Below are 57671 nucleotides of genomic sequence, written 5' to 3'. Positions count from 1 at the left end.
ATTGGCACATTTATTTCTAATGCCTTAAGTCCTGCTGAAGTTGTTGAGGTAGATGTTGATGAATCTGAAAATGTAGCCAAGGTGGTTGTGCCTGATTATCAATTATCGTTAGCTATTGGAAAAGAAGGTCAAAATGCTAGATTAGCTGCTAAATTGACAGGTTGGAAGATAGATATTAAGAGTGAATCACAGTTAGAAGAGAATGATTCGGGATTGTTTTAAATTAAAGATGTTTTAGTAATAAACAGTAAAAATTACAAATTAATAGTGGGGTGTTAAGTAATGGGGATTAGAGTTTATGAGTTGGCTAAGGAGTTAGAGATAGAAAACAAAGAGTTGATTGAGATATTACAAGATTTAGGGTTAGATATTAGTAGTCATATGAGTACTGTAGAGGAAGATACTGCTGAAATGGTGGTTGATATGGTATTAGGAGCAGATGAGGATGAGGTTGATCAAGAGGAAGATATAATAGAAGTTGAAGGAAGATTAACTGTTAAAGAATTAGCTGAAGAGATAGAGATTGAACCTAATAGCTTAATGACTGAATTGATTAATCTAGGAATTATGGCTACGATTAATCAAGAACTTGATTTTGAAATAATTGAACAAATAGCAGAAGAGTATGGTTATCAGGTTAAAGAGGTTGAAGAGGAAGAAGAAGATGATGATATTTATGGATTAGTAACAGATCGAGAAGATTCTCCAGAAGATTTAAAGACTAGGCCACCGGTAATTACTGTAATGGGGCATGTTGATCATGGAAAGACTACTTTATTAGATGCAATTCGAAAGACTAATGTAACTGCTGGTGAGGCTGGAGGAATTACACAACATATTGGAGCATATCAAGTTGAAGTAAATGGTCAACCAATTACTTTCTTAGATACGCCAGGGCATGAAGCGTTTACTTCAATGAGAGCTCGTGGTGCTCAAGCAACTGATATTGCTATTTTGGTAGTTAGTGCTGATGATGGAATTATGCCACAGACTGTTGAAGCTATTAACCATGCTAAGGCAGCTGAAGTACCAATTATAGTTGCTGTCAATAAGATTGACAAACCTAATGCTCAACCAGAAAGAGTCAAGCAAGAATTAACAGAGCATGGTTTAGTAGTTGAAGAATGGGGTGGAGATACGATCTGTGTTTCTGTTTCTGCTTTGAAGCAACAGAATCTAGATGAATTGTTGGAAATGATAATCTTGACTTCTGAAATGGAAGAGTTAAAAGCTAATCCTGATCGACCAGCACATGGGGTTATCATTGAAGCTGAATTAGATAGAGGTCGAGGTCCAGTAGCTACTGTTTTGATTAAGAATGGAACTTTAAAAGTGGGTGATCCTATTGTAGCAGGTCTGGCTTCAGGAAGAGTAAGAGCGATGATTGATGATCGAGGGGAAAGGATTGAAGAAGCAGGTCCTTCTACTCCAGTTGAAGTATTAGGTTTATCTGAAGCACCAAAAGCTGGAGATTTATTGGAGGTATTAGAAGACGATCAAGCTACAAGAGATATTGCTAATAAACGTGAAGATCAGAGGAGAGCTGATGAATTAGGCCAAAATACAACAGTTAATCTTGATGATTTATTTGCTCAAATCCAAGAAGGAGAAATTAAGAACTTAAATATTGTAGTTAAAGCTGATGTACAAGGATCAGTTGAGGCATTAAAGGAATCTTTATTGAATTTAAGTACAGAAGAAGTCCAAGTTAAAGTTGTGCATGATGGAGTAGGAGGAATTACTGAAACAGATGTTATGTTAGCTGCAGCTTCAAATGCAATTATTATTGGATTTAATGTACGTCCTGGGGCCAATGCTCGAAAAGTTGCTGAAAAGGAAACTGTTGAAATTCGTACTTATCGAGTTATTTATAGAGCAATTGAAGAGATTAGGCAGGCAATGGAAGGTTTATTAGATCCAGATTATAAAGAGATTATTTTAGGTCAGGTAGAAGTTAGAGATACCTTTAAGGTGCCTAAAGTAGGTACAATTGCTGGAAGTTATGTTAAGAGTGGAAAGATTACTCGGAATGCTAAAATTAGATTGATTAGAGATGGCAAAATTATAAAAGAAGGGGACATTAGTTCTCTTAAACGTTTCAAAGATGATGTGCGTGAAGTAGCTGAAGGATATGAATGTGGAGTTGGAATTGAAGATTATAATGATATTAAAGTAGGAGACATTATGGAAGTTTATGGTTATAAAGAGGTTAAACGGACTTTATAAATTGATAGGAGATGATAGGGATGGCTCGCAATCGATCACAAAGAGTTGGAGAATTAATTAAACAAGAAGTAAGTGATTTATTACAAAAGGAGATTAAGGATCCGCGAATCGGTTTTGTAACTGTAACTGATGTAGAGGTTTCTGGTGATTTGCGTCATGCTAAAGTATTTGTCAGTATTTTGGATGGCAATAAAGAAGAAACTATGGAGGGGCTGCAGGCTACAGAAGGGTTTGTTAGAAGAGAGATTGGGCAACGGATTAGATTGCGCCATACTCCAGAGATCATCTTTAGATATGATGATTCAATTGAGAAAGGAACACGCATCTTTGAAATTTTAGAAAATATTGATGAGGATGGAAAAGATGAATAAAGAAGTTTCTGCATTAGTTAGACCAATTAAGGATGCTAAAAGTATCTTATTAACTGGTCATGTCAGTCCTGATGGGGATAATTTAGGTTCTATGTTGGCCCTGAAGTTAATGGTGGAGCAATTAGGAAAGAAAGTTACTATTGTTATAGATGATTCTATTCCTGATTGCTTCTCATTCTTAGCTGGTATTGATGAAATAAAAGAGTATGAAGCTGATTTAACAGTAGATGTAGATCTAACTATAGTGGTAGATAGTAGTAATTTAGAGCGAATAGCTAGAGTAGAAGAGTTGATTAAAGAAGAACCAATTATTAACATTGATCATCATAGTGATAATAATTCATTTGGAGATTATAATTTAGTAGCTGATGTTGCTGCTACGGTGGAATTAATTTATGCTCTACAAGAGAAGATGGAAGAAGTAGAGCTGACTTTTGAAATAGCTACTGCACTAGCAACTGGTCTGATTACTGATACGGGTTCTTTTCGTTACTCTAATACTAGCAGTATGACCCATCAGATCATGGCTGAATTATTGAATTATGGTGTAGATCCATCTTTAATTGCTAAAGAGGTACTTGAGACTAACTCCTATCAAAATTTAATCTTACGAGGTAAGGTTTTACAAAACTTACAAGTTGATACAACAGGAAAGATAGCCTGGTTAAAGGTTAGCCAAGAGATGCTAGAAGAGATTGGTGCTGACTTAGAAGATACTACAGGGTTAGTTAATTATCCTCGCACTTTAAAAGGAGCAGAGGTTGGAATTTTATTTAAAGAGATTGAGCAAGAGGAGATTAGAGTTGGTCTTAGATCTAATAATTACTTGCAAGTTAACCAAGTAGCACACTTATTTGATGGAGGAGGTCATCCTCGAGCTGCTGGCTGTACAATTAATCTTAAATTAGATGAAGCGGAAGAACAATTAATTAATGCAGTAAAAGAACAGTTAGCTAAAGATAAATCAAAGCCCTCTGAAGGGAGAGATTAGATTGGAGATTATATATAATAAGGCTCATAATCGTCCTGTAGTAATGACTTTAGGTACTTTTGATGGAGTTCATCTAGGTCATCAAAAGATAATTAATTTAACGATCGAAAGAGCCAAAGAGTTAGGTTATGATAGTGGCTTATTTACTTTTCATCCCCATCCACTGCATACGTTGGCCCCGGCTAAAGCTCCCAAGAGGTTGACAAGCTGGTTACAAAAAAGAAAGATAATTGAATCCCTAGACATTAAGCAGATTGTTTTACAGAAGTTTACTCCTGAATTTGCTCAAATTACTTTTGAAAAGTTTCTAGTTGATTATTTAATCAAACGTTTTTCAGTTAAAGAGATTATTGTAGGAGAAGATTTTAGGTGTGGGTATCAAAGTAAGGGAACACCTGAGCAATTAGCTTTTTTAGGATCAGAATTTGGAGTTAATGTCCAAGCTATACCTGCAGTAAAGATCAATCAGCAAGAGGCAGGTAGTACTTATATTCGTGAGCTAGTTGAAGAAGGAAGGTTGGCCCAAGTTAGGGAGCAGTTAGGAAGAAACTTTGTTATAGATTGCCAAGTAGTGACAGGAGAGCAACGAGGAAGGACGTTAGGCTTTCCTACAGCTAATTTAGTTCCTGTTACTAATTATGCATTACCGCCTTTTGGTGTTTATGCTTGTAAATTGAAGCACAAGCAGCAAATTTATGATGGAATTGTTCATTTAGGGTTACGTCCTACATTCAATACTGGACAATTTGCTATTGAAGTTCATATTTTTGATTTTAGTCAGAATATTTATGGACAACGAGTGGAGTTAGAATTTATAGAAAGAATTAGGGGAGAAAGTGAATTTAATACTGAGGATGAACTAGTGGCAAGAATCGAAAAAGATATTGAACTAGCTAAAAATGTCTTAAATTAGTTTACATTTTTCTTGTAGTATGCTAAAATGTTATATGAAATTGATCTTAGAACCATTGACTAGGTTATTCGCTGCTCCAGCGATTGACTTGGTGATTGGGGATTTTAAATCATAAGGAGGTGACAAATAATGTTAGAAGCTGAGAAAAAGCAAGAAATTATAAATGAGTATGGACTTCATGATAATGATACAGGTTCTGCACAAGTACAGATTGCTATCTTAACAGAGCGAATTACAGAGCTTACTGAACACTTGAAAGATCATAAGCAAGATCACAACTCTAGACGTGGTCTGTTAAAGATGGTTGGTCGAAGAAGAAGATTACTTAGATATCTTAAAAATAATGATATAGAAGCTTATCGAGAATTAATTAGTGATTTAGGTCTTAGAGGATAATAATGGATTATAAGAGCGGGGATTCCCGCTCTTATATTTTAGTATTTAAATTCTGAGATTGGGTATAGCTAAAAATAAGACAATATTGAGAAAGGGGTTAGATTTTATGGCACAAGAATGGTCAATGGAATTAGGAGGAAGAGAGTTAACGATTGAAACTGGAAAGTTGGCCCAGTTAGCTAATGGTTCAGTTTTGGTTCGGTATGGAGAAACAGTTGTTCTAGTAACTGCTACAATGGATGAACCTAGGTCAGGGATTGACTTTTTTCCATTAATGGTTAATTATGAAGAAAGGTTATATGCAGCGGGTAAGATTCCTGGTGGATTTATTAAGCGAGAAGGAAGACCAAGTGATGCAGCTACATTAACATCACGGGTAATTGATCGACCACTACGTCCTTTATTTCCTAAAGGGATGAGGCATGATGTTCAAGTAGTAGCTACTGTATTATCAGTTGATTCTGACAATACTCCTGATATTGCTGCTATGATTGGTGCATCAGCTGCACTTGCTATTTCGGATATTCCATTTGATGGGCCAATCGGTGGGGTTAAAGTAGGATTAGTTGACGGAGAATTTGTTATTAACCCAACGATTGAGCAATATAAAGAAAGTGGATTAGATTTAACAGTAGCAGGAACTGAAGAAGCAGTAATGATGGTTGAAGCAGGGGCCAACGAAGTATCAGAAGAAGAGATGATAGAAGCTATTGATTTTGGACATCAGGTAGTTAAGGAAGTTGCAGCATTACAGAGTAAAATAGTTGACGAAGTAGGTAAAGAAAAGGCAGATATTGAATTAAAAGTTGTTGAGGATGCAGAGATTGAAAAGGAAGTTAGAGATTATGTAGGAGATCAACTAAGTCAAGCTTTACAGACTGCTGATAAATTTGAGCGTGGAGATCAAGTTAATCAGGTAAAGCAAGAAGTTATCGATCATTTTAAGGATAAATATCAAGAGCATGAAGATCTTCAAAAAATAATTAAAGTAGTTAAAAGTACTTTAGATAAGGTTGCAAAAGAATCGATCAGAAACTTAGTTTTAAATGAAGGAGTCAGGATTGATGGTCGTAAGTTAGATGAAGTTCGCTCAATCTCGTGTGAGGTTGGTTTATTGCCACGAGCACATGGTTCAGGAGTATTTACTCGTGGGCAGACGCAAGCAATGACAGTGGCAACATTAGGTGCTGTAGGTGATGAGCAGATCTTAGATGGGTTAGAAGAGAAAGAATCTAAAAGATATATGCATCATTATAACTTCCCACCATACAGTGTAGGTGAAACGAGTCCATTGCGTGGACCAGGTAGAAGAGAGATTGGCCATGGTACTTTAGGTGAGCGAGCATTAAGACCGATGATTCCTGAAGCAGATGAATTTCCTTATACGCTAAGGTTGGTTTCTGAAGTTTTAGCTTCAAATGGTTCTACTTCCCAAGCAAGTATCTGTGGAAGTACATTAGCTTTAATGGATGCTGGAGTACCAATTAAAGCACCAGTAGCAGGAATTGCAATGGGATTAATGAAAGAAGATGATCAAGTAGCAATCTTAACAGATATTCAAGGAATAGAAGACTTCAATGGAGATATGGACTTTAAAGTAGCAGGAACGAAAGAAGGAATTACAGCTTTACAGATGGACATGAAGGTTAAAGGTGTTGCTAAAGAGATTCTAAAAGAAGCATTAGAACAAGCAAGAGTGGGTAGATTGCATATTTTAGATGAAATGTTAAAGACAATTTCTGAACCACGTGAAGAGATGTCAGCTCATGCTCCAAGCATTATGACAATGCAAATAGATCCTGACAAGATCAAAGATGTTATTGGTCGAGGCGGGAAGACAATTAAGAAGATTGTTGACGAGACAGGCGTAAAGATTGATATTGAAGATGATGGAACAGTCTTTATTGCAGCTGAAGATCAAGAAGGTGGCAAGGAAGCTCGTAGGATGATTGAACGGTTAACTAAGGATGTTGAAGTTGGGGAAATGTATTTAGGAAAAGTAAAAAGAACAACTAACTTTGGTGCCTTTGTTGAAGTATTGCCAGGTAAAGAAGGATTAGTGCATATTTCTAAGTTAGCTGATCATCATGTTAAAAAGGTAGAAGATATTTTAGAAGTAGGAGATGAAGTACTCGTTAAAGTAATAGGAATCGATGATCGAAATCGGATTAATCTATCTCGTAAAGCTGCTTTAGAGGATAAAGATGAGCAGAATAAAGAAGATAATTAATAAATAAGGATAAATTTTATTCAAGGCATAAACTGGATTTATTCTGGTTTATGTTTTTTAATTTTTCTTTTTTGTTTTGAATTTAATTGTAAATTGTACATCATAAATTGTGAATTGAAACGGGAGGTGGAAATATGAAATTTGGTGTCCATACATCAATTGCTGGAGGGATTGACCAAGCAGTTATTAGAGCAGCTGAGTTAGACTGTAATACTTTTCAGATCTTTTCTACCAATCCAAGGGGCTGGAAAGCAAGGGAATTGACTAATGAAGAAGTAGAGAAATTTAAAGATAATTTAAAGCAATATCAAATAGAATCAGCAGTAATTCATACTCCATATTTAATCAATTTAGCTTCACCTAAAGATGAGTTATATCAAAAATCAATTGATGCTTTGGTAGCAGGGGTCAAACGGGCTGATAGATTGGGGATTGAATATTTAGTCTTACATCCAGGTAGCCATACAGGTTCGGGTGCTGAAGCAGGAATTACTAGAATAACGGAGGCTTTAGAAGAGGTTTTAGAGCGAACTGATCCTGAAGTTCGTATTTTATTAGAGAATGTCGCTGGAGCTGGTACAGCTTTAGGTTCTAGTCTAGAAGAGTTAAAGCAGATGATAGAGCCAATTACGAATAATGACCGATTAGGGCTTTGTTATGATACTTGTCATGGTTTTGCAGCAGGTTATGATTTGCGTGTTGAAGAAGAATTAGATAAGTTAGTAAGGCAGATTGACCAGTTATTTGGGTTAGATAAGTTAGGAGTAATTCATGCTAATGATTCTAAGACAGAGTTTGCTTCTAATAAGGATCGTCATCAGCATATTGGACAGGGTGAAATCGGTCTAGAAGGTTTTGAAAATTTAGTTAATCATCCTCAATTACGGAATAAATTATTTATTTTAGAGACCCCAATTGATGACAATGGTGATGATCAACAAAATTTAGCTACGCTTAAAGAGTTAGTAAAGTGAAAGGATAAGGGATTATGAGTTTAAAGTTAGAGTTAGATCAAATTGAAGATTTTTTTGCTCCTGGTCAAAATTTGGCTACTTCCTTTGCCAAGTATGAATATCGACCCCAGCAGCAAAGAATGGCAACTAAGATCACGGATGTCTTTAAAGAGAAAAAACATCTATTAATAGAGGCTGGAACAGGAACTGGAAAGTCTTTAGCTTATTTGGTTCCTAGTATCTTTTCTTCATTAGTTGAAGAAGAAAAGGTTGTTATTTCAACTAATACAATTAATCTTCAAGAACAGTTGATTAATAAGGATATTCCGTTATTGCAGGAAGTTTTTGAGTTGGATTTCAAAGCTGTATTAGTTAAGGGACGAAGAAACTATGTCTGTTTGAGAAGGTTAATTCAATATGAAAAAAATGCTCAATTAACTGCTGATAAATATGATAAGTTATCAAAGATTAATCAATGGGTTTTAAAGACTGAAACTGGATGTCGCTCTGATTTGAAGTTCAAGGTTGAGTTTGAATTATGGGATCAGATTGCAGCTAAGAGTGAATTATGTTTACGGGCCAACTGCCCTTATTATGAGCAGTGCCATTTTATCTTTGCTAGAAGGGAAGTTGAAGAGGCTGATCTGTTGATTGTAAATCATCATCTATTATTTGCAGATCTTGCTTTAAGAAAGGAAGAAGATTTAGAGGAACAAACAGCAGTCTTACCTGCTTATAAGAAGATTGTTTTTGATGAAGCACATAATATAGAAGAAGTAGCCACTAATTATTTAGGGTTGAAGCTTAATAAAGAAGGAATTGTTAAGTTTCTACAATCTTTACACCACTCAGAAGAAGGAATTGGAGTTTTATTACAATTGAGATTAGCCAGCAGTAAGCTAAAAGATAAATTAAAACAAAGCTTTCAAAAGCGAATTGATAATGATTTAGTTCCGTTAGTTAGGAGATTAACTGAGAAGGTACATAGCTTATTTAATCAGTTGATTAAATTTCTAGATAGCAATTTTAAAGAATATAAGGTCAGGCTAACAGAGGAAGTTCGTGAAAAGGAGTTATGGCAGCAGGTTATTAAGGTGGAATTTGAGAATTTTTTATTAGACTTAAGTAGTTTAAGACACGGGTTAGAAGGGTTATTTGAAGAGCTAGCATTAACAGAAGATGAACTAGAAAATTTTGATGCTTTAGCTGTAGAATTAGCAGCAAAGATAGATTTTTGTAATAAGGTCAAGCAGACTATCGAAGAAGTAATTGAGACTCCTCAGCAAGACTATGTCTATTGGTTAGAACATCGTTCTGATAATTGTAGTCTCTGTTCAGCTCCCTTAGATATTAGTCAAGAATTACAGGTTAATTTATTAGAAAAGATGGATTCTGTGATCTTTACTTCGGCTACTTTAACAGTTGATAATTCCTTTGACTTTATTAGTAAGAATTTAGGACTTCAAGAATTTACAGTAGATAATTTAGAAGTAGGAAGCCCTTTTGATTATCGTAATCAATTACGAATAGGGGTAATCAAAGATCTTTCCAATCCAAACCAGAAATCATTTGTTCAAGAAGTTGTTAGAGCAGTAAAGAATATTGTTCAAATTAGAGAAGGAAACAGTTTAGTCTTATTTACTTCTTACTGGATGTTAAATCAGGTTTATCAAGAGCTATTAGAAGAACTTGATCAATTAAAGATTAATAATCTTTACTGTCAAGGTATGAAGTCTCGCCACCAATTGATTGAAGAGTTTAAAGCCAATCAAAAATCATTATTACTAGGAACAGCTAGCTTTTGGGAAGGAGTAGATATTCCAGGTGAGCAATTAAGCTGTGTAGTTATTGTCAAACTACCTTTTTTAGTACCAACTGATCCAGTTATAGCAGCTAAGATAGAAGATTTAGAAGCTAATGGAGAGAATTCTTTTTTCAACTATATGTTACCTAAAGCAGTAATTAAATTTCGGCAAGGAATTGGTAGGTTGATTCGTTCTAAGGAAGATCAAGGCTGGGTTATAATTTTGGATAATCGGGTGGTCAGTAAAAGTTATGGTAATATATTTTTGAAATCTTTTCCTTCAGAGAGCCAAATTGTAATTGATAAATTAAATAAATTAACAGATAAATTAATTGATTAATTAACAGGAATTAGACAAGCTATCTAGAATATTTTAAAAGGTATCTAAATTAGAAGTTAGTCTAGGAAAGGAGTAGTGAAATGTTTAAAAAGAATAAACTTATAGTTGGATTAGCTATTTTATTTATATTATTTACAGCTGAAATTAGTTGGGCTGCTCCAAACTTTAGAGTTAAATTAGTTTATACGGTGGGAGAAGGTGAGGCGTTGATTAATATCGCCCGACAATTTGAGGTCAGTGTGCGGGAGATTAGAGAGCTTAATAGTTTGGAAGAAGATGAATTTATTAGAGCGGGAGACAAGTTATTAATTCCTGAACATCATGAAGTAGTTGATGGAATAGCTATTCAAGAAGATATTAATAAATTATATCAACCAGATGATGAATTAGATAATTATCAATTAGATGTCAACCAAGAGTATAAAGTAAAAGTTAGAAAAGAGAGTCCTCGTCAAGAAATTGATGTTAGTGATTTAGAGACTTTAGATTATCCTATTAAACGTGGAGATAATTTATATGATTTGGCTAGAGAGTTCAATACTAATGTTAGTGTGCTTAGAGAGTTGAATGATCTTGGTAGTTCAGATGTAATTAGATTAGGTGATACGATTCAATTACCGATCAATAATTTAAGTGACAAAGAAGTTTTATATCATACGGTAAGTGATGAAGAGGTTGAATTACTGGCTAGAATAATACATGGTGAGGCTCGAGGAGAGCCTTATATTGGACAAGTAGCAGTAGGAGCTGTAGTGTTAAATCGAGTAATTGATTCTTATTTTCCTGATGATATTGAAGCGGTTATTTATCAGTCAGGACAGTTTTCACCGGTCTTTGATGGACAGATTAATCTAACACCAAATAGAACAGCTTATCGGGCAGCTGAAGCTGCTTTACGAGGAGAAGATCCAACCCGTGGGGCTGTATATTTTTATAATCCACGGACTGCTAATTATATTTCTTGGTTTGAAACCCGGGATACAATTGTTAAAATTGGAAATCATGTCTTTGCCAGATAAAAAACTTTAATCCCCAGCTGGGGATTAAAGTTTTTTTGTTTATTAATTTTTATTTCCAGTTATCTTAAGAACTTCCTTTGATAAGTTACAAGCAATTTTATATAATTATCTGCAGGTTAAGCATTTTAGATAATCATGATAGAATTTAAAGGAGGAGAGCGATGAAGCAAAAAACTATATTAGCAGTGGCAGTAATGATTTTGACAGCGATGGTATTAGTACCTGTAGCAGAGGCGGCTTCATTGGGGAGTAGACCATTATCATTTACGAGTGATGGTGAGGATGTAAAAGAATTGCAAGCAAGATTAGCAGGGTTTGGTTATTACTCTGGGCCAATAAGTGGGCAGTATGGTCAACAGACGGAAAGAGCAGTAATCAGATATCAGCAAGATAATAATTTAGCGATTAATGGAATTTCTGATTGGAGAACAATTAATAGCTTGACTTCAAAGCAGTATCAAGTTAGAGCAGGAGATACTTTGTCGAGAATTGCTAGAAGTTTTGACACAACAGTTCGAGAGCTTAGAGCTTGGAATAATTTAAGTTCTGATTCAATTCGTACTGGAAGAATGTTAACTATTCCACATTCTAACTCTAGTGTTGAAGCTAGTGTTCAGACAAGAGAAGATACTCAAGCAGTACAAGCTGCTGAAACAGAACAAGCAGTACAAGCTACTGAAACAAGCCAAGACTCTTCAAATTATGAAGTAGATATTACAGATGAAGAGTTTGAATTACTAGCAAGAGCTGTTTATTCAGAAGCACGTGGAGAACCTTATAAGGGACAGGTGGCAATAGCAGCAGTTGTTTTGAATCGAGTTGAAGATCAAGAATTTCCTAATTCTATTAAAGATGTTATTTTTGAACCATGGGCTTTCACTGCGGTGCATGATGGACAGTTTTGGTTAGAACCGGATCAAGAATCAAGAGATGCAGTTGAAGAGGCTTTAAAAGGTTGGGATCCTAGTAGAGGAGCAGTATTTTATTACAATCCTGTAACTGCAACATCCCAATGGATGTTTGATAATATGCGTAGTGAGACAATAATTGGAAAACACCATTTCTCAACTTGATTTTTTAAAATATTTGATAGCTAAGAGACCCCTAATTAGGGGTCTCTTTTAATTTTTGATTAAAGTAATTGATAATTCCCTCTCCAATTCCTTGGGCAATCTTTTGTTGTTCTTCTGGATTGGTCAACCTTTCTCTATCTTGAGGATTACTTATAAAGCCAACCTCTACAATTACAGCTGGAATCTCACTTTTACGTAAAATATAATAGGGAGCTGATTTGATCTTGCGATAATTTTCTGGTTGAATTTCTATTAATTTTTCTTGAATAGCGGAAGCAAGTTCTTTACTTTCTTCTGAATTAGGTTTATAAAAAGTTTGGCCCCCAAATGATGTAGAACTAGGGAAGCTGTTGACATGGATACTGACCAATAGGTCTGCATTACTTTCATTAGTTATCTTAGTTCGATTAATAATATCTTGATTACGATCATCATTATATAATTTATCCTCTTTACGAGTCATTATTATTTCTAAACTACCTCTATCTAAAAAAGCAGCTAAATTTTTGGCAATAGCTAAGTTAATATCCTTTTCTAAGATTCCTTCTGTGTTGGCCCCAGCATCGATACCTCCATGTCCAGCATCAATAACTATCTTTTTTTCTAACTTTGATTGTGATTGATTATTTTGAACAGCAAAGTTAAATATAGAACCAAATAGAAAGAAGATGAAGAAAAATGATGCTAGAGTAGAGGTTGAAAAAGCTTTGAACCAAATTATTTTCATTAGCAGACATCCTTTATCTAGGTTAGGTTATAAAATTATATTAGTCAGTTGGCTTAATATTCAGAGTAAAATATTCCAGTTGCTGCTGAAAGTGATAATTAATAATTAGTTTGAATAAATAGATAGCAAGGAGTGGTAAGGAGGATAAAGAGAATGATATTAATGTTAAAGGCTAAAGATATCTTGATACTTTGTGTAGTATTAGGGTTTGCTTTCTTTCTATTTGGGACAGTAACTAGGGAGTTTGTTGTTCAAAGAGAAGAGGTTATGGTCAGTCAAGATAAGTTGGTTCCAATCTATAAAGTAGATCGAGAAGATAAGAAGATAGCTATTACTTTAGATGGAATGTGGGGGGCAGAGAGAACACCTGAGATACTAGAGATTTTTGAAAAACATGATTTAAATATAACCTTCTTTTTTGGTGGTAATTGGTTAGAAGAAAACCCTCAGCTTATTAAAGAGATGGTAGCTAAGGGCCATGAGATAGGTAATCATAGTTATACACACCCTCATATGGCTTCTTTGACAAAAGAAGAGATCAAACAAGAGTTGAATCAAACAGAAGAGTTGATTAAGAAATTGACTGGAGAAGGTTCAAGGTTATTTCGACCTCCCTTTGGAGAATACAATAATTTGTTGATTGAGACCTGTGAGGAGTTAGGTTATTATCCAGTTCAATGGAGTATTGATTCTCATGATTGGATGGATGTCAGTAGTGATTATATTGTCAATCGTGTTTTAGATAATGTTGGCCCGGGTGATATTATTTTAATGCATAATGATGGAGAGAAAACTCCAAAGTCATTGAGTAGGTTGATTCCTAAGTTAAAGGAGCAAGGTTATGAAATTGTACCGCTGTCTGAGTTAATTTATACTGAAGATTATTATATTGAGAAGCATACAGGTCTACAAAAGAAGATAGAAAGGGGGCATGAAGATGGCTAAAAGAAAGATAAGATTTTTTTATTTGCCAATGAATCGTCAAGTTATTGTCGGTTTGCTTGCTGTTGTTATTTTAGTCAGTTTTGGGATGATTAAATTCAATACTCCTAATTATGGTGAGCGACCTGTTTTTCAAGCTCAAAATGGGGCTTATTATCAAGGGCCAACAGATGAGGCTAAGATGTCTCTAGCGATCAATGTTGCTTGGGGGGAACAACACATACCAGATATGCTTGATACTTTAGATCAATATCAGGTTAAAGCAACTTTCTTTTTTATTGGAAGATGGGTTGAAAAATTTCCCGAGTTGATAACAGAGATTGAGGAGCGAGGTCATGAATTAGGAAACCATGGTTTCCGGCATTGGCATCCTAAGCAATTATCAAACGAAGAGCTAACTAGTCTAATCAAGGATAATGAGGAATTAATTGCTGCAGAGACTGGTTATCAGACCGATTTATTTGCTCCGCCATATGGTGAAGTAGATGAAAGGATTGTTGAGGTTGCTGAGGAGCTTGGTTATAGAACGATTATGTGGACGATTGATACTATTGATTGGCAACGTCCTAGCTCTGATGTAATTATCAAACGTGTTGTTGATAAGGCGGAGAATGGTGGAATTGTACTGATGCATCCTACTGAACCAACAGCAGCAGCTTTACCAGAGATGATAGCTAATTTACAAGAGCAAGGTTATGAGTTAGTGACTATTTCTGAGTTATTGGAATGACAGAAAAGATGAGTGATCAAGGAGGTATAATTTATGTAGTCCAGCGAGGAGCAATAATTTTAGTAATAATTATCTTAGTTGTTATTTTGCTGTTGAGTTTATTAGGAGAGTTAGATAAAGTAAGAAGAGTGATTTGGGGAGTAGAGGATGGAGTGAGTTATTATCAGTATGATCTAAGTGGTTATTTATCCCATGAAGTTGAAGAGTTACTTTTAGAGCATTCTCAAGAGTTAATCTTATATCCTGTTGATGCTACCTTAGATCAAGAAAGTGGAGAGATTATACCTGAAGCTTTTGGGCAGATTTTAGATATTACAGCTACTAAAGGAAAGATTGTAGAGGCTGAAGAAGGTGAGTACTTAGAATCAGTTTTAGAAAGAATAGAACCATATATCAGAAAGGAGCAACTTGAAAAAATAACTAAAGAAATTGGTGTTTATACCACTCGAGCAACGGGAAGTGAGAGTAGAAGGGAAAATATTAAATTAGCTACTGAGTCAATTAATAATCAACTAATACTATCGGGTGAGGTATTTTCTTTTAATGAAATCGTTGGCCCGCGAACTAAGGAGCGAGGATTTAAAGAAGCACCACAGATTGTAAATGGAAGGTTGGTACCAGGAGTTGGAGGAGGGATTTGTCAGGTTTCCAGTACATTATATAATGCTTTAAAACAGGATAAGCTAGAGATTATAGAACGGCATACCCACTCTAAAGATGTTAGTTATGTTCCCGAAGGAAAAGATGCAACGGTTGCTTGGGATTATTTTGATTTTAAATTTAAGAATAATTTTAAACAACCAATTATAATTAAAGCTAGTAGTGGAGGCGGATATGTAACAGTAAGAATTTTGGGGTATCAGGAGTGATGGTTAAGTTTAAGGCTGAGGTTGAGGCTAAGTCAAGCGTTAAATAAATAGCTTTTACTTAAATTTAATTACAATTATGTGTAACTTTTGATTTGAACCATGAGGGGCATTTCTAGTTCAGGAAGATTTTTTCTGAGCTTCTAAGATTCATCTGCGAATAAATAAGAGCAAGCTAATTTAAAAGTAGGAAAATTAGCTAATTCATACTCTTATTTATTTCTCGACTTATCAAGAAGCTAGACGAAAAAATCTAGATGTCACTGCGAAACACCCCTCATGTTAAATTTTTAGATTGTAATGTTTTGATTTACCCGAAGAATTTATGCGATTGCGGTGGAAGTGGAGGAGTTTATACGTAATTTTAATACTTCAAATGAGAATGATTTGATTTTGGTGATTGCAAAAATTCAAATTCTTATTGATTTTTTGGCTACTTTTTTATCAAGAAAAAAGGTAGCACGGAAGAAAGTTTGGTTTTTAACTTTTCCGTAAAATGGTTTTGATTTTAAGGTTTAAATTGTAATTTTTTAATTTTAAAAGCTAAGTTTAATATCAATATTATTTATTTTGAATTTAATTGCAGGAAGGAAATTAATAATCTAGAAAGATGGAATGACGGTAATCAATTTTTTAAGGAAAGGAGCAATTAGATGAAGATTAAGATTAAACGATTAGATAAGTCACTCCCATTACCTAATTATCAACATCTAGGAGAAGATGCAGGGTTGGATCTTTATTCTAGGGAAACAGGAGTCTTAGAACCAGGAGAGTATCGATTATTTAAAACAGGGATTGCTATTAGCTTACCAAGAGGATATGCAGGTTTTGTCAATCCTCGTAGTGGGCTTGCTTTAAAGCATGGTGTTACTGTTTTAAATGCTGATGGAGTTATTGACCCTGGCTATCGGGGGGAGATAGGTGTGGTGTTGATCAATCACGGGACAGAAGATTTTGAAGTTGTTAAAGGAGATAGAATTGCTCAGTTGATTGTACAGCAATATGAAGAGGTAGAATGGGAAGAAGTAGAACAGTTGGATGATTCAAAACGTGGTAGTGGAGGATATGGGCATACAGGAATTTAAGTCTGAGTTTGAGGTTAAGGTTGAGTAAAAAATATAATTTAGTGTTGGCCTATGGGTATATTCTAGGATATAGAGTATGCTTATAGGTCATTTGTTTTTTTATTATGTTGGAAATTTAATTCATATTATGTTAGTAATGGTGAATAGAATATAAATAGTAGATTAGTCAACTTCTCCCCACTGAAGTAGGGAGCTTGTTAAATTCAAAACTATACTCAGTATAGTCTACTAACAAGATTTACACCTTCTTAAACCTACAAGTTGGTAATTCAGGATTAAGAAAGTTGAAGGATAGTTGACAAATGTTACCCTATCCCTTTAGTTAAAACTAGAGGGGCTACAGATTACTCTGTATGCTATCTTTTAAATAGCTTTTTTAGCAATATTTATACTTGCGTTACTATCAGCATTTAGAATATGTCCATTAGCACATTTAAAGAAGTCTTGTTTATAGTCAGATCTAAATCCTTTTTGATCACATACAGAACAGATTTGAGAGGTATTTTTGGGGTTGATTTCTTCAACTGGAAGTCCTTTTAAATTAGCTTTATGTTTGATAAATTGTTTTAGTTGGTAGAAAGCCCAGTTGTTCTTTTCATAGTTATTTAAAGAGTTATCATTTGTAATATTTTTTCTGATATTCTTTAAATCTTCAAATACTATTTTAGAGTTATATTTATCAGCTAGATCAACTATCCTATTGGCAATCTTCCAATTAAGTTGTTTACAGATTTGATTTTCCTTAATTAAAGAAGTTTTTAAACTTCCAGAGGATCTAGCTTTAGCTTTACGTTTTTGCTTATACCTCATTCTTTTAAATCTTAATTGTTCGCCTGATATATGTTCTGTATGCAAAACAGTTTGAGCTTCATCTAAAATGCTAAATGTAGCAAGGTTGATAATACCTAAATCAATACCTAGAGTTGTATCAGTATCTCTTTTAGGTTGTTCATATTCTAAAGTTAAATCTAAATACCATTCATTATTAGATTTATATAGTTGTGCAGTTTTAATCTTGTAATTATCATCTTCAAGGTAGTTTAATTGATATTCTCCAAAAGATAAAGGACAATAAATTTTATCTTTATTAGGGGTTAATATCTTAGCAAAACATTTGCCTTCATCATTGATAATTTCAAAGGATTTTTTGTGTACCAATCTAACAGGTACTATTCGATTAAAATTAGAGTTTTTATTAACTTTATAAACTTCAACAGCCTTACGATTCGCCTCATTGGCTACTTGACTAGGAAGCTTATAATTATTTCTTAAAACTCTATATGTCTGTTTATGGGATTTAGTATAAGCAGTAAATCCCCAATGTTTAACAATTTTAAGTGCTGAACGAATTGCTTTATTCCAATTCTTAGATAGCAATTCAATTTTGTTTAATTTAGTTTTAGTAGGTTTGTATAATTTCAAGTGGTGCAAAGTTAAATGCAATCTTATCACCTCTTAATTATAATATAACCTATTATTATGTTAATATGTATAATGTTTTATTCTATATAAAAAGATAAACCGTTGCAATTCCTCCACCAGATGAATCAGGTGGCATCCTTGCGACATTAACGTGACTGGTAACTGGTAACTGGTAACTAGTAACTAGTAACTGGTAATTAGTAATTAGTGATTAGAAAATAGAGCTTAATTACAATAATGTGGCACTTTGGTGCCACATTATTGAGTTGACAGTTTACGGTGGATATGGTTTTTATGGGTTTCACGAAGGGTCTTGATAAAGACCCGTAGGTACAGTTTACAGTTAAGATCAAAATATTAAGAGCTTAAAACCTATGAAAAGCTTTAGAATTATAGGTTTAGATTGGTTTTGGGTTTAAGTTTTAAATGGTTTTAACTGTCAACTGTTCACTGTCAACTGATATAAAGTGGCAAAGTGCCACTTTATATCAATTATAGATTTTCACTATTTATTATTAACTATTAACTGTTTTATTGAGGGGAGGCTTAGTATAAAATTATGAACTTGAGTGAATTAGAAGGTAAAGAGGTAATTAATATGCATGATGGAGTAAGGTTAGGCATGATCAACCAATCGGAACTTGTTTTCGATGAACAAACAGGGAAGTTGGAGTCGATTGTAATCCCTAATCGAGAGAGCCTTTTTAGTGTTTTTGGACAAGAACAGTACTTAATAATTCCTTGGGAGGCAATAGTAAAGATAGGTTCAGAAGTTGTGATTGTTAATCTAAAATCGAAAAATTATAAAGCTTATTCCTCATAAATAGCAATTTAGAATATAAATTTTTAACTTGGATAAAATAAAATTGAAGTAAATTAATAATCTAATTTGAAGGGAGCTAGATATAATGCCAACAGTTTTAGGAGTATTTGATTCAGAGGAATCTGCTCAACAAGCAATTGGTCGTATGAAAGAAAATGGTATTAGTGAAGAGAGAATCTCTTTAGTAGCTAAGCGTAATGAAGGACAAGATATGGAAGCTGGCGGAGAAATGAGAGGAGAAGAACAAGATTTAACTGATGGTACTGTAACAGGAGGTGCATTAGGAGGAATAGGAGGAATCCTAGCTGGAGCTGGATTATTAGCTGTTCCTGGAGTAGGACCAATCTTAGCTGCTGGTCCATTAGCTGCTGGATTAAGTGGTGTAGCTGCCGGAGGAATTGCTGGTGCTTTAGTTGATTATGGGGTTGATGAAGATACAGGAGAAAGATATGCTCAAGAGGTAGAACAGGGTAGAATCTTAGTAGCAGCAGAGGAGACAGATGAAAATCGAGTGAGTGAAGTTGCTAATATATTAAGAGAGAATGGAGCATATGATGTCGAGCAACATTAAGTTAAATTTTTAACTTAGATAGCTTGACAAATTAGTCTAAATATTAGACAATATAATAAATGCATATATAAAGATTGAGGTGCAATAATCATCAGTATTTATAAGGAATTGGCTGTAAGATTTATAAAGAAAGGGATTATTGCCGAAATCTAGCTGCGAGTGGCCTTCCAGCTAGGTTGGGTCTGTATTTAATAAATTCAGGTCTGTCACTAGTTGATCTAGTGGAGTGCTATCTAATCAGGAGTTGAACAAAAAGCGGTTGGTAGTGCTACCAATCGCTTTCTTTTTATGAACAGAATAGTTATCTAAATTAAAAGTTAAACTTAATTACAAAATAGCTTAAGTCTAAGGTTGAGTTTAAGTCTAAGCCAACCGTTAAAAGCATAAGGGCTTAGGTTTTACTTAAACTTAGACTTAGCCTTAAACTTAATATCAATTAAATTTCATGAATTATGAAAGGGAGTGAAATAATGACTAAAAAAATAGTAGTAGCAGGGGCCAACGGAAAGATGGGCCAAGAAGTAGTAAGAATGATTGCTAGAGTCGATGATTTTGAATTAGTAGGAGCAGTTGATATAACTGATGTTGGAGAAGATATCAATCAACTTCTAGGGTTAGACGGGCCAACAGTTGAGATAAAAGAAGATTTAGCAGAGGTAATATGTGATAGTGAGCCTGACGTGATAGTTGACTTTACTAATCCCCAAGTTGTAATGGGAGATATTAAAGAAGCTATCGAAAAAGAGGTTGATATAGTAGTAGGAGCTACAGGAATTACTGAAGCAGATTTAACTAAGATTGAAGAGTGGAATCAAGGAATAGATACTAAAGTGATTATTGCTCCTAATTTTGCTATTGGAGCTATCTTAATGATGCAATTTAGTAAGCAAGCGGCTAAATTTATGAATGATGTGGAAATTATAGAGTTACATCATGATCAAAAGATAGATGCTCCATCAGGGACTGCAATTAAGACTGCAGAGTTGATTAAAGAGAATTTAGCAGAGGAGCAAAAAGAGCAAGTAGAAGAGATCGAAAAGTTACCAGGAGCTCGGGGTGGAGAACAAGATGGAATTAATATCCATAGTTTACGATTACCTGGACTAGTTGCTCATCAAGAGGTTATTTTGGGAGGGTTAGGTCAGACATTAAAGATTAGACATGATTCGATCAATCGTGAATCCTTCATGCCAGGGGTTGAATTAGCAATTAGAAAATTAGATGAGATTGATGGAGTTATTTATGGGTTAGAAAATTTAATTGAATTTAATTAGAATTAATTAATTTTAGACAAGCACTATCTCTTTTAGTTATACATAGAATGATATTGATAGTGATTAAGTCAAACTAGAAAGGGGGGATAATTAGATGTATGATTTAACAGGACTAGAGGTTGCTGTTTTGGGGGGAGATGCTCGAGAGTTAGAATTGATATCTAACTTATTAAACCAGGGAGCTGCTTTAGAAGTAGTGGGAAGACCTAGTCAATTAAATGAGCAAAATATAGATATAGTTAATTCATTAGAAGAATTAGAAACTACTGATTTAAAAGCAGTAATAGCTCCGATGACTGGAACTGATACTGAGTATAAGATAAAAAAGACCTTTAACAATCTGGATATTTATTTAACAGAGGACTTTTTTGCTAGTTTAGAGCCTAATACCATCTTTTTTATAGGGTTTGCTAAACCTAAGATTAAAGAATGGTGCCAGAAGTATCAACTTCAATTAGTAGAGTTGGCTGACCTTGATGAAGTGGCTATCTTAAATGCAATTCCGACAGCAGAAGGAGCGATTGAAATTGCTATCAGGGAGATGCCAATTACATTGCATAATAATAATTCTTTTGTACTAGGATTAGGTAGAGTTGGTCTAACACTAGCTAGAATGTTACATGATTTAGGTAGTAAGACTTATGGTGTGGCAAGAAAGCCTAAAGATTTAGCACGAGCAGTTGAGCTAGGATTAACTCCGGTTGATTTTGTAGATTTAGCTGACCAGATAGCTGAAGCAGACTTTATCTTTAATACAGTTCCAGTTATGGTCTTAGATCGAGAAATTTTAGAACAGGTAAATCCAGAGGCTATCATTATTGATTTAGCTTCTGCACCTGGAGGAACTGATTTTGAAGCAGCTCAAGAACTAGGAATCAAGGCTGAATTAGCATTAGGATTGCCTGGTAAAGTTGCCCCTACAAGTGCTGGAAAGATTTTAAGTGAGATTATCCCTCGAATTATACTAAAAGAGCAATGAGCTACTAATTATATATAGATAAAATGGATCACATAACTTATGGCTCAAAGTTTATAATTCACAGCTTATAGGGAGGTGCTTGTCTGTGGATGTTGCTGGGAAGAAGATTGGTTTTGCTTTAACTGGTTCGCATTGTACTTTAGAGCAAGTCTTACCTGAAATGAAGAGGTTGGTCGATTTAGGTGCGGAAGTTCAGCCTATCTTATCAGAAGCAGTTCAAACATATAAGACTAGATTTGGAACACCCCAAAAGTGGAGAGAAGAAGTGACTAAGATTACAGGGAACAAGCCTTGGACATCAATTTCGGAAGTTGAGCCGATTGGCCCTAGGGAGTTATTGGATATATTGATTGTTGCTCCCTGTACAGGAAATACTATAGCTAAAATAGTCAATGGAATTACTGATACAACTGTAGTTATGGCAGTAAAGGCCCATTTGCGTAATAGTCGAGCAACAGTATTAGCTGTAGCGACCAATGATGCTTTAGGCAATAATGCTGCCAATATAGGTAAAGCTTTAAATATACCTAATTTGTATCTTGTTCCTTTAGGGCAGGATAATCCGACTGAGAAACCAAATTCTTTGGTTGCTAGAATGGACTTGGTTGTTGAAACGACTCAATATGCGTTAGAAGGTAAACAGTTACAACCTGTGATTATTGAATATAAAGGAATCTAATCAATTGACAATTAGCAGTTAACAATTTATAATTAAAATGCTTTTAACTATTAATTATAAATTGTTGATTATAAATTAATCTTATCAAGGAGGAATTAAATATGGAAAAGTTAAATGTAGCGGTAGTAGGTGCAACAGGAGCAGTAGGTCGTGAGATGGTAAGTATTTTGGAGGAGAGGGATTTTCCATTCACTGATTTGAAGTTGTTGGCGACAGAACGTTCTGCTGGTACGGTAATGACTTGTAAAGGGGAAGAGTATGTTGTTGAGGTGACAACTCCTGATTCTTTTGAGGATGTTGATATTGCCTTGTTTAGTGCGGGAGGAAGTGCTAGTAAGAAGTTGGCCCCTGAAGCAGTAAAAAGAGGTACTGTCGTAATAGATAATAGTAGTGCTTTTAGAATGGATGATGAGGTACCATTAGTAGTACCTGAAGTTAACCCAGATGATATAGCTAAACATAATGGAATTATAGCTAATCCAAATTGTTCTACAATTCAGATGGTAGCAGCTTTAAAACCTATTTATGATCAAGTTGGAATTAAAAGAATAGTCGTTTCTACTTATCAGGCTGTATCAGGAACTGGTAAAGATGCAATGGATGAATTAAAAGAACAGACAAGAGCAATTTCAGCTGGTGATGAAGTAAAATCAGAGGTCTATCCTAAACAGATTGCTTTTAATGCCTTACCACATATTGATGTCTTCTTTGATGATGGTTATACTAAAGAAGAGCTAAAAATGGTCAATGAAACTAAGAAGATTATGGATGATGAAGCGATAAAAATAACAGCAACTGCTGTGAGAATACCAGTTTTGATTGGTCATGCTGAAGCTATTAACTTAGAAACTGATGATCAATTGACTGTAGAAGAAACTAAGCAATTATTAGATGATTTTTCTGGAGTAAAGGTCGTCGATAATCCAGCTGAATTGGCTTATCCTGTACAGTTGGATACAGAGAAAACTGATGATGTATTGGTCGGAAGAATCAGAAAAGATGATACTGTTGAGCATGGTTTGAATTTATGGGTAGTGGCTAATAATTTAAGGAAGGGGGCTGCTTTAAATACGATTCAAATTGCTGAGAAGTTAATTTGAGTGTAAAGTGAGGTGATTGAATGTATAAGATAGTAATTCAAAAGTTTGGTGGTTCGTCGGTTGCTACGCCTAAACGACGAGAACAGGTGATTGATAAAGTAATCAACTGTATTAACCAAGGGTATAAGCCTGTTGTCGTTGTATCGGCAATCGGTAGAGAAGGAGCCCCATATGCTACAGATACGTTAATTAACTTTGCACAAGAAGTATATGATACTATAGATCCCCGGGCCAAAGACTTATTAATGTCTTGTGGTGAAGTGATTTCAAGTGTAGTTATTACTCAGGCTTTAAAAGCAAGAGGTTATGAAGCTGAACCATTGACTGGAGCTCAAGCTGGGATTATAACTGATGATAACTTTGGTAATACCCGGATTAAAGAGGTTAAGGCTCGTAAGATATTAGATGTCTTAGATAAAGGAAAGATTCCAATTATAGCTGGATTTCAAGGGATTTCAGAGAGTGGAGAGATTACAACCTTAGGTCGAGGAGGTTCTGATACAACTGCTTGTGCTTTAGGAGCTGCTTTACATGCTGAAATGGTAGAGATTTATACGGATGTTGAAGGGGTGATGACAGCAGATCCTAGAATAGTTCCTAATGCTAAAACTTTAAAGCATGTTACCTATAATGAAGCCTGTGAATTAGCTTATCAAGGGGCAAGGGTTATTCATCCTCGGGCAGCTGAAATATCTAAAAGGGAGCGGGTTCCAGTAATTATTCGTTCTACATTTAGTGATGCACAGGGAACTGTAATTTCTAATGCTTTCGAGCAAGATGAGATAGAGATTAAAGGTGATAAAATAGTTACAGGAATTACTAGTAGAACTAACTTAGATCTGCTTAAGATTTTTCCCAGAGCGGAACAAGAAGATGCTACTGCTTTAGGGTGTTTTAGGATACTAGCTGATGAAGGAATAAGTGTAGATTTTATTAATGTTAGACCTGATTTAATTACGTTTATGATTAATACTGAGGCTGTAGAATTAGCTTCTGAATTGTTAGATGAAGAAGGATATCAATATGAATTATTACAGGATTTTGTTAAAGTTTCGATTGTAGGAGCTGGAATGGTAGGTGTACCTGGAGTAATGGCTCGAATCGTTGAGGCCTTAACTGATGCAGATGTATCGATTTATCAAACGACAGACTCACATACTACAATTTCTTGTTTAATTAAGAAGAAAGATGAAGAAAAAAGCCTGTGTGCCTTACATGATTATTTTAACTTAGGTGACTAAAAAGCGGAGGTGTTTGTAAATATGGAATTTGGTGAAGTATTAACAGCAATGGTAACCCCTTTTGATGATGATTTAGAGGTTGATTATGACCGAGCTGTAGAACTAGCAGAATATTTACTTAATAATGGGTCTGATGGTTTAGTTGTATTAGGAACGACAGGAGAAGTACCTACATTGACAGTAGAAGAAAAGGTAAAGTTATTGGAAGTTATTAATGAGGCTGTAGGTGAGCAAGCTACTATAATAGCAGGAACAGGTTCTTATTCAACACAAGCTGGTATTGAATTAACTAAGAAAGCAGAGGAGATAGGTGTTGATGGTGTTATGTTAGTAACGCCATACTATAACAAACCTCCTCAAGATGGGCTCTATAATCATTTTAAATCGATTGCTGATGTAACTGATCTACCTGTAATGCTTTATAATGTACCAGGAAGAACAGGAAGAAATGTTGAACCTGAAACAGTAGCTAAATTATCTAAAATTGATAATATTGTTGCACTTAAAGAAGCAAGCGGTGATGTAGATCAAGCAATTATGGTTCACAGAATGACTGATGATGATTTTAAAATTTATAGTGGGGAAGATAGTTTGATTTTACCATTGTTATCGATTGGTGGAACTGGTGTAGTCAGTGTATCATCTCATTTAGTAGGTGATCAGATTAAAGAGATGATTACATCTTTTAAAGCTGGTAAGGTAGAAAAGGCTATTGAAAAAAATAAAGAGCTTAATAAGTTGTTTAAGACTATGTTTATTACAACTAATCCTATTCCTGTAAAGACTGGATTGAATTTAATAGGTCAGCAAGTAGGTGGATTCAGAGCACCATTAAATGGTTTAAATGATCAACAAGAGGCTGAATTAAAAGATGTTCTAGCAGAATATAATTTGATTTAGATTTATAGATATGATAAATTAAGGAAGGTCACCTTTCGTGGTGACCTTCCTTAATTTATCCTTTGATTAGATGGAATAATTTTTAAATTTGATGAATTAGGGCAATCTTACTTGTATTTAAGTAGAAAATGTTTTATAATATGAACTAGAGTATTATACTGTGGAGTTTCGGTTAGATTTTAAATAAGATAGTTATTAATAAAGATTACGTATAAATTTTTAAATGTCAAAAAAAGAAATAATTTATTAATTTGGAGGTGTGTGTTAATTAGATGTCAAACAATAAAATAGGGTCAGTTACAGTTGTTCCTCTAGGAGGAATAGGGGAAATTGGAAAAAATATGATGGCGGTTGAAGTAAATGATGAGATACTAATTATAGACTCCGGGGTGAAATTTCCTGAAGATGATCTATATGGAATAGATTTAGTTATTCCAGATATGTCTTATTTATTTGAGAATCGGGATAAGATTCAAGGGGTTGTTTTAACTCATGGGCATGAGGATCATATAGGAGGAATTCCTTACTTGTTGAAGAAGATTAATGTTCCCGTCTATGGAACGAAATTAACTCTAGGGTTATTAAGAGGTAAACTAGAATCTCATAATCTATTGTCTAACTCTTATTTGAAGCATGTTTATCCAGGGCATTCAGCTCAAGTTGGTTCTTTTAAGGTTGAATTTATTCGAGTTAACCATAGTATTCAGGATGCTTGTGCATTAGCAGTTCATACTCCAGCTGGGCCACTTGTTTATGCTAGTGATTTCAAATTTGATCAGACACCAATTGATGGGAAGATGGCTGATCTGCATAAATTAGCAGAGCTAGGAGATGAAGGAGTGTTAGCTTTATTTTCTGATAGTACTAATGTGGAACGTGAAGGTTTTACAATGTCAGAAAGAGAGGTTAAAAAGACGATAGATGAAATTTATGAAGAAGCAGAGAGAAAAGTTATTGTAGCTAGCTTTGCTTCTAATATTAATCGAATTCAGCAGGTTTTTGATGCAGCTATGAAGTATGATCGTAAGGTTGCTTTAAGTGGTCGGAGTATGTTAAATAATGTTCAAATTGCTAAAGATTTGGGTTATTTAGATATTCCTGAAGGTATGTTGATTGATCTACATGAGGTAAAGAAATTACCTGATCATAAGGTAGTATTATTGACAACAGGAAGTCAAGGTGAACCACGAGCTGCATTGACGCGGATAGCTAGAGGTGACCATCGTCAAATCAGTATCGATGATGGAGATACAGTTATTGTTTCTGCTACTGCTATTCCTGGAAATGTTAAGGCAGTTGGTCGGACAATCAATCAATTATTTAAGCAAGGAGCAAATGTAGTTTATGAAGCTGTCTCTGGTGTTCATGTTTCTGGACATGCAAGCCAAGAAGAACTTAAGTTAATGCTGAATTTAACTAAACCTAAGTACTTTTTCCCGGTACATGGAGAATACAGACACTTACATTTGCATGCTAAATTAGCTGAAACTGTAGGTGTTCCTAAGGAAAATATCTTTATACCTGATTTGGGGGATAAGATTAGATTGACACCTGAAGAAGGTCAAATTGAAGGTAGTGTTAAAGCGGGACGAGTATTGATTGATGGTTTAGGAGTTGGAGATGTAGGTAATATTGTTCTGCGTGATAGAAGGGTTTTATCTGAAAATGGTATCTTGATGGTTGTTGTTACTATTAATAGTCAAGGTAAAGTCTTATCTGGCCCTGATATTATTTCGCGTGGTTTTGTTTATATTAGAGAATCTGAACAATTAATTGAAGATGCTACGAAAAAAGTAGAAAAAGCACTCAGCAAGTGTGAAGAGAATAATGTTACTGAGTGGTCTGTTTTAAAATCTGAAATTAGAGATGCCTTAAATAATTATTTATATAATAAGATCAGAAGAAAGCCAATGATCTTACCGATTATTATGGAAGTTTAAACAGTATAATATTTTTGGAATCTGAACCATTTACAAACATCGCAGAAGTTATTTCTGCGGTGTTTTTTTGTTATTAGGGAAATTATTGTTTTTTAGATTTCATAGAATTTTTTATTAGCTATGTTTATTGGTTTTACTTAAACTTAATCTGAGACTTAAGCTAAGTTGCTGGAGGCAATTTTTTTGTTTTAAAATGAATATTAAATAAGTAGTTTATTATACTAAGTAGTAAGATAAAAAAGGAGTGAGATAAAGAATGGATCAAGAAATAAAAGATCAAGATGTTTCTCCTAATCCAGCAACTACTCAGCCTAACCAGCCTACTCAAGATCAGGGTCAAGAGCAGGGCCAAGATCAAAAGCAGCAACAACAGAAAATGCAACAACAGTTACAAACATTAAAACAATTAGGTCAGACAAATATTCCACAACAACCCAATACTGATATACACTCATTGACAATTGTAGGTCAGATTGAAGGACATCGTGTCTTATCTCCTAAAAATAAGACTACTAAGTATGAACATTTAATTCCTCAGTTGACTGCAATTGAGCAAAATCCTAAGATCAAGGGAGTAATAGTTAATTTAAATACAGTTGGAGGAGATATAGAAGCAGGACTAGCTATTTCAGAAATGCTTGCTAGTCTATCGAAGCCAACAGTCTCTTTAGTCTTAGGAGGTGGTCATAGTATTGGAGTACCAATTGCGGCCTCAACCGATTATTCCTTTATAGCTAAAACAGCAACAATGATCGTTCATCCAATCCGATTGACAGGGAAGGTAATTGGGGTGCCACAGACTTATGATTATTTAGATAAGATGCAAGAGAGAATTATTAAATTTGTTTCCCAAAATTCTGCTATTACAGAGGAAAGGTTTAAGGAGTTAATGTTTGAGACTGGAGAATTAGTCAGAGATGTAGGAACAGTATTAATTGGTGATGATGCCGTTAATGAAGGAATCATTAATGAAGTCGGAGGATTATCACAAGCAATCAACAAGCTACGTTCCTTAATGCCTGAAGATCAACAGAATAATCAACAGGGTCAGCAGAATAACCAACAACAGATGCAAAACAATAATCAACAACAGCAACAGATGGGAGTAAAGCCTCGTCAAGGTGTAATTGAAGCTTTAGAGGAGGATAATCAATGAACTATTCAGTGATAGCCCCTGAGTTTTTAGCTGAAGAGGAGATAACAGAAGATCAATTATTAGAAGTTGAGATAGATGGAATTACGTTGGAAGTAAAAATGAACTCAATGGAGTCAGGGGAAGTTGTTAGAATTATTAGTTCAAATCCCAATGATTATTTATTGAGTGATTATCAACCGGGTAATAATATTAAATTGAAGCCAGTTATTGAATAAATTTAAACACCGCCCGTTATGGGCGGTGTTTTTATAATATTGTGGCACTTTTGTGCCACAATATTGAGTTTACAGTTAAGATCAAAATCATAAAGGGCAAAAATCTCTGAAAAACCTTATATCTAAAGATTTAGAGTGGTTTTGATCTTAAGGTCTTAAGTTCTTTAACTGTACACTATACATTGTAAACTGTACACTGATATTTAGTGGCATTTTGCCACTAAATATCAATATATCATAATTAAGAGGAAATATAATTAGAGAAGAGAAATTATACATCACCCCTTGCATAAAAATTCATTTTAATGTATAATTACTTAACAAGAAGAGTGGAAGGTGAATAAGATAAGATAAATTACTACTTGTAAGGGAGTTGAGTATTGATGAAAAAAGCTATTTTAGCTTTAGAGGATGGACGTTACTTTGAGGGCCAATCCTTTGGAGCAACAGGTGAAGTAACTGGTGAAGTTGTCTTTAATACTAGTATGACCGGTTATCAAGAAGTTTTAACCGATCCTTCTTATAAGGGCCAACTAGTGACAATGACTTATCCATTGATCGGAAATTATGGTGTTAATGATGATGATATAGAATCAGTTGAGGTTCAAGTTTCTGGCTTTATAGTTAAAGAAGATTGTGATATGCCAAGTAATTGGAAGGCGGAAGGGAAAAGTAGTCAGTATTTATCTCAGCATAACATTATCGGGATTAAAGGAATAGATACTAGGGCGTTAACTAAGCATATTCGCCAAGAAGGAATGATGCAAGGGATTATATCTACTGAAGAGAGTAATCCCCAGGTCTTAATTGAGAAGGCTAAAGCAAGTCAGTTTCCAAGTGATGTAGTTGAGCAGGTTACTACAGATGAAATTTATACTCTAGGTTCAGATTCTGCTCAACATAATTTAGTTGTAGTCGATTTAGGAGTTAAGGGTAGTATTTTGGATTCTTTAGTGCAGTTAGGCTGTCAGATAACTGTAGTTCCTGCTAATACTAGTGCTGAAGAGATTAAAAAGTTAAATCCTACTGGAGTCTTATTATCGAATGGGCCAGGTGATCCTAAAGATATTCCTGAAGTTGTAGAGATGGTTAAGGAGTTGATTGGTGTCTTACCATTGAGTGGAATCTGTTTAGGCCATCATGTATTGGGGCTTGCTCTAGGCGGGGAGACTTATAAAATGAAGTTTGGCCATCATGGTGGAAATCAGCCGGTTAAAGATCTATCAAGTGGTCGGGTCTTTATTACTTCGCAAAATCACGGCTATGCGTTAGATGAAGATAGCTTACCAGCGGAGGTAGAGGTAACACATCGCAACTTAAATGATGGAACAGTAGAGGGAGTTAAACACAAGCAGTTACCTATCTTTTCAATCCAGTATCATCCTGAAGCAGCACCAGGACCAGAGGACTCTGGGTTCTTATTTAATAAGTTTTTGAAGATGATGATTGAGAAAGCAGCGTAGGTAAAAGCAATTGACAGTTGACAATTGACAGTTGACAGTTAAAATCTTTAATTCTCTTTTGAAGTTAACTATCAATTATCAACTATAAACTGTAAACTGATTTTTTGGGGGGTTAATTATGCCAAAGTATGATGATATATCGAAAGTGTTAGTGATTGGCTCTGGGCCAATTGTAATTGGGCAGGCTGCTGAGTTTGATTATTCAGGTAGTCAGGCCTGTCGAGCTTTAGCAGAGGAAGGTCTTGAAGTTGTTTTGATCAATAGTAATCCAGCGACGATTATGACCGATCAAGATATTGCGGATCGGGTTTATATAGAACCGTTGACTTTGAACTTTGTTAAGAAGGTAATTGAGCAAGAGCAGCCAGATGGGATCTTGCCGACTTTAGGAGGTCAAACAGGATTGAACTTGGCGATGGAGTTGGCCCGATCAGGCTTTTTAGAGGATAAAGAGATTAAGATGTTAGGAACATCATTAGAGACGATTGATCAAGCAGAGGATAGAGATCAATTTAAGAGATTGATGGAAGAGATAGATGAGCCGATTGCTCAAAGTGAGATAATTGAGAGTATAGAGGAAGCAGTTGAGTTTGCTGATCAGATTGGTTATCCATTAATCATTCGACCAGCCTTTACGATGGGTGGAGCTGGTGGTGGTATTGCTAACAATAAGCAGGAGTTGCTTGATATAGTAGGTAGAGGTCTAAAAAATAGTCCGGTTAGTCAGGTCTTACTAGAGCGGAGTATTGCTGGTTGGAAAGAGATTGAGTATGAAGTATTGCGTGATAGTAATAATAATTGTATTATCGTCTGTAATATGGAGAACTTTGACCCAGTGGGGATTCATACTGGGGATAGTATTGTAGTGGCTCCAAGCCAGACCTTACGTGATAAAGAATATCAGATGTTACGTTCTGCTTCCTTAAAGATTATTCGAGCTTTAGGAATTGAAGGAGGCTGTAATATTCAATTTGCTCTAAATCCTAATAGTATGGAGTACTCTGTAATTGAGGTTAATCCACGAGTCAGCCGTTCTAGTGCTTTAGCTTCTAAGGCGACAGGATATCCAATTGCTCGGGTAGCAGCTAAGATAGCAATCGGCCTTCAACTTGATGAGATTAAAAATTCTGTCACCGGCAAGACGACAGCCTGCTTTGAGCCGACCTTAGATTATGTGGTCAGTAAGATTCCACGTTGGCCGTTTGATAAATTTTCCTTTGCTGATCGGGATTTAACGACTCAGATGAAGGCAACAGGAGAAGTGATGGCTATTGGTCGTAATTTTGAGGAATCATTGCTAAAGGCGATTGATTCGTTGGATGCAGATATTGATCTAATCTCAGCAGATTTCAGCCATTTATCAACGGCTGAGTTGAAAGAAGCGATAGTAAACCCAACCGATGAGCGATTGTTTTTACTGATTGAGGCATTAGAGCGAGGAGTCACAGTAGATGAGATCGTTGAGTTGACAGGAATTGATCTCTTCTTTGTTCATAAATTGGCTAAGTTGGTTAAGTTACAAGAAAAAATTGCAGAGCAAGGTCAGTTGACTGCGGAGTTGTTAATTACAGCTAAAAAGATGGGAATGAGTGATGAGCATTTAGCTCAATTAATTGGAAGTAGTGAAGAAGAAGTTATTAAAGAGCGAGAGGAGTTGGAGTTGGCCCCGGTTTATAAGACAGTAGATACTTGTGCGGCTGAATTTCCAGCACAGACTCCTTATTATTACTCTACTTATGAAGAGGAGAATGAAAGCCAACCAACTGATGAAGAAAAGGTCTTAGTGATAGGTTCAGGGCCAATCCGAATTGGTCAGGGAATAGAGTTTGATTACTGTAGTGTCCATTGTGTTGAGGCTCTAAAAGAGGTTGGAGTAGAGTCGATTATTGTTAATAATAATCCAGAGACGGTCAGCACCGATTCTGATACGGCAGATAAGTTGTATTTTGAGCCGATAGATTTAGAATATATCAATCATATTATCAATAATGAGAATCCAGCAGGGGTTATTTTACAGTTTGGTGGTCAGACATCGATCAATTTAGCAGATGATTTGGCTAAGCAGGGAGTTGAAATTTTAGGTACCAGTGTCAAGAATATGGATTTAGCTGAAGATCGGGATAAGTTCTTACAGTTGTTAAATAGATTAGAGATTCCTTCTCCTGCTGGAGATACAGCAACTACCAGAGAAGAAGCAGTTGAGATTGCTAATAGGTTAGGCTATCCAGTCTTGGTTCGCCCATCTTATGTCTTAGGTGGTCAGGCGATGGAAGTAGTTTATAAGGAAGATGAGTTATTAAAATATATGGATTTAGCAGTCAAGGTTTCACCTAAACATCCGATCTTGGTTGATAAGTATATCACTGGTAAAGAGGTTGAAGTTGATGCTATTGCCGATGGAGAAACGGTTGTGATTCCTGGAATCATGGAGCATATAGAACGAGCAGGTATTCACTCAGGAGATAGTATGGCTGTCTATCCGACTCAGACTTTAGAGGATGAAGTTAAGCAACAGATTGAGGAGTATTCAATCAAGGTCATCAAAGAATTGGGGATTAAAGGGTTAGTCAACATTCAATATGTAGTTGATCAAGACGGAAAGCCTTATGTCTTAGAAGTCAATCCTCGGGCCAGCAGAACTGTACCGATCTTAAGTAAGGTGACAGGGGTACCGATGGTTAATTTAGCAACTAAGGTAATGTTAGGGGAGCAATTAGTTGATTTAGGATATCAGATGGGAGTAATACCTGAATCTGATTATGTAACTGTTAAGGCACCTGTCTTCTCATTTGAGAAATTACCTGATGTAGATATCTTCTTAGGGCCAGAGATGAAATCGACTGGTGAGGTAATGGGTACTGATAAAACTTACCCTAAAGCATTGTATAAGACAATGTTAGCTGCTGGCTTTGAAATTCCAGAGCAAGGCAAGGTCTTATTATCAATTACTGATCGGGATAAAGAGCAGGCAGTTGAGATTGCTGAGCGGTTATTGGAGCTTGATTTTAAATTAGTAGGAACCCCTAATACAGCTCAGTATCTACAACAAGAAGGGTTAGAGGTAGAAGCAGTAGTTAAGGAAGATGAAACAGGAAAAGATGTATTTGATTTAATCACAGAAGGTGAACTTGATTTAGTAATCAATACTCCAACAAGAGGTAAGTTGCCCAATAGATTTGGCTTTAAGTTGCGTCAAAAGACTGTTGGTTATAATATTCCATGTCTAACATCATTGAGTACTGTCAGAGCTTTGTTGCAGATTTTAGGGCAGGATATTGAGCAATTTGAAGCGTTGAGTTTGGATCAATATGATGTAGTAAATTAATTCAAAAAACCACTCCTGAAACAGGAGTGGTTTTTGTTTACTGGATAGGTTGATCTTGATGTGGATCATCAAAAGAAGGCGCAGAAGGATTAGGATCTTCAAAGTATCTACCTGGAGTAGATAGATCAAAGTATAATCGTGAATCCTCAGTAACTCCAAAGTCCTGATTAGATGATCGTTCTTCATTTTGAATCTTATTTAAGGCTTCTCTAAATAAAGCATTGTGTGCTTCCTCACGGTTTAATAAGAAATCGATCGTTTCCCGTACTCCTTCGTCATCAATTTGGCGATAAAGGTACTCATAAACTACTTTGGCCCTTTGTTCAGCAGCGATATTAGAGAGTATATCTGCTGCAATATCTCCAGTAACATTAATAAAGTTGCCAGTAAAAGGGGAACCAGAAGCGTTGGCTAGCATAGGAGATAGTCCACCTAATACTTGTGATTGAATCTGGCCTACGGTATCATCAGTATTAGCAACATCATGTCCATTTAAGAGATTGATGGTAGTGGCTACCATTTCAGCATGGCTAAACTCTTCGGCAGCAATATCTAAGAAGAGATCTTTAATCTCTGGGTCTTGGATTCTAAAGCTTTGGCTGAAATATTGGAGGCCAGCTTTTAATTCACCGTTGGCCCCTCCTAGCTGTTCTTGTAACATTGTAGCATAGTTAGGGTTTGGTTGATCTACTTTAACTTCATGTAGTAATTCTTTATTATGTTTAAACATCTTGTCAACTCCTTTTTGACTTCTATTATTTATTATTAGTAATTAATTTAAGTGTAATACTAAAAATAATTAACTTTTACAGGATAAAAAATACATAATTAGACTTTTTTATGTTTAATTGCTTAAAAGTTCAGACTTTAGTTGAAAAAGAAGAGAAATTCTGATATGATTTAAATAGAAAATAAAAAATGGAAAGACCAATAGGGGCGCTCTAGGTGGGCTGAGAAAGAGATAAGACTCTAGTCTCTTAAACCTGATCTGGATAATACCAGCGTAGGGAATTGGTGCTTAGTTTAGAATACATAAATTAAAGCACATCCTATCTGGGTGTGTTTTTTTGGTTATAATTAGTAATTGGTGACTAGTGATTAGTAACTAGTTGAAGGGAGGATTGAGATGAAGCAAGTATTAACGATTGCCGGTTCTGACTCAGGGGGTGGAGCAGGAATTCAGGCTGATTTAAAGACGATGACTAGCTTTAAGGTCTATGGTGCTTCTGTAATTACGGCTGTAACTGCCCAAAATACTTTAGGAGTGCAGGGGGTTGAAGAGGTAAGTGCTCAATTTGTCAAACAGCAGTTGGATTCTGTCTGTAGTGATTTAAACTTTGAAGCATTAAAAACAGGGATGTTGGCCAATGCCGAGATTATTGCAGCAGTAGTCACTAAGCTAAAGGAATATGACTTACCTAATTTGGTAGTCGATCCAGTAATGGTAGCTACTAGTGGAGATCTCTTACTGGTTGAAGAAGCTGTAGAGACTTTACGTGACCAGTTAATTCCATTAGCCAAAGTAATTACGCCTAATTTGAATGAAGCTAAAGTCTTATTAGGAGAAGAGTTAGAGAGTGAATTGGAGTTAGAAGAGCTAGCTGAAAGATTATATCAGTTAGGTTCTGATTATGTACTGGTCAAAGGAGGGCATCAGAAGGAAGAAGTGGCTAGAGATTTATTGTATGATGGTCAAGAATTTGTTGAATTCACGGCAGCTAGAGTGGATACTACAGATACACATGGAACAGGCTGTACTTTATCTGCTGCCATTGCTAGTAATTTAGCCGTAGGCTATTCGGTTGTAGAGGCTGTTGAGCGGAGCAAAGAGTTTATAACAACAGCAATAAGAGAAGGATGTCCAGTCGGAGCAGGGAATAATCCGGTAAATCATTTAGTTAAAGTATAGTTGACAGTTGAGAATTGATAATTGATAGTTAATTAAAGCTTAAAGAACTTGAACTTTAACTATCAATTTTAAACAATCAATTAGCAATTGTTTTAGAAGGTTTTTAACTGTCAACCGTCAACTGTAAACTGTACACTGATGTTTATAAGAGGGAGTGAATAAAAAAATGACACAAGTAACAGAAGCAAAAAATGGAGTGATTACTCCAGTAATGAAGAGGGTAGCTGAAAAAGAAGGAGTCGATCCAGAAGTAATTAGGGCAGGGTTAGCAGAGGGAACGATTGTAATTCCGGCTAATAAAAATCATGACAACTTAGACCCTAATGGCTTTGGAGAAGGCTTGACGACAAAGGTCAATGCTAACTTTGGAACCTCAGAGGACTATCCTGAGATTGAAAAAGAGTTAAAGAAGTTAGAAGTGGCCGTTAAAGCAGGGGCAGATGCGGTAATGGATTTATCAACTGGTGAGAAGATTACTGAAACAAGACAGGAGATTTTAGCTGCAGCTGAAGTTCCTCTAGGAACGGTACCGATCTATCAAGCGACTGTAGAGACATTACAAGCAGAGCAAGCAATCGTTGATATGACAGTTGAGGATATCTTTGCAGTGGTTGAAGAGCATGCTGAAGATGGGGTCGACTTTATCACAGTTCATTGTGGCTTGACGTTAGAGACGATTCGTCATTTAAGAGATGAGGGAAGAGTCACAGATATAGTCAGTCGAGGTGGCTCATTTATGACCGGTTGGATGTTACATAATAATCAAGAAAATCCGTTATATGAGTATTATGATCGTTTGTTAGAGATCTGTTATGATTATGATGTAACATTGAGTTTGGGTGATGGGTTACGTCCAGGTTCACTAGCAGATGCTACAGATCGGGCCCAGATCCATGAATTACTAGTCTTAGGAGAGCTAGTAGATCGAGCTAGAGAAGCAGATGTTCAAGTAATGGTCGAAGGGCCAGGGCATGTACCATATGATCAGATCGAGACCAATATTAAATTACAAAAAGAGTTATGTAAGGGAGCACCTTTTTATGTCTTAGGGCCAATCGTAACTGATATTGCACTAGGTTATGATCATATCACAGCAGCAATCGGTGGCACTGCTGCAGCTAGTGCTGGGGCTGACTTCTTATGCTATGTAACTCCAGCAGAGCATATTGGACTACCAGGTGTTGAAGATGTTAAAGATGGTGTAGTGGCGACTAAGATAGCTGCTCATGCTGCCGATATAGCTAAAGGGATACCTCAAGCTAAGCAAAGAGATTTGGAAATGGCTCAAGCAAGAAAGAAGCTTGATTGGGAGAAGCAGATTGAATTATCTATCGATCCTGAAAAGGCTAAACAAGAAAGAACAGATCATAATCAGATCTTAAAAGATGAAGATGCTTGTACGATGTGTGGTTCTTATTGTGCGATGAAGGTTGTTGATGAAGCACTGTAATTATAGTTGACAGTTGACAGTTGACAGTTGACAGTTTACAGTTAAGATCAAGAGCTTAAAAAACTTAAGAACTATGAAAAGCTTTATAATAACAAATTTAAGTTGATTTTGATTTTAAGGTTTAATGGTTTTTTCTTAGATTTTTCTATTTACTGTCAACTGTCAACCGTAAACTGTACACTGATCTTTTCACCGGGGGTGTTATTTAATGAAGATAACTGTTAATGGAAAAGAAGAGGAAGTAAAGGCAGGGTTGACTATAGTTGATTATTTGGAGAGCAAAGATTTAGAAGCAGGTAGGGTTGTAATAGAGTATAATGGCCAAGTTATTAAGCAGGATAAATGGGAGCAGATCGAACTAGCAGAAGATGATAATTTAGAGATACTTAACTTTGTAGGAGGAGGACAATAATTATGGCTGATAAATTAGTAATAGGAGATCAAGAACTTGATAGTAGATTATTTACTGGAACTGGTAAGTTTGCTAAGCAAGATTTAATTCCTGAGACGATCAAAGCTGCTCGTTCACAGGTAGTGACGATGGCTTTACGGAGGGTTGATTTTGATTCACCACAGCATAATGTGATCAATTATATTCCTGATGACTGTGTGTTGTTGCCTAATACTTCGGGAGCAAGAACGGCTGAAGAAGCAGTCAGGATTGCTAGAATTGCTGAAGCAGCAGGGTGTGGTAATTGGGTCAAGATTGAGGTTATTTCAGATAATAAGTATCTACTTCCTGATAATCAAGAGACGCTTAAGGCGACAGAGATTTTAGCTAAGGAAGGATTTGTAGTCTTACCTTATGTTAGTCCTGATTTGATGGTAGCTAAACGGTTAGAAGAGGCAGGAGCAGCAGCAGTAATGCCGTTAGGTGCACCGATTGGTTCTAATCGTGGCTTGAAGACGAAAGAGTTGGTTAGGATCTTGATTGAGGAGATAGAGTTACCGATAGTAGTTGATGCTGGGATTGGGAAGCCATCTCAAGCTGCAGAGGCAATGGAGATGGGAGCTGATGCAGTCTTAGTCAATACGGCAATAGCTACTGCTAAAGATCCTGTTGTAATGGGCGATGCCTTTGCTGCTGCTGTGGAAGCAGGAAGAAAGGCTTACCTTGCTGGTACAGGAGCTGTTAAGAAGTATGCTTCTGCATCATCACCACTGACTGGATTTTTAAAGGAAGATCAAGAATGAGTTTTTACCAAGAATATAACCAATTTAATCAACTAGATTTTAATTCTTTTTTCGAAGGAGTAAATGCAGCAGATGTAGAGCGAGTATTAGGTAAAGAACGATTGACTAAGGAAGATTTTTTGACCTTATTATCTCCTGTAGCCAGTAATTATTTAGAAGAGATGGCTCAAAAGGCTTCACAATTAACTTTGCAGCATTTTGGTAGGACGATGCTATTATATTTACCACTTTATTTAGCAGATTATTGTGTCAATCAATGTTTGTATTGTGGTTTTAGTGTCAATAATAAATTTGAAAGAAGTAAACTCGATTTAGCAGAGATAGAAGAGGAGGCTAAGGCAATTGCTGAGAAGGGGGTTAAGCATTTATTGATCTTGACTGGTGAATCCCGTAAGCATAGTCCAGTCTCTTATTTGAAGGAGTCGGTACTTTTACTTAAAGAACATTTTTCGTGTTTGAGTATTGAAGTTTATCCATTAGAGGTTGCTGAGTATCAAGAATTAATTGCAGCGGGAGTAGAAGGGCTGACTATTTATCAAGAAGTTTATGACCAAGAAATTTATGAAGAAGTCCATCCTCACGGGCCAAAGAGTGATTACCATTATCGTTTAGATGCTCCTGAAAGAGGTTGCCAAGCAGGAATGAGACAGGTTAATATTGGAGCCTTATTAGGACTTGGTCAGTGGAGGCAAGAGGCATTCTTTACAGGATTACATGCTAAGTATCTCCAAGATAAATACTTAGAAACAGAGATCAATCTGTCTGTACCTCGTTTAAGACCTCATTTAGGAAGCTTCCAGCCTAATTCTATTGTTGATGATAGTCAATTGGTTCAGATTTTATTGGCTTATCGGTTATTTTTGCCTCGAGCAGGACTTAATCTTTCTACTAGGGAGCGAGCAGAACTGCGAGATAATCTATTGCCGTTAGGGATTACTAAGATTTCTGCTGAATCATCTACTGAAGTAGGTGGCTATGCTGAGCCACAAGAAGGAATTAATCAATTTGATATTTCTGATGATCGGGATGTAGATCAGATTACTAAGTTACTTGATGACAAGGGTTATCAGACTGTATTTAAGAATTGGCATCGAATCTAGAATCGCTTGAGGAGGGAAAGTATGAGTCAGAAAGTATTGGATACTGATATTTATTGTCTTACTGGTGAGAAATTTTCTCAAGGGCGGAGCAATATAGAGGTTGTTAAAGAGATGATTGCAGCTGGTGTTGAAATAATTCAGTATCGAGAGAAGAAGAAGGATATGCTCGAGAAATATCAAGAAGCAGAAAAGCTACGCCATTTGACTCAAGAGGCAGGAGTAACATTTATTATTAATGATGATATCGATTTGGCTTTGGTTGTAGATGCCGATGGAGTTCATGTTGGGCAAGATGATTTGCCGGTAGATGTAGTTAGAGATTTAATCGGTGAGGATAAGATAATCGGTTTATCGACTCATTCACCACAGCAGGCTAGGGAAGCAGTAGCTCAGGATGTTGATTATATTGGTGTTGGCCCGATCTTTTCAACTGATACTAAAGAGGATGTCTGTGCTCCAGTTGGCTTGGAGTATTTGGAATATGTAGTTGAGAATATAGATCTTCCTTTTGTAGCGATTGGTGGAATTAAAGAGGATAATGTAGAGTTGGTAGTTGAAAAGGGAGCTAGCTGTGTAGCAATGATTACTGAAATTGTTGGGGCAGAGGATATTCAAGAGAAGATTAAAAGGATTAGGCAGAAGATAAATTAAATTTAATTTAACCTGAATAGATTAAAAGATTAGGGAAAGAGTGGGCACGAGCCTACTCTTTTCTTTTTTTATTGCCACTTGTATAAATCTTCCTTATAATATATAATAGTAATAATAACTATTACTTATAAAAAAGGAGGGTGAAAATATAATTGAGCTGGAATATTTTTCAACTTATAAATATTAGGAAGTATATAAATTAAAATGTAATTGAAAGGAGCGAAGTAAAGTGAGAATCAATTCGATTAAATTTAAATTAATGTTGTACATAGGGCTTTTAGTAACAATAATTTGTTTAGGTTTAGGAAGGATTGCTTATGTTAATAGTTCAAATACTTTAATAGGTGAGATGGAAGAAAGACTAGCTGAAAAAGCGGAAGATGTAGCAAGTTTAATTAAAGCGAAAATTGATATTAGATTAACCGAATTAGAAACGATTGCTAATAGAGAAGTAATTAGAACAATGGATCAAGAAGAGATAGAACCTATCTTAGAAGAGGAGATAGAACGAACTGAATATGCAACGATGGCAATAGTAGAACCTGATGGTATTGCTCATTATGTTGATGGAACTACTCTTGATTTGAGTGATCGAGATTATATTCAACAAGCTTTAGCAGGTAATACAACTACTTCAGATATGTTGATCAGTAGGGCAGTGGATAAACCGGTTGTTATGGCTGCTACACCGATTATAGATGGTGGAGAGGTTATTGGTGTTTTGATAGCTAGAATATTAGGATCTGATCTGATAGATATAATTACTGATATAACTTTTGGAGAAACAGGTTATGCTTATATGTTTAATAATCAAGGAGACACTATTGCTCATCAAACTGAAGAATTTGTTATGGAGCAATTCAATCCAATAGAAGCAGCCCAAGAAGATGACAGTCTTCAAAGTTTAGCTAATATAACTGAAGAAATGATAGAAATTGAAGCTGGGTTTGGAGAATATTATTTTGATGGAGATCAGTTATATATGGGTTATAGTGATGTGCCAGAAACAGAATGGGTAGTGGGAGTAACTTTGCCACAAACTGAAGTATTAGCTGAATTAGATTCACTTAGATTATCAAGTATTATAGTTTCTATTATATTTTTAATTATTTCTTTACTTATTGTTTACATAGTTTCCCATAGATTTACTGAGCCGATTACAAAAGTAGTTGGAGCAATGAATAAATTAGAAGGAAAGGATTTGACTGCTGAATTATCTTTAGATAGAAAAGATGAGTTTGGTGATTTAGAACGAGCATTTAATCAAATTCAAAAAAGCATAAAGAATTTAGTAGTAAATATTACAGACAATGTTCAAGTACTTTCGGAGCATAGTCAAGAGTTATCAGCATCAGCAGAAGAAACAACTGCAACCCTTGAAACGACCAATCAATTAATAGATAATATATCAATAGGTATTCAAGAGATTTCAGCCAGTGCAAAAGAGGTAGCAAATTTTTCTGAAGGAGCTAATTCACAAGTTAATATGGGTACTCAAAATATTAAAGCTACAATTAATAGTATCAAAGGGATTAATCAAGCAGTTACAGAGACAGTAGGAGTAATTAATGAGTTAGATAATAATTCAGCTGAAATAGGAAAAATAATTGAATTAATCACAAATATAGCAGAACAGACTAATTTATTAGCATTAAATGCTTCAATTGAAGCAGCAAGAGCAGGTGAGCATGGTAGAGGATTTACAATAGTAGCCGATGAAATTAGAGAATTGGCTGAGCAAACTTCAAATGCAACAGATGAGATTGAACAGTTAGTTAATAATATACAACAACACTCTAAGAAAGGGTTAGAGAAAATAAAGCAAGTAGAACACAAGGCTACAGAAGGTAAAAAAGTCATAGAGAGAACAGGAGGTATCTTTGAAGAAATTAAAGGTGTAGTAGAAGAAACATCAATTCAAACAGAGCAGACTGCTAATTCTACTAATGAACTGGCTCAAGATAGTAATCAGGTAAATGATGCTACAGAGGAGATAAATGTCATGTCAGAAGAAGTTACTAACTCGTCTCTACAGTTAGCAGAGATGGCTGAAAAGTTACAGGAGTTGATAGAGAAATTTGAGGTTAGCAACTAGGTACTAATCACTAGAAAAAAAGGTGAATTGAGGAAGGTGATAGTGTGAAAAAAGTAATTATAAATGCGGATGATTTTGGGTTGCACAGTAGTTGTAATCAAGGGATTATTAAGGCATTGACAGAAGGGGTAGTTAGTAGTACAACATTGATGATTAATCTGCCAGGAGCTGAGGAGGCTATAAAGCTAGCTCAACAAAAAGGGATTAAGCAGATGGGACTTCATTTGAATTTGACTTATGGTCGATCTATTTCTCCTGCGAAGGAGGTTCCTTCTTTAGTCACGGAAGAAGGAGAGTTTTATGATCAACTAGCTGAGTTATTGGAGAACAAGAAGGTTGCAGAGGTAAAGCATGAATTAAGAAGGCAGATTGAGAAATTTATGGAAACTGATCTTGAGTTGACCCATTTAGATAGTCACCATCACATTCATTTAAACTCAGGATTTAAGGAGGTAGTGGCAGAGTTGGCCCGTGAGTATGAACTGCCTGTCAGGCATCCTAATGATGAGGTTAAGGAGTATTTTAAGCAGGTAGGGGTAATGACGACCGATTATTTTTCTGATGATTTTTATGGAGTTGGTGCGACGTTAGAGAATCTAAAGCACCAGCTTGAAAGTTTTTCAGCAGGAACGATGGAGATTATGTGCCATCCTGCTCTAGCTGATAATAGATTAAAGAAAACAAGTAGCTACAATGATCATCGGGTACGAGAGCTAAAGATATTGACAAGTGATGAACTTGTAGAATGGTTAAAGAAAGAAGGGATTAAGATCATCAGCTTTGTAGAGTTGGAGAGTTAATTGAATTTAGAAGTGATTTAGCAGATAGCTAGTAAAAATACTAGCTATCTGCTAAATTGATTTTAAAAGTTAGCCTTAACCCCAATAAAGATCCCACCTGAATTACTACCTAACTGTTCTTGCAGCTCACCGTCAACTTCTTCTATCTCTTCTAAATCATCTGGTGAGTTGAGATAGTTAATAAAATTATAACCAAGCTGTCCAGTTAGATTTTCAGCTAATTTGAACCTTCCACCGATCCTACCTGAATACTTTCTAATGCTTTGCTTACTAGTAGTAGCTTCATCTTCTGTTACTAGTTCTCCACGTAGTGATGAATAAGGAGCATAATTTAGTTGCCCAAATAAAGAAATCTCCTCATCTAACTCTATTTCACCTGCGGCTGCCAGGATTGGCCCGGTTTCTCTTGTTGTCAGGTCTAATTGTGGAAAGTAATCAGTTGAAAGATCGGTTGAATTGTAGTTATAACCGATTCCTAATTGTGAACTTAAGATATCGGTAGTAATAACCTCTCGTTTAAGAATTAGATTTGCCTTATCTAACTTTAAGCTGAGATTATAGGGGTTGATTCTACTATAAGCATAATCCCCAGCTAATGATAGATTATCTGTTAATCCAATTTCGGTACTAAATTTTTGATAAGAGGTATCTAACTCCATAAATTCAACTGAAAATGAATTGCTAGCCAATGCTGAAAACTGAAAATTTACTACGATGATTAAAGTCAAGACTACCATGAATAATTGCTTCATCTTATTGCTCCTTTCTTTTACAATAATGTGTCGGTTATGTGTGTGTGAGTGAGGTCAAAACCATAAGGGCTAAGGTTTTGCTTTTACTCACACACACTACTCACACTGACACTAAATATCAATTAAGAGTTTAGACACCTATGCATTTAGAATTCCAAGTTAAAACGTAAAAACCTCTTGTTACTTTTTAGCTAGAGAGGTTAAAACAGATAAATCTGAGTAAATAATTAAAAAAACTTGACATTGAGAATGGCTTTCATTATAATGAAAGGTGTCATTTAGTTGAGATTGATTTTCAATAACACTAATAAATTCTAGGAGGCAAAGAAATGTTTAAGCGAAAAGGTTTGATAGTTTTAGCATTAGCTTTAGTTACACTTTTAGCAGTATTTACTGGTTGTTCTAGTACAAGTGATACAGAAGAGCTAACAATCTATTCTGGAAGATCTGAGAATTTGATTGGTCCTGTGTTTGAAAAGTTTGAGCAAGAGACAGGAATTGAGGTAAATGTACGTTATGGAGATACAGCAGAATTGGCGGCTACTATTTTAGAAGAAGGTGAAAATAGTCCTGCAGATATCTTCTTTGCTCAAGATGCTGGAGCATTAGGAGCATTGGCTACGGAAGATCGTTTACAAACTCTACCTGAAGAGTACTTAGAACAAGTTGATTCTAGATTAAGGTCTCCAGATGATGAATGGCTGGGTGTATCTGGTCGAGCTAGAGTTGTAGCTTATAATACTGATAATGTTGATGAAGATGAATTACCTGATACTATTTGGGGTTTTACAGATCCTGAATGGGAGGGGCGTATCGGTTGGTCTCCAGCTAATGGTTCCTTTCAAGCATTTGTAACAGCATTACGTGTTGTAGAAGGAGAAGAGAGAGCAGAAGAGTGGTTGCGTGGAATTCAAGCTAATAATCCAGTTAGGTATCATAATAATACGAGTACTGTAGAAGGTGTTGGTAGAGGAGAAACAGACGTAGGTTTTACTAATCACTATTATTTATTCAGATTTATAGCTGAAGAAGGTGAAGATTTTCCTGTCAGAAACTTATATACGACAAATGATGCTGGTTCTATGATTAATATAGCTGGTATAGGAGCTTTGGATGGAGCTGATAATGAGGATGTTAATCAACTTATAGAATTTTTACTAACACCAGAAATACAACAACACTTTATTGAAGAAAATAATGAATATCCAGTAGTTAAAGGTATGGATGTTGATAATCCTCTAGTAAAGTCTTTGGAGAAGATTGATACTCCTGACTTAGATTTAACCAATATTGAAGATTTGGAAGGAACGTTAAAATTACTTTCAGAAGTAGGAGCATTATAATATAATCTAAAGGAATGTTTAGTTAACTAAAACAGGGAAAGCCAATTCAAATTGGTTTTCTCTGTTTTTTTTTGATTTTTGATTGATGAGATAATTTGAGAATGGCTTTCATGGATTAACTTGACAATGAGAATTATTTTCATTATAATGTAGATAAGTTTTTGTGATAAAAACTCGAAATTAATTTACATAAATTGGAGGGGGATGAATGGTTAATAAAAAGAGTTTAACTGATATTGAATATTTGACAGTAAGAATTAGATTATTATTAAAGGTAGGGGATTATCATGCAAGCTAAACTTTCAACATTCAAAAATAAGATCGATTTATTTAAACAAGGTCAACTGAAGTGGCCTTTTGTGGCTCCTCCATTTATATTGATTCCGGTAATCATTATAGCACTTGCTATGGCTTTGCCTTTATTATATTTGATTGTGCGGGTCTGGGGAGTTGATGATTTTTTATCTTTACTATTACGTGAACAGACAATAACTGTTTTATTGAATACTTTAGCTTTAGCTGGATCAGTAACGTTATCTACTATTATTATTGCTCTTCCTTTAGCTTGGCTGACAGTACGGACTGATCTTCCAGGGCGAAAGATATGGTCTATCTTAACTATGGTACCGCTTGTGATACCATCATTAGTCGGTGGATTTGCTTTTGTAAGTGCTTTTGGATATGGTGGGATAGTTCATAATTTTATTAGTGATGTCTTTAATATATCTTATACTCCAAGAATTTATGGTTTTTTTGGGGCTTGGGCATTACTGACCTTATTATGCTATCCTTATCTTTTATTATCGATACGGAGTGCCTTGGTAGGAATGGATCCCTCCCAAGAGGAGGCAGCTCGAACAATGGGCCAAAACTCCTGGCAGATATTCTGGAAAGTAACTTTTCCTAAACTTCGTCCTGCTATTGCAGGAGGTGGGCTTTTAGTAGCACTTTATACTTTGAGTGATTTTGCTGCGGTTTCTTTATTACAGTTTGATTCTTTTACCAGAGTGATTTTTCTGCAATATCGAGGCTCTTTTGATCGGACTTATGCTGCTGTGTTGGCACTTATATTGGTTGGTTTAACTATGTTGATCGTTACTTGTGAGATGTGGACTAGAGGTAAGGCCCGTTATCATAGTCTCGGCAGAGGAACCAAGAGGAAATTAAGGAAGATTAAGTTGGGTAAATGGAAGTGGCCGGCATTGATCTTTTGTTCTACAATAGTATTACTTGCATTAGTTTTACCGGTAGGTGTCACCATTTTTTGGTTGATTCGGGGTCTGATACATGGAGAAGCATTTGTCTTACGGTGGGAAGCAGCATTTAATTCTTTCTATGCTGCCGGTATAACTGCTATAGTTGGAGTTGTGGCAACACTGCCAGTGGCTATAATATCTGTAAGATATAAGAGTAGATTCAGTAAACTATTAGAGAAGATAGCTTATGCAGGTTATGCTCTGCCAGGTATAGTAGTGGCATTGGCCCTTGTCTTTTTTGGATCAAATTATGCAATATCTTTCTATCAGACCTTACCATTGTTGATCTTTGCCTATGTGATACTCTTTCTTCCACAAGCAATGGGTGCTTTGCGTAGTTCATTATTGCAAGTTGGCCCTAATGTTGAAGATGCTGGTCTGATCATGGGCTGTTCTAGATTTAAGGTATTACGAACAGTGACAATACCTTTGATTCGTCCGGGAATCTTTACAGGGGCAGCTCTTATCTTTTTGACAACGATGAAGGAGTTACCAGCAACTTTATTATTAAGTCCAATTGGTTTTCGTTCATTAACAACTGAGATCTGGAATGCTACTACGGAGGCCTTTTATACTCGTGCTGCGGTTCCGGCATTATTATTGGTCTTAATATCATCATTTTCGTTATGGATTCTTTTTTCTCAAGAGGATTAGGGGATAGAAAAAATCTAAGAGCGGATTTTTTCATCTATAAATCTTAATCTAATTAGCTAGACAAGTAAGTTTATATACATGATTTATTAATGGAAAAGGAGATGGATTTATGATTATAGAATTGTCCGATATTACAAAAACCTATCCAGGAACTGAATCACCTGCACTTAAAGATGTATCCTTTGAGGTTGAGGCTGGTCAGATCGTGACGTTGTTAGGGCCAAGTGGCTGTGGAAAGACGACCTTACTGCGTTTGATTGCAGGGCTTGAACGTCCTGATTCAGGAGTAATAAATATCAGAGGTCAGGAAGTTGCTGCTGAAAACTCTTGGATACCTCCAGAAAAGAGAGGTGTTGGGATGGTCTTTCAGGATTATGCTTTATTTCCTCACCTGAGTGTTGAAGATAATTTAGCTTTTGGTCTTGAAGATAGAGATCAAGATAAGATTATGGAGACATTAGAGCTTGTAGGATTGGCTGATCATGCCACTAAGAACCCTGCTGAATTATCGGGGGGCCAACAACAGCGGGTAGCGTTGGCCCGAGCTTTAGTAAGAGATCCAGTAGTGGTACTTCTTGATGAACCATTCAGTAATTTAGATATGAGTTTGCGTGAGCAGATGAGACGGGATGTAACTCGTATTATTCGAGAAAGTGAAGCTACAGCTATCTTTGTTACTCATGATCAAAAAGAAGCTTTATCTATATCTGATAAGATTATTTTAATGAATCATGGTGTGGTTGAACAGAAAGGAACACCTAGAGAGATTTATGAATTGCCAGAAACTACTTTTGTAGCTTCCTTTGTTGGACAATCAAATCTATTAGAAGGTACTATAGGTTCTGATGCTGAAAGTGTAGTAACAGAGATAGGAACCATTCCTTGTCATCATACTCATGGCAAACAACCAGGAGAGAAAGTCACCATATCTGTTCGACCTGAGAGTTTTGAGTTAGATTCTCAAGGATCAATTCAAGGTGTAATTAAGGAGGTTGTCTATAAAGGTAATACTATTGATGCTATCATTGATGTTAATAATACATCCCATAGCCTTTTAATTCATATTCATCCAGAAATAAAGGCAGAAAGAGGAGATCAAGTTTCTGTAAAAGTATTACCAGATTTTGTAGCTGTGATAGAGAGGTAATAAAAACAAAATAAAATAAAAAAGTCGCCTGTGGCGGCTTTTTTATTTTGGATAAATTATCCAAAGGATTTATATCATTTGCTAAATTTTAAGTTTTTTATTTAAAATAGAGGGATTTTATCAGTTATCTATAAAGCAAATATTAGCACCTATATAAAGGGATTTAGGTTGATTATATTGAGGGAAATAATTAATTTATGTATGTAGATGGTTTATTGATGATGGTTCTAAGTTGACAAAACATGTTATAGATTTAATACTACACATAGCAGGAGGATTTTATGAAAAGGTGTCAGAAAGAGTCAAGGTCTTCTAGATATAATTTAGGGGTTATTACCTTAGTGGCTTTAATCTTATTTTATATTTCGAAAGAGACATATGAGTTATATAGAGACAATTTTCTTTATTTTGAATTTATTTTTGAGATTATTATTGCTTTTATTTGCTTGAATATCTTCTTATTGATGATTCATACTTATCGCTATACTAATAAATTAACTGATTTATTATTGGGTGTTAGTTTTTTAGTTGCAGGGGTACTGAATTTTATTCATGGTATTTTGGTAATCAATTATAATCACTATTTTTTTGTTGATGTAGTTATACCTATTGGAGTTGATCTAATTATTGCTGTATCATTCTATATTATTTGGTTTATTGGCAAGACGAATAGATATAAGTTGGTTATTGTTAATGGATTAGTGTCATTAGTTATTATCTATCTTTTCTTAGGATTTTGGATTGATTCTCCTAATTTTATTTTAGGAGTTGAAGGAATTATAACTATACTTATATCATTAACTATTATTATTTATCAAAGAAAGATTAGAGAAGATGAAAGTAGAGTTACAACCTTTGCTAGTAATGGTCTTACATTCTTTTTATTATCTAGTTTATTATTTGCTTCTAAAAGAGTGGTAAGTTACTCCTTTCCAATTCTTATTATAGATGCTGTAGCTCATTTATATAAGGTGACTACTTTTATTTATATCTTTAAAGCCTTCTTTGTTGAAGAAGTTACAGATGGAATCATTGCTAAAAAAGAGTTAGAGATTGAAAGAGTCAAGGTTGAATCACAGACTGAAAGGATTAAGGATTTAAGAGTCCAACGCCATGATTTTAAGAATGAATTACAAACCATTTATACAATGTTGCAATTAAATAAGAATAAGGAAGCTCAAGATTATATTCCGAATTTACATTTTGATTTAGATAATATAACTTCTGATAGAGAGGAACATAATTTCTTAGATACAGTATTACTTCCTAAAAAGAAGAAGGCTGAGAAGAATAAGATTGATTTTAATGTAGAGGTTAATACTCAAATTAAGAATACTATTATTCCTAAAAATAAAGTGCTGAAAATATTATTTAATTTAGTTGATAATGCTATTGATGCAGTTTGTAACTTATCAGAAGCTAGACGAAAAATTACAGTTAGATTGGAAAGGAGTAAAAATAATATTAAATTAATCGTACATAATAACGGGCCAATAATTTCTGATGAAGTAATAGATGATATATTTAATCCTGGCTTTTCTACCAAACAGGGTGATAGAGGTTTTGGTTTATATATTATTAAGAGTTTATTAGATGACTTTAATGGAAGGATTATGGTGAAAAGTAAGGAAGGGCTAGGTACCAATTTTATTTGTTTATTACCTAAAAAGAAAAAATGAAAGTAATTATTAAAAGTCGCCTAAGGCGGCTTTTAATTTTGTCGTAATTTGTATAATATCACCTAAGAAAAAATTGGTTTTTAGGTTTTTTTGTATTTTAAGCAGGAAAATTGCAAAAAAACTAGAATATTTAATGTTGGAGGAGCTAAATAACAATTAAAAAGGGAAGAGTTAATAATTAAAAAGGAGGAGAGAAAGTGAGTAAACAAAAAAAAGGAGGAATCATTGATCGGAGCTTAAACATAGTAGAAAAAGTAGGTAATAAGTTACCGCATCCGATCACGCTATTTTTTATTTTGGCAGGATTGACGTTAGTACTTTCTTGGGTGGTAAGTCAACTTGGGTTATCAGTAGAGCATCCAGGAACAGGTGAAACGATTGAAGCAGTTAATTTAATTTCTAGATATGGAATTAGAAGGGTCTTTTCTGAGGCAGTGGAGAACTTTACAGGTTTTGCTCCACTAGGAACTGTATTGGTAGCTATGTTGGGTGTTGGTGTAGCTGATAGTTCAGGTTTGATCAAAGCAACTTTGAAGAAGATAGTATTAGGAGCTCCTGACCGTTATATTACTGCAGCGGTTGTATTTGCAGGAATCATGTCTAATGTAGCTTCAGATGCTGGATATGTTGTCTTAGTTCCTTTAGGAGCGATTATTTTTGCAGCTAAGGGGAGACATCCACTAGCAGGTTTAGCAGCAGCTTTTGCAGGGGTATCAGGTGGTTTTAGTGCTAACTTATTAGTATCAACACTTGATCCATTATTGGCAGGGATTACTGAAGAGGCAGCTCAGTTAATGGATTCGACGTATACAGTAGCACCTACTGTTAACTGGTACTTTATGATTGCATCTACTTTCTTAGTTACTTTTGTAGGTACTTGGGTAACAGAAAGGATTGTAGCACCGCGACTTGGTGAATATGAAGGTGAATATACAGAAAAATTAGAAGAATTGACAGAGCTTGAAGCTAAAGGATTGAGATCAGCACTTATTTGGTTGTTGGTTGCTGTAGCAGGAATAGCAGCATTGACTGTACCTCAAAATGGTATCTTAAGAAGTGATGCTGGTGAGATTATTATGGGAGCGACTCCTTTTGTTCAAGGTATGGTACCAATGATTGCTTTATTCTTCTTTGTACCAGGGTTAGCTTATGGACTTAAGACTGGTACGATCAAGGACGATTCAGATGTAGCCGATGCATTTTCTAAAGCTATGTCAGATTTAGGAATGTATATTGCTCTAGCATTTGCAGCTGGACAATTTGTTGCTTATTTTGGCTGGTCAAATATTGGGACAATCTTAGCTATTAATGGAGCTGAATTCTTACAGGCAGTTAACTTTACTGGATTACCAATGATTATTGCATTTATTATAGTAGCTGGTTTTATTAATATCTTTATTGGTAGTGCATCAGCTAAGTGGGCTATTATGGCACCAGTTTTTGTTCCGATGTTGATGGAATTAGGTTATAGTCCTGAATTCACTCAGTTAGCATATAGAATAGGAGATTCAGTGACTAACATTATTAGTCCGTTGATGTCTTATTTTGCAATTATTATAGCTTTTGCTAAGAAGTATGATGAAAAAATGGGAATTGGTACTTTAATTTCAACTATGATGCCTTATTCCTTTGCTTTTATGTTTGTCTGGATTATTATGTTAATAGTTTGGTTTACTTTTGGGTTACCAATTGGCCCAGCAGGAAGGCTATTTTACTAAAGAGTTAAAATTTATTTTAGCACCTATCTAATCTGGGTAGGTGCTAAAATTTTTTATTATTGTGAAAATAAATTTATATAACAAATAAAAGGGAGTGCTTCTAGATGAAGTTCAATTTGAAGCAAAAGTTGGTTTTATTTATGATTCTATTAGTAGCTATACCTTTCTCAATTTATGGGGTTATTACTTATAATCGAGAAGCCAATAATACTAGAACACATGTCAAAAGGCAGAATCAATTATTGGTTAATGAATTATCAACTAGTGTAGAACAGATTATTATGGAAAAGAAAAATTTAGTAAAGGTGTTGGCCCAGACTAAAGAGGTTAAAGAAATGAATGCTGAAGAACAAAATGAACTATTGAGAAAGGTTAAAGAGGAAGATGATATTTTTGAATTGCTCTTTGTTCAAGATCAAGATGGAAAAGTAATTGCTGATAGTGAAGAAGGAGGAGTAGTTGTAGGGGAAGATTTAGGGTTTAGACCTTATTTTGAAGCTGCAATAGAAGGAGAAGAATACATCTCTGAATCATATATTTCAGTGGCTACAGATCGGCCTTGCATTACCATTTCATTACCTATTATGGGGGATAATGGCAAGGTTAAAGGGGTTTTAGCTGCTGATATTGATCTACATATTTTGCAAGAAATGGTTACTAATATTGATAATATAGAAGGTTATGCTTATATTACTGATCAAACAGGAGCAGTTATTGCTCATCCTGATTTTGAGGAACGGGTACTAGAACAGAGCAATGCCCAGGAAATTCCTGCTGTTAGTAGGGCCTTAGAAGGAGAATCTGGGGTAGATCGTTATTATAATGATCAAGAAGTTGAAATGTTAGGAGCTTATGCTCCAGTAAATGGGCTGGATTGGGTAGTTGTAGTACAGAATTATACAGAACAGGCTTTCAGTGATATTAACCAGATTTTGATTATAAACTTAGTGATTCTATTGATAGCTATTGGAGTTGCAGTTGGAGTAGCATTCTTAATTGCTAATGGAATTGCTAAGCCGGTTCGAGAGTTAGATGCTAAAATGAAAGAAGTAGGTCAAGGAAATTTAAAGACGAAAGTTGAAATAGATCGCAGTGATGAGTTAGGCGATTTGGGGGCACAATTCAACCAAATGGTCAGTGAAGAGGCAAGCATTATTCAGAAGGTACTAGAGACAACGAACTCTTTAACTTTGTCTAGTAAAGAGTTGTCTGCTATTGCTGATGAAACAAATGACAATATTGAAAAAACAGCTAGTAATATTCAAGAGATGTCAGCTGGAATTGAACAGGTAGCTGCTAGTACACAACAGATTAATAGCTTTGCTGAGCAAACAGCAACTAATGCCGATCAAGGGCAGCTTAAAATTGATGAGGCAATTGCTGAAATGAAAACGATCAAAAGAGAAGTTCAAAATGCTGTAGAGAGTATTGATCAATTAGATCAAAAATCAGATGAAATAGGAGAAATTATTGATCTAATAACTAATATAGCAGAACAGACTAATTTATTAGCTTTAAATGCAGCAATAGAAGCAGCAAGAGCGGGAGAGCATGGGCAAGGTTTTGCTGTTGTAGCAGAAGAGATTCGTCAATTAGCAGAGGAAACAACTCAAGCTACTGATAAGATTGCTCAATTAATAACTGAAACTCAACAAGAGTCTAAGGTTGCTATTTCTGCTGTAGAAAAAGGAGCGGATGAAGTAAGGCAAGGTGAAGAGATAATCAATAAAGCCGGATTGATCTTTAAAGAGATAGTTGCTGGAATTAATGATACATCAGAACAGATTCAAGAAGCAAGTGCAGTAATTCAGCAATTAGCCTCTGGTAGTGATCAAGTACTGCAGGCAACTGAAGAAGTTACTGCTGTAACTCAAGATGTTACCTCTTCGGCAGATAAATTATCTGAATTGGCTGCTGAATTAGAACGAGTTACTAATAGATTTGAGGTATAAATTAAGAAGAGTCAAAAAAAGACCTCCACTTGGAGGTCTTTTTTTATCTAGAACTAAAATTTATTTTTAAAAAAGGGGATTAACCTAGCATGTTTTTAAGGTCTTCTTGTGGATCACTTGCTACTTGTAAGTTGAAGTTATCTTGTAATACTTCAACTACATTTCCTGATAAGAATTCCGGTACAGACGGGCCAACATAGATATCTTGGATACCTAAGTTAAATAGGCCTAACAAGATAGCAACAGCTTTTTGCTCGAACCAAGATAGTACAATGCTAAGTGGTAACTCATTTACTTCACAGTCAAATGCTTCAGCTAAAGCTAGAGCAATCTTAACTGCAGAACCAGAGTTATTACATTGACCTAAATCAATATATCTTGGAATATTAGTACCTGGAACAGTACCGTAATCAACATCATTGAATCTGAACTTACCACAAGATGTAGTTAAAATAACACAATCATCTGGTAAAGAAGTTGCTAATTCTCGATAATAATCTCGACCTTTAGTCGGTGCGTCACAACCAGCAATTACAAAGAAACGTTGAATTTTACCTTCTTTAACTGCTTCAATGATTTCTGGTGCAATACCTAATACTGTTTCATGGTGGAATCCAGTAGTTAATGTTTCATCAGAATCAATATTAGCTTTTGGTAACTCTAATGCTTTTTCAATTAATGGACTGAAGTCGTTATCTTCAATCTTTTGAGCATCTTCTAATCCAGCAGTGCCATAAGTGAAGAATCTATCACCATAGTCACCTCTAATTGGCATCAAGCAGTTAGTAGTACCTAAGATAGCTCCAGGGAATTCAGCGAATAATTTTCGTTGGTCATACCATGCTTTACCAACATTCCCTTTTAAGTGGTCATACTTATTTAATTCTGGATAACCATGAGCCGGTAACATTTCAGAGTGAGTATAAATATTAATTCCTTTACCCTCAGTTTGCTTAAGCAATTCTTCTAAAGCATAAAGATTATGACCTGTAACTACGATACAATGTCCCTCTACTTTGTTTTGAGAAACTTCTACCGGTGCTGGAGTACCTAATCTATCTGTATGAGCCTGATCTAATAGATCCATTACCTTAGTTGTAGCCTCTCCAACTTTTAATGCAGTGCCAATATGTTCATTTAAGTTAAAGTTAGAGTTTGTCAGTGTAGCATAAAGAGCTTCTTGAGTAATCTCATTTACTTCATCATCAGTATACCCAAGCTCTCGAGCGTGAGTTGCATAAGCAGCAACACCTTTCAAACCAAAGATAATAGTATCTTGCAAACTAGCAATATCAGGATTCTTACCACAGACACCTACTTTTGTACAACCGCCAGATGGTGTTTGTTCACATTGGTAACAGAACATTTCAGACTTTGGAGCCTTTTTGCCTTCGTTTTTGTCGTCATTTTTAAAAAATCCAAACATCAATATCTCCTCCTTTAGATTTATATTTAATTTGATGAGATAAGATCTTTACCTCATCTTTCTTAACTCTAATTAAATGATATAGGAATACTTGGATAACTTCTGTGAGTTAAGTCACGCAGCACAAAATATTTTAAAATAAAATGTGAAAGGTGACAAAAAGAAGATTATTTAACATTAAATTTAATTGATATAATGTGTAACTTTTCGTTCGTATAATAATGTGTTTTTGTAGGGGCGACTCTCCGTGGTCGCCCTTTATTTTTAAATCCAAGCTACAGGTTTTAACCTGTAGTCCAATCGCTATTGCGAAATCCCACCACAGCGCCCTGAAGAAGGCGATTTATACCGACTGAGGAAGTACTCTTGGGGTGGTTGAAACCTGTGGCTCTTACCTTTAATAAACCTTGATTTAACAACGAACGCCATATGTTAAAACATATGCCTAATGATTTATTTCATGGGCAGGCACAGAGACCTGCCTCTACAAAAATATTATTATTTAGCAATTTAAATTTTTTATCAGTTGTTATTTTTTATTAGCGTTAATTCGTGCTTATTCGTGGTTCCTTTGGTTTTGAAAGTGACACATTATTGTAATAAAGATACAATTTGATTATCACTTTACCAAGATTTAGCTTAAATTGATATACATGATTCAGATATAATAGTTTAAATCAATACATAAAGATTATAATAGCTAAAAATAGTCTGTGAATTAATTAAGGAGGTAGATTGATGATTAAGAATTATTTTTCCAGTGGAAATACAAGTAAAGGGTTTTATTCGTTCTTTGAATATCTTCCTTATCAATGTGATAGGGTTTTTATGATTAAAGGAGGGCCAGGGACAGGGAAGTCGACATTTATGAAACGGATAGCAGAAAAGATGGTAGAAGAAGGATATGACCTTGAAAAACATTGGTGTTCATCAGATAAAGAATCACTTGATGGAGTAGTAATTCCTCAATTGAAAGTTGCATTCTTGGATGCAACAGCACCCCATTTAGTTGATCCTAAGTATCCAGGGGCAGTTGATGAGATAATAAATCTAGGTAGATATTGGGATAGATCACCATTGGAAGAAAATAAGGATGAGATAGTAAGTTTGAGTAAAGCAAAATGGAATTCTTTTCAGAAGGCTTATGCTTACCTTAAGGAAGCTAAATTAATTCATGATGAGTGGGAAGATTATTATCTGGAAGGAATGAATTTCCAACAAGCCAATCGTAAAGCCGAAGAGCTGATCGAGCAGATCTTTGGAGAGCAGAAGTTAGCAGAGCAGTTAGGAGCAGAACGACATCTATTTGGTAGCGCTTTTACAGCACAAGGAACAGTTGATTATTTTGATAATATTACTAATGATATGGAGTATAGATATATTATTAAAGGTAGAGCAGGAACAGGAAAATCGACTTTGGTTAAAAGAGTAGGAAAAGCAGCTAGAGAAAGAGGGTTTGATGTCTGCTATGGCCACTGTTCTTTTGATCCTGAAAGTGTAGATTTACTTGTGATTGATGAATTAAAGGTAGCTTTGCTTGATGGAACAGCCCCTCATGTAGTTGACCCTGCTGATCAAAATGATCAAATTGTCAATATGTTGGAATGTGTTGATTCAGAAGTTATAAAAAGCAATAAGCGGCGGATAGCGAATACGAAGAGAAGATATCAGATTGTGATGGATAAGGCGAGAGATATGATTAAGCAGGCTAAGTTTTTTCATGATGAGCAAGAGGATTATTATATAGAAGCGATGGATTTTTCTGCTGTAGAGGAGCGGAGACAGGAAGTGGAGGAAGAGGTCTTAAAAGCAATGAATAGTGAATAATGAATAGTGAATAGTTTAAAACCTTAAAAATTTAAGGGCCAATACTATGGTTATGTTACAATAATGTGTAACTTCAATTGATAATTGATAGTTTAAAATTGATAGTTAAAATTCAAAACCTAACCTTCTTAAAGCCTTTATAACTAAGGGGTAATGTGTTTTTAATGTTTTATGTTTTTTAACTATCCACTATCAATTATCAACTATAAACTATTGATATAAAGTGAAGCTTTATATCAATAAATATAATGTTTCTAAGCCCATGAAGCATATTTCAAAACAGTTTTTAGAATAAATGTCGTTTTCTTCCTTCAAACTATAACTAGAAGGAGGAAGATATTCATGAGCAAGAATAAAAAACGAGCACCACAAGAGAAGATGCAAATTGTTTTAGAAGCTTTACAAAATGATAATATTTCTGAGACTTGTCGTAAATATGGTATTTATGAAAATCAGTTTTATCAGTGGAGAAAGAAGTTGCTTAATTCAGCTGATAATATATTTCAACACAAGAGCAAAAGAGATCCTGAAAAAGAAAAGCTCAAGCAAGAAAAAGATAGATTAGAAAAAACAATTGTAGAGCTTTCTACTGAACTTCAGATTCTAAAAAAAAACGACGTATAGAGCTTCATGGTAACCTTAAAGGTAAATGGTTTTCTGCTGATAAAAAACGTAAGTTAATGGATATTGTAGAAGAATCAGAGCTTGATATTAAAGATACTTGTGATAAGCTACAGCTTAACCCTGATCGCTATTATCGCTGGAGGCGTCGCTTTAATACCAATGGTTTAGATGGACTTAAAAACCATAATTCTACGCCTGCTTCTTGTCCTCATAGACTTTTAGAAGAAGAGGAAGAAGCAATAATAAGCTATGCTTTAGAAAACCCAGATTTACGTCATAGAAAACTTGCTTATGAAATGCAAAATAAAGATATAGCTTATGTGTCCCCATCCAGTGTGTA

The 57671-nt window shown here is 35.3% G+C and carries 50 protein-coding genes and 2 riboswitches (1 of these 52 running past the window's edge); of the genes, 45 read left to right on the top strand and 5 right to left on the bottom strand.

All coding sequences use genetic code 11. The features are described 5' to 3' along the window. From nusA to MWH28_RS03715, 11 genes are all read left to right on the top strand, one after another. On the top strand, window positions 1-222 hold the 3' portion of the coding sequence (gene nusA, locus MWH28_RS03765) for a transcription termination factor NusA (protein ID WP_248617950.1). 834 nt of this gene lie to the left of the window's left edge; 222 of the gene's 1056 nt are visible here — the last part of the coding sequence; its start codon lies beyond the left edge, outside the window; the stop codon is at window positions 220-222. 60 nt (window positions 223-282) lie between these two features. Next, window positions 283-2226 carry a translation initiation factor IF-2 gene (gene infB, locus MWH28_RS03760; RefSeq protein WP_248617949.1) on the top strand — a complete coding sequence of 648 codons (1944 nt, stop codon included), beginning with the start codon at window positions 283-285 and terminating at the stop codon, window positions 2224-2226. A gap of 20 nt (window positions 2227-2246) precedes the next feature. Beyond that, window positions 2247-2597 carry a 30S ribosome-binding factor RbfA gene (gene rbfA / locus MWH28_RS03755; protein ID WP_248617948.1) on the top strand — a complete coding sequence of 117 codons (351 nt, stop codon included), beginning with the start codon at window positions 2247-2249 and terminating at the stop codon, window positions 2595-2597. Beyond that, window positions 2590-3588: a DHH family phosphoesterase gene (locus MWH28_RS03750; protein WP_248617947.1), complete on the top strand. Its 999-nt coding sequence runs from the start codon at window positions 2590-2592 to the stop codon at window positions 3586-3588. Before rbfA ends, MWH28_RS03750 begins: the two co-directional genes overlap by 8 nt. A 1-nt stretch (window position 3589) precedes the next feature. Further along, entirely contained in the window at window positions 3590-4501 is a 912-nt protein-coding gene (locus MWH28_RS03745) for a bifunctional riboflavin kinase/FAD synthetase (RefSeq protein ID WP_248617946.1), read from the top strand. A gap of 129 nt (window positions 4502-4630) precedes the next feature. Next, a complete protein-coding gene (gene rpsO, locus MWH28_RS03740) occupies window positions 4631-4897 on the top strand; it encodes a 30S ribosomal protein S15 (protein WP_282580116.1) in 267 nt (88 codons plus the stop codon). 106 nt (window positions 4898-5003) lie between these two features. Continuing rightward, complete coding sequence (locus MWH28_RS03735; protein ID WP_248617945.1) at window positions 5004-7127, top strand: polyribonucleotide nucleotidyltransferase; 2124 nt, start codon at window positions 5004-5006, stop codon at window positions 7125-7127. Between the two features lie 134 nt (window positions 7128-7261). Continuing rightward, a complete protein-coding gene (locus MWH28_RS03730) occupies window positions 7262-8101 on the top strand; it encodes a deoxyribonuclease IV (protein WP_248617944.1) in 840 nt (279 codons plus the stop codon). Window positions 8102-8115: 14 nt separating this feature from the next. Next, on the top strand, window positions 8116-10224 hold the full coding sequence (locus tag MWH28_RS03725) for an ATP-dependent DNA helicase (RefSeq protein WP_248617943.1): 2109 nt from the start codon (window positions 8116-8118) through the stop codon (window positions 10222-10224). Window positions 10225-10304: 80 nt separating this feature from the next. After that, window positions 10305-11243 carry a cell wall hydrolase gene (locus MWH28_RS03720; RefSeq protein ID WP_248617942.1) on the top strand — a complete coding sequence of 313 codons (939 nt, stop codon included), beginning with the start codon at window positions 10305-10307 and terminating at the stop codon, window positions 11241-11243. Between the two features lie 161 nt (window positions 11244-11404). After that, window positions 11405-12316 carry a cell wall hydrolase gene (locus tag MWH28_RS03715; protein ID WP_248617941.1) on the top strand — a complete coding sequence of 304 codons (912 nt, stop codon included), beginning with the start codon at window positions 11405-11407 and terminating at the stop codon, window positions 12314-12316. Between the two features lie 31 nt (window positions 12317-12347). On the opposite strand, the gene MWH28_RS03710 is transcribed toward MWH28_RS03715, so the two are convergent. Then, window positions 12348-13043 carry an N-acetylmuramoyl-L-alanine amidase family protein gene (locus MWH28_RS03710; RefSeq protein ID WP_248617940.1) on the bottom strand — a complete coding sequence of 232 codons (696 nt, stop codon included), beginning with the start codon at window positions 13041-13043 and terminating at the stop codon, window positions 12348-12350. 153 nt (window positions 13044-13196) lie between these two features. Here MWH28_RS03710 and MWH28_RS03705 point away from each other — a divergent pair, with 153 nt between their 5' ends. The 4 genes from MWH28_RS03705 to dut all read left to right on the top strand — a co-directional run bounded on the left by MWH28_RS03705 (window position 13197) and on the right by dut (window position 16666). Further along, entirely contained in the window at window positions 13197-13988 is a 792-nt protein-coding gene (locus tag MWH28_RS03705; RefSeq protein WP_248617939.1) for a polysaccharide deacetylase family protein, read from the top strand. Next, window positions 13981-14715, top strand: a complete 735-nt coding sequence (locus tag MWH28_RS03700) for a polysaccharide deacetylase family protein (RefSeq protein ID WP_248617938.1) — start codon at window positions 13981-13983, stop codon at window positions 14713-14715. Before MWH28_RS03705 ends, MWH28_RS03700 begins: the two co-directional genes overlap by 8 nt. Further along, a complete protein-coding gene (locus MWH28_RS03695) occupies window positions 14712-15584 on the top strand; it encodes a VanW family protein (RefSeq protein WP_248617937.1) in 873 nt (290 codons plus the stop codon). The genes MWH28_RS03700 and MWH28_RS03695 overlap by 4 nt, the downstream gene beginning before the upstream one ends. Before the next feature lie 650 nt (window positions 15585-16234). After that, window positions 16235-16666: a dUTP diphosphatase gene (dut, locus tag MWH28_RS03690; protein WP_248617936.1), complete on the top strand. Its 432-nt coding sequence runs from the start codon at window positions 16235-16237 to the stop codon at window positions 16664-16666. A 363-nt stretch (window positions 16667-17029) separates the two neighbouring features. Here dut and MWH28_RS03685 read toward each other — a convergent pair whose 3' ends face one another. Beyond that, window positions 17030-18109 carry an RNA-guided endonuclease InsQ/TnpB family protein gene (locus MWH28_RS03685; RefSeq protein WP_248617935.1) on the bottom strand — a complete coding sequence of 360 codons (1080 nt, stop codon included), beginning with the start codon at window positions 18107-18109 and terminating at the stop codon, window positions 17030-17032. Window positions 18110-18647: 538 nt separating this feature from the next. Here MWH28_RS03685 and MWH28_RS03680 point away from each other — a divergent pair. The 13 genes from MWH28_RS03680 to carB all read left to right on the top strand — a co-directional run bounded on the left by MWH28_RS03680 (window position 18648) and on the right by carB (window position 33754). Next, a complete protein-coding gene (locus tag MWH28_RS03680) occupies window positions 18648-18911 on the top strand; it encodes a YlmC/YmxH family sporulation protein (RefSeq protein WP_248617934.1) in 264 nt (87 codons plus the stop codon). 85 nt (window positions 18912-18996) lie between these two features. Beyond that, window positions 18997-19482, top strand: coding sequence for a general stress protein (locus tag MWH28_RS03675; RefSeq protein WP_248617933.1), 486 nt, complete (start codon window positions 18997-18999; stop codon window positions 19480-19482). Window positions 19483-19548: 66 nt separating this feature from the next. Then, a riboswitch (Lysine riboswitch) is annotated at window positions 19549-19722 on the top strand. Between the two features lie 230 nt (window positions 19723-19952). Then, entirely contained in the window at window positions 19953-20756 is an 804-nt protein-coding gene (dapB, locus tag MWH28_RS03670) for a 4-hydroxy-tetrahydrodipicolinate reductase (RefSeq protein ID WP_248617932.1), read from the top strand. A gap of 94 nt (window positions 20757-20850) precedes the next feature. Then, window positions 20851-21735, top strand: a complete 885-nt coding sequence (dpsA, locus tag MWH28_RS03665) for a dipicolinate synthase subunit DpsA (protein ID WP_248617931.1) — start codon at window positions 20851-20853, stop codon at window positions 21733-21735. A gap of 85 nt (window positions 21736-21820) precedes the next feature. After that, window positions 21821-22414: a dipicolinate synthase subunit B gene (locus tag MWH28_RS03660; RefSeq protein WP_248617930.1), complete on the top strand. Its 594-nt coding sequence runs from the start codon at window positions 21821-21823 to the stop codon at window positions 22412-22414. A gap of 101 nt (window positions 22415-22515) precedes the next feature. After that, window positions 22516-23514, top strand: coding sequence for an aspartate-semialdehyde dehydrogenase (locus tag MWH28_RS03655; RefSeq protein ID WP_248617929.1), 999 nt, complete (start codon window positions 22516-22518; stop codon window positions 23512-23514). A 20-nt stretch (window positions 23515-23534) separates the two neighbouring features. Beyond that, on the top strand, window positions 23535-24755 hold the full coding sequence (gene dapG / locus MWH28_RS03650; RefSeq protein ID WP_248617928.1) for an aspartate kinase: 1221 nt from the start codon (window positions 23535-23537) through the stop codon (window positions 24753-24755). 21 nt (window positions 24756-24776) lie between these two features. Then, window positions 24777-25655, top strand: a complete 879-nt coding sequence (gene dapA / locus MWH28_RS03645) for a 4-hydroxy-tetrahydrodipicolinate synthase (protein WP_248617927.1) — start codon at window positions 24777-24779, stop codon at window positions 25653-25655. Window positions 25656-25927: 272 nt separating this feature from the next. Then, a complete protein-coding gene (locus tag MWH28_RS03640; protein ID WP_248617926.1) occupies window positions 25928-27595 on the top strand; it encodes a ribonuclease J in 1668 nt (555 codons plus the stop codon). Window positions 27596-27971: 376 nt separating this feature from the next. Then, the gene (locus MWH28_RS03635; protein WP_345894746.1) at window positions 27972-28751 is read left to right on the top strand and encodes a ClpP family protease; all 780 of its coding nucleotides are present in this window, start codon (window positions 27972-27974) and stop codon (window positions 28749-28751) included. Then, window positions 28748-28966 (top strand): YlzJ-like family protein, encoded by a 219-nt coding sequence (locus MWH28_RS03630; RefSeq protein ID WP_248617925.1) that lies wholly within the window; start codon window positions 28748-28750, stop codon window positions 28964-28966. Before MWH28_RS03635 ends, MWH28_RS03630 begins: the two co-directional genes overlap by 4 nt. Before the next feature lie 383 nt (window positions 28967-29349). Next, window positions 29350-30429 carry a glutamine-hydrolyzing carbamoyl-phosphate synthase small subunit gene (carA, locus tag MWH28_RS03625; protein WP_248617924.1) on the top strand — a complete coding sequence of 360 codons (1080 nt, stop codon included), beginning with the start codon at window positions 29350-29352 and terminating at the stop codon, window positions 30427-30429. Window positions 30430-30547: 118 nt separating this feature from the next. Continuing rightward, complete coding sequence (gene carB / locus MWH28_RS03620; protein WP_248617923.1) at window positions 30548-33754, top strand: carbamoyl-phosphate synthase large subunit; 3207 nt, start codon at window positions 30548-30550, stop codon at window positions 33752-33754. Between the two features lie 37 nt (window positions 33755-33791). Here carB and MWH28_RS03615 read toward each other — a convergent pair whose 3' ends face one another. After that, on the bottom strand, window positions 33792-34484 hold the full coding sequence (locus tag MWH28_RS03615; protein ID WP_248617922.1) for a manganese catalase family protein: 693 nt from the start codon (window positions 34482-34484) through the stop codon (window positions 33792-33794). 192 nt (window positions 34485-34676) lie between these two features. Beyond that, window positions 34677-34781, top strand: a riboswitch (TPP riboswitch). 99 nt (window positions 34782-34880) lie between these two features. Between MWH28_RS03615 and thiD the strand changes: the two genes are divergently transcribed. From thiD to chbG, 8 genes are all read left to right on the top strand, one after another. Further along, window positions 34881-35663 carry a bifunctional hydroxymethylpyrimidine kinase/phosphomethylpyrimidine kinase gene (gene thiD, locus MWH28_RS03610; protein WP_248617921.1) on the top strand — a complete coding sequence of 261 codons (783 nt, stop codon included), beginning with the start codon at window positions 34881-34883 and terminating at the stop codon, window positions 35661-35663. A 166-nt stretch (window positions 35664-35829) separates the two neighbouring features. Continuing rightward, window positions 35830-37113, top strand: a complete 1284-nt coding sequence (thiC, locus tag MWH28_RS03605; protein WP_248617920.1) for a phosphomethylpyrimidine synthase ThiC — start codon at window positions 35830-35832, stop codon at window positions 37111-37113. 208 nt (window positions 37114-37321) lie between these two features. After that, complete coding sequence (thiS, locus tag MWH28_RS03600) at window positions 37322-37525, top strand: sulfur carrier protein ThiS (protein ID WP_248617919.1); 204 nt, start codon at window positions 37322-37324, stop codon at window positions 37523-37525. Window positions 37526-37527: 2 nt separating this feature from the next. Further along, on the top strand, window positions 37528-38307 hold the full coding sequence (locus tag MWH28_RS03595; protein ID WP_248617918.1) for a thiazole synthase: 780 nt from the start codon (window positions 37528-37530) through the stop codon (window positions 38305-38307). Next, window positions 38304-39407, top strand: a complete 1104-nt coding sequence (thiH, locus tag MWH28_RS03590) for a 2-iminoacetate synthase ThiH (protein ID WP_248617917.1) — start codon at window positions 38304-38306, stop codon at window positions 39405-39407. The genes MWH28_RS03595 and thiH overlap by 4 nt, the downstream gene beginning before the upstream one ends. A gap of 21 nt (window positions 39408-39428) precedes the next feature. Further along, window positions 39429-40058: a thiamine phosphate synthase gene (thiE, locus tag MWH28_RS03585; RefSeq protein WP_248617916.1), complete on the top strand. Its 630-nt coding sequence runs from the start codon at window positions 39429-39431 to the stop codon at window positions 40056-40058. A gap of 229 nt (window positions 40059-40287) precedes the next feature. Further along, window positions 40288-42153 carry a methyl-accepting chemotaxis protein gene (locus tag MWH28_RS03580; RefSeq protein WP_248617915.1) on the top strand — a complete coding sequence of 622 codons (1866 nt, stop codon included), beginning with the start codon at window positions 40288-40290 and terminating at the stop codon, window positions 42151-42153. A 44-nt stretch (window positions 42154-42197) separates the two neighbouring features. After that, entirely contained in the window at window positions 42198-42953 is a 756-nt protein-coding gene (gene chbG / locus MWH28_RS03575) for a chitin disaccharide deacetylase (protein ID WP_248617914.1), read from the top strand. Between the two features lie 62 nt (window positions 42954-43015). On the opposite strand, the gene MWH28_RS03570 is transcribed toward chbG, so the two are convergent. Beyond that, window positions 43016-43705 carry a hypothetical protein gene (locus tag MWH28_RS03570; RefSeq protein ID WP_248617913.1) on the bottom strand — a complete coding sequence of 230 codons (690 nt, stop codon included), beginning with the start codon at window positions 43703-43705 and terminating at the stop codon, window positions 43016-43018. A gap of 329 nt (window positions 43706-44034) precedes the next feature. Here MWH28_RS03570 and MWH28_RS03565 point away from each other — a divergent pair, with 329 nt between their 5' ends. The 6 genes from MWH28_RS03565 to MWH28_RS03540 all read left to right on the top strand — a co-directional run bounded on the left by MWH28_RS03565 (window position 44035) and on the right by MWH28_RS03540 (window position 53454). Beyond that, window positions 44035-45048 (top strand): iron ABC transporter substrate-binding protein, encoded by a 1014-nt coding sequence (locus tag MWH28_RS03565; RefSeq protein WP_248617912.1) that lies wholly within the window; start codon window positions 44035-44037, stop codon window positions 45046-45048. A gap of 287 nt (window positions 45049-45335) precedes the next feature. Then, the gene (locus MWH28_RS03560) at window positions 45336-46958 is read left to right on the top strand and encodes an ABC transporter permease (protein ID WP_248617911.1); all 1623 of its coding nucleotides are present in this window, start codon (window positions 45336-45338) and stop codon (window positions 46956-46958) included. A gap of 109 nt (window positions 46959-47067) precedes the next feature. Further along, window positions 47068-48105, top strand: coding sequence for an ABC transporter ATP-binding protein (locus tag MWH28_RS03555; RefSeq protein ID WP_248617910.1), 1038 nt, complete (start codon window positions 47068-47070; stop codon window positions 48103-48105). Between the two features lie 281 nt (window positions 48106-48386). Then, on the top strand, window positions 48387-49784 hold the full coding sequence (locus MWH28_RS03550) for a sensor histidine kinase (protein WP_248617909.1): 1398 nt from the start codon (window positions 48387-48389) through the stop codon (window positions 49782-49784). Window positions 49785-49981: 197 nt separating this feature from the next. Beyond that, on the top strand, window positions 49982-51502 hold the full coding sequence (locus MWH28_RS03545) for an AbgT family transporter (protein ID WP_248617908.1): 1521 nt from the start codon (window positions 49982-49984) through the stop codon (window positions 51500-51502). Between the two features lie 104 nt (window positions 51503-51606). Beyond that, complete coding sequence (locus MWH28_RS03540; protein ID WP_248617907.1) at window positions 51607-53454, top strand: methyl-accepting chemotaxis protein; 1848 nt, start codon at window positions 51607-51609, stop codon at window positions 53452-53454. 79 nt (window positions 53455-53533) lie between these two features. On the opposite strand, the gene hcp is transcribed toward MWH28_RS03540, so the two are convergent. Beyond that, window positions 53534-54820, bottom strand: a complete 1287-nt coding sequence (gene hcp / locus MWH28_RS03535; RefSeq protein ID WP_345894745.1) for a hydroxylamine reductase — start codon at window positions 54818-54820, stop codon at window positions 53534-53536. 798 nt (window positions 54821-55618) lie between these two features. On the opposite strand from hcp, the gene MWH28_RS03530 reads away from it, so the two are divergent. From MWH28_RS03530 to MWH28_RS03520, 3 genes are all read left to right on the top strand, one after another. Further along, window positions 55619-56707 (top strand): PRK06851 family protein, encoded by a 1089-nt coding sequence (locus MWH28_RS03530; RefSeq protein ID WP_248617905.1) that lies wholly within the window; start codon window positions 55619-55621, stop codon window positions 56705-56707. Window positions 56708-57049: 342 nt separating this feature from the next. Next, window positions 57050-57331: a helix-turn-helix domain-containing protein gene (locus tag MWH28_RS03525; protein WP_248617904.1), complete on the top strand. Its 282-nt coding sequence runs from the start codon at window positions 57050-57052 to the stop codon at window positions 57329-57331. A 56-nt stretch (window positions 57332-57387) separates the two neighbouring features. Continuing rightward, window positions 57388-57671 (top strand): helix-turn-helix domain-containing protein (locus MWH28_RS03520; RefSeq protein ID WP_248617903.1); only part of this gene is annotated, 284 nt, incomplete at its 3' end.

The organism is Natroniella sulfidigena (assembly GCF_023223645.1).
Classification (GTDB): Bacteria; Bacillota; Halanaerobiia; order Halobacteroidales; family Halobacteroidaceae; genus Natroniella; species Natroniella sulfidigena.
This window is presented reverse-complemented; position numbering and strand designations above follow the sequence as displayed.

Coding starts and splice junctions, on each gene's coding strand:
- MWH28_RS03525 (WP_248617904.1), top strand. CDS start 57,050: ATGAGCAAGAATAAAAAACGAGCACCACAAGAGAAGATGCAAATTGTT.
- thiH (WP_248617917.1), top strand. CDS start 38,304: ATGAGTTTTTACCAAGAATATAACCAATTTAATCAACTAGATTTTAAT.
- thiS (WP_248617919.1), top strand. CDS start 37,322: ATGAAGATAACTGTTAATGGAAAAGAAGAGGAAGTAAAGGCAGGGTTG.
- MWH28_RS03655 (WP_248617929.1), top strand. CDS start 22,516: ATGGAAAAGTTAAATGTAGCGGTAGTAGGTGCAACAGGAGCAGTAGGT.
- MWH28_RS03735 (WP_248617945.1), top strand. CDS start 5,004: ATGGCACAAGAATGGTCAATGGAATTAGGAGGAAGAGAGTTAACGATT.
- MWH28_RS03630 (WP_248617925.1), top strand. CDS start 28,748: ATGAACTATTCAGTGATAGCCCCTGAGTTTTTAGCTGAAGAGGAGATA.
- dpsA (WP_248617931.1), top strand. CDS start 20,851: ATGTATGATTTAACAGGACTAGAGGTTGCTGTTTTGGGGGGAGATGCT.
- MWH28_RS03540 (WP_248617907.1), top strand. CDS start 51,607: ATGAAGTTCAATTTGAAGCAAAAGTTGGTTTTATTTATGATTCTATTA.
- MWH28_RS03730 (WP_248617944.1), top strand. CDS start 7,262: ATGAAATTTGGTGTCCATACATCAATTGCTGGAGGGATTGACCAAGCA.
- MWH28_RS03640 (WP_248617926.1), top strand. CDS start 25,928: ATGTCAAACAATAAAATAGGGTCAGTTACAGTTGTTCCTCTAGGAGGA.
- MWH28_RS03560 (WP_248617911.1), top strand. CDS start 45,336: ATGCAAGCTAAACTTTCAACATTCAAAAATAAGATCGATTTATTTAAA.
- MWH28_RS03555 (WP_248617910.1), top strand. CDS start 47,068: ATGATTATAGAATTGTCCGATATTACAAAAACCTATCCAGGAACTGAA.
- MWH28_RS03750 (WP_248617947.1), top strand. CDS start 2,590: ATGAATAAAGAAGTTTCTGCATTAGTTAGACCAATTAAGGATGCTAAA.
- dapA (WP_248617927.1), top strand. CDS start 24,777: ATGGAATTTGGTGAAGTATTAACAGCAATGGTAACCCCTTTTGATGAT.
- rbfA (WP_248617948.1), top strand. CDS start 2,247: ATGGCTCGCAATCGATCACAAAGAGTTGGAGAATTAATTAAACAAGAA.
- MWH28_RS03680 (WP_248617934.1), top strand. CDS start 18,648: ATGAACTTGAGTGAATTAGAAGGTAAAGAGGTAATTAATATGCATGAT.
- dapG (WP_248617928.1), top strand. CDS start 23,535: ATGTATAAGATAGTAATTCAAAAGTTTGGTGGTTCGTCGGTTGCTACG.
- MWH28_RS03595 (WP_248617918.1), top strand. CDS start 37,528: ATGGCTGATAAATTAGTAATAGGAGATCAAGAACTTGATAGTAGATTA.
- rpsO (WP_282580116.1), top strand. CDS start 4,631: ATGTTAGAAGCTGAGAAAAAGCAAGAAATTATAAATGAGTATGGACTT.
- MWH28_RS03725 (WP_248617943.1), top strand. CDS start 8,116: ATGAGTTTAAAGTTAGAGTTAGATCAAATTGAAGATTTTTTTGCTCCT.
- MWH28_RS03700 (WP_248617938.1), top strand. CDS start 13,981: ATGGCTAAAAGAAAGATAAGATTTTTTTATTTGCCAATGAATCGTCAA.
- MWH28_RS03565 (WP_248617912.1), top strand. CDS start 44,035: ATGTTTAAGCGAAAAGGTTTGATAGTTTTAGCATTAGCTTTAGTTACA.
- thiC (WP_248617920.1), top strand. CDS start 35,830: ATGACACAAGTAACAGAAGCAAAAAATGGAGTGATTACTCCAGTAATG.
- MWH28_RS03550 (WP_248617909.1), top strand. CDS start 48,387: ATGAAAAGGTGTCAGAAAGAGTCAAGGTCTTCTAGATATAATTTAGGG.
- MWH28_RS03570 (WP_248617913.1), bottom strand. CDS start 43,705: ATGAAGCAATTATTCATGGTAGTCTTGACTTTAATCATCGTAGTAAAT.
- dut (WP_248617936.1), top strand. CDS start 16,235: ATGAAGATTAAGATTAAACGATTAGATAAGTCACTCCCATTACCTAAT.
- carA (WP_248617924.1), top strand. CDS start 29,350: ATGAAAAAAGCTATTTTAGCTTTAGAGGATGGACGTTACTTTGAGGGC.
- MWH28_RS03615 (WP_248617922.1), bottom strand. CDS start 34,484: ATGTTTAAACATAATAAAGAATTACTACATGAAGTTAAAGTAGATCAA.
- infB (WP_248617949.1), top strand. CDS start 283: ATGGGGATTAGAGTTTATGAGTTGGCTAAGGAGTTAGAGATAGAAAAC.
- carB (WP_248617923.1), top strand. CDS start 30,548: ATGCCAAAGTATGATGATATATCGAAAGTGTTAGTGATTGGCTCTGGG.
- hcp (WP_345894745.1), bottom strand. CDS start 54,820: ATGTTCTGTTACCAATGTGAACAAACACCATCTGGCGGTTGTACAAAA.
- thiD (WP_248617921.1), top strand. CDS start 34,881: ATGAAGCAAGTATTAACGATTGCCGGTTCTGACTCAGGGGGTGGAGCA.
- MWH28_RS03720 (WP_248617942.1), top strand. CDS start 10,305: ATGTTTAAAAAGAATAAACTTATAGTTGGATTAGCTATTTTATTTATA.
- MWH28_RS03530 (WP_248617905.1), top strand. CDS start 55,619: ATGATTAAGAATTATTTTTCCAGTGGAAATACAAGTAAAGGGTTTTAT.
- MWH28_RS03705 (WP_248617939.1), top strand. CDS start 13,197: ATGATATTAATGTTAAAGGCTAAAGATATCTTGATACTTTGTGTAGTA.
- dapB (WP_248617932.1), top strand. CDS start 19,953: ATGACTAAAAAAATAGTAGTAGCAGGGGCCAACGGAAAGATGGGCCAA.
- MWH28_RS03635 (WP_345894746.1), top strand. CDS start 27,972: ATGCAACAACAGTTACAAACATTAAAACAATTAGGTCAGACAAATATT.
- thiE (WP_248617916.1), top strand. CDS start 39,429: ATGAGTCAGAAAGTATTGGATACTGATATTTATTGTCTTACTGGTGAG.
- MWH28_RS03710 (WP_248617940.1), bottom strand. CDS start 13,043: ATGAAAATAATTTGGTTCAAAGCTTTTTCAACCTCTACTCTAGCATCA.
- MWH28_RS03695 (WP_248617937.1), top strand. CDS start 14,712: ATGACAGAAAAGATGAGTGATCAAGGAGGTATAATTTATGTAGTCCAG.
- MWH28_RS03675 (WP_248617933.1), top strand. CDS start 18,997: ATGCCAACAGTTTTAGGAGTATTTGATTCAGAGGAATCTGCTCAACAA.
- MWH28_RS03715 (WP_248617941.1), top strand. CDS start 11,405: ATGAAGCAAAAAACTATATTAGCAGTGGCAGTAATGATTTTGACAGCG.